The sequence below is a fragment of the Kocuria sp. genome (genome assembly GCF_030530945.1).
Lineage (GTDB): Bacteria > Actinomycetota > Actinomycetes > Actinomycetales > Micrococcaceae > Kocuria.
Genome location: NZ_JAUMTZ010000006.1, coordinates 1 through 42,260 on the forward strand (window position 1 = coordinate 1; position 42,260 = coordinate 42,260).

Annotated in this window: 39 protein-coding genes, 2 tRNA genes and 1 riboswitch; of the genes, 24 read left to right on the forward strand and 17 right to left on the reverse strand. The window is 71.5% G+C overall.

The window, feature by feature from the left end; translation table 11 throughout:
* The first annotated feature begins 700 nt into the window (after nucleotides 1-700).
* Complete coding sequence (locus Q4A22_RS07015; protein WP_303178073.1) at nucleotides 701-922, forward strand: hypothetical protein; 222 nt, start codon at nucleotides 701-703, stop codon at nucleotides 920-922.
* 24 nt (nucleotides 923-946) lie between these two features.
* On the opposite strand, the gene Q4A22_RS07020 is transcribed toward Q4A22_RS07015, so the two are convergent.
* Both Q4A22_RS07020 and Q4A22_RS07025 read right to left on the reverse strand, forming a co-directional pair.
* Nucleotides 947-1,693: a 1-acyl-sn-glycerol-3-phosphate acyltransferase gene (locus Q4A22_RS07020; RefSeq protein ID WP_303178074.1), complete on the reverse strand. Its 747-nt coding sequence runs from the start codon at nucleotides 1,691-1,693 to the stop codon at nucleotides 947-949.
* Nucleotides 1,694-1,787: 94 nt separating this feature from the next.
* Complete coding sequence (locus Q4A22_RS07025; RefSeq protein ID WP_303178075.1) at nucleotides 1,788-2,570, reverse strand: SDR family oxidoreductase; 783 nt, start codon at nucleotides 2,568-2,570, stop codon at nucleotides 1,788-1,790.
* A gap of 193 nt (nucleotides 2,571-2,763) precedes the next feature.
* Here Q4A22_RS07025 and Q4A22_RS07030 point away from each other — a divergent pair, with 193 nt between their 5' ends.
* Entirely contained in the window at nucleotides 2,764-3,417 is a 654-nt protein-coding gene (locus Q4A22_RS07030; protein WP_303178076.1) for a TetR/AcrR family transcriptional regulator, read from the forward strand.
* On the opposite strand, the gene Q4A22_RS07035 is transcribed toward Q4A22_RS07030, so the two are convergent.
* Genes Q4A22_RS07035 through Q4A22_RS07045 form a run of 3 tightly spaced genes read right to left on the reverse strand, consistent with a single transcriptional unit; the run spans nucleotide 3,414 to nucleotide 7,228 of the window.
* Nucleotides 3,414-4,694 (reverse strand): DUF4032 domain-containing protein, encoded by a 1,281-nt coding sequence (locus Q4A22_RS07035; RefSeq protein ID WP_303178077.1) that lies wholly within the window; start codon nucleotides 4,692-4,694, stop codon nucleotides 3,414-3,416. The genes Q4A22_RS07030 and Q4A22_RS07035 overlap by 4 nt on opposite strands.
* Nucleotide 4,695: 1 nt before the next feature.
* Entirely contained in the window at nucleotides 4,696-5,655 is a 960-nt protein-coding gene (gene otsB, locus Q4A22_RS07040) for a trehalose-phosphatase (protein WP_303178079.1), read from the reverse strand.
* Complete coding sequence (locus Q4A22_RS07045; protein ID WP_303178081.1) at nucleotides 5,648-7,228, reverse strand: trehalose-6-phosphate synthase; 1,581 nt, start codon at nucleotides 7,226-7,228, stop codon at nucleotides 5,648-5,650. Before Q4A22_RS07045 ends, otsB begins: the two co-directional genes overlap by 8 nt.
* A gap of 293 nt (nucleotides 7,229-7,521) precedes the next feature.
* Between Q4A22_RS07045 and Q4A22_RS07050 the strand changes: the two genes are divergently transcribed.
* Entirely contained in the window at nucleotides 7,522-8,406 is an 885-nt protein-coding gene (locus Q4A22_RS07050) for a thioredoxin domain-containing protein (RefSeq protein ID WP_303178083.1), read from the forward strand.
* Nucleotides 8,407-8,519: 113 nt separating this feature from the next.
* On the opposite strand, the gene Q4A22_RS07055 is transcribed toward Q4A22_RS07050, so the two are convergent.
* Nucleotides 8,520-8,593, reverse strand: a tRNA-Thr gene (locus Q4A22_RS07055).
* Nucleotides 8,594-8,763: 170 nt separating this feature from the next.
* Here Q4A22_RS07055 and Q4A22_RS07060 point away from each other — a divergent pair.
* Nucleotides 8,764-9,267, forward strand: coding sequence for a ferritin (locus Q4A22_RS07060; protein WP_303178085.1), 504 nt, complete (start codon nucleotides 8,764-8,766; stop codon nucleotides 9,265-9,267).
* A gap of 101 nt (nucleotides 9,268-9,368) precedes the next feature.
* Here the strand turns inward: Q4A22_RS07060 and Q4A22_RS07065 are convergent, their stop codons facing one another.
* The 3 genes from Q4A22_RS07065 to Q4A22_RS07075 all read right to left on the reverse strand — a co-directional run bounded on the left by Q4A22_RS07065 (nucleotide 9,369) and on the right by Q4A22_RS07075 (nucleotide 13,767).
* Nucleotides 9,369-9,971, reverse strand: coding sequence for a TIGR03085 family metal-binding protein (locus Q4A22_RS07065; RefSeq protein WP_303178087.1), 603 nt, complete (start codon nucleotides 9,969-9,971; stop codon nucleotides 9,369-9,371).
* Nucleotides 9,972-10,081: 110 nt separating this feature from the next.
* On the reverse strand, nucleotides 10,082-12,025 hold the full coding sequence (locus Q4A22_RS07070) for an ABC transporter ATP-binding protein (protein WP_303178089.1): 1,944 nt from the start codon (nucleotides 12,023-12,025) through the stop codon (nucleotides 10,082-10,084).
* The gene (locus Q4A22_RS07075) at nucleotides 12,022-13,767 is read right to left on the reverse strand and encodes an ABC transporter ATP-binding protein (RefSeq protein WP_303178091.1); all 1,746 of its coding nucleotides are present in this window, start codon (nucleotides 13,765-13,767) and stop codon (nucleotides 12,022-12,024) included. The genes Q4A22_RS07070 and Q4A22_RS07075 overlap by 4 nt, the downstream gene beginning before the upstream one ends.
* Before the next feature lie 176 nt (nucleotides 13,768-13,943).
* Between Q4A22_RS07075 and Q4A22_RS07080 the strand changes: the two genes are divergently transcribed.
* The 8 genes from Q4A22_RS07080 (at nucleotide 13,944) to Q4A22_RS07115 (ending at nucleotide 25,640) form a co-directional block, all read left to right on the forward strand.
* Nucleotides 13,944-14,735 carry a DeoR/GlpR family DNA-binding transcription regulator gene (locus tag Q4A22_RS07080; RefSeq protein WP_303178092.1) on the forward strand — a complete coding sequence of 264 codons (792 nt, stop codon included), beginning with the start codon at nucleotides 13,944-13,946 and terminating at the stop codon, nucleotides 14,733-14,735.
* A complete protein-coding gene (locus Q4A22_RS07085; RefSeq protein ID WP_303178093.1) occupies nucleotides 14,732-15,703 on the forward strand; it encodes a 1-phosphofructokinase family hexose kinase in 972 nt (323 codons plus the stop codon). The genes Q4A22_RS07080 and Q4A22_RS07085 overlap by 4 nt, the downstream gene beginning before the upstream one ends.
* Before the next feature lie 118 nt (nucleotides 15,704-15,821).
* Entirely contained in the window at nucleotides 15,822-18,038 is a 2,217-nt protein-coding gene (locus Q4A22_RS07090) for a fructose-specific PTS transporter subunit EIIC (protein ID WP_303178095.1), read from the forward strand.
* 5 nt (nucleotides 18,039-18,043) lie between these two features.
* Nucleotides 18,044-19,765, forward strand: coding sequence for a phosphoenolpyruvate--protein phosphotransferase (gene ptsP / locus Q4A22_RS07095; RefSeq protein ID WP_303178096.1), 1,722 nt, complete (start codon nucleotides 18,044-18,046; stop codon nucleotides 19,763-19,765).
* A 45-nt stretch (nucleotides 19,766-19,810) separates the two neighbouring features.
* Nucleotides 19,811-20,092 (forward strand): HPr family phosphocarrier protein, encoded by a 282-nt coding sequence (locus Q4A22_RS07100; RefSeq protein ID WP_303178097.1) that lies wholly within the window; start codon nucleotides 19,811-19,813, stop codon nucleotides 20,090-20,092.
* Between the two features lie 179 nt (nucleotides 20,093-20,271).
* Nucleotides 20,272-22,221, forward strand: a complete 1,950-nt coding sequence (locus Q4A22_RS07105) for an FMN-binding glutamate synthase family protein (protein ID WP_303178098.1) — start codon at nucleotides 20,272-20,274, stop codon at nucleotides 22,219-22,221.
* An 88-nt stretch (nucleotides 22,222-22,309) separates the two neighbouring features.
* A complete protein-coding gene (locus tag Q4A22_RS07110) occupies nucleotides 22,310-23,392 on the forward strand; it encodes a peptidoglycan bridge formation glycyltransferase FemA/FemB family protein (protein WP_303178100.1) in 1,083 nt (360 codons plus the stop codon).
* Nucleotides 23,393-23,528: 136 nt separating this feature from the next.
* On the forward strand, nucleotides 23,529-25,640 hold the full coding sequence (locus tag Q4A22_RS07115) for a threonine/serine exporter ThrE family protein (protein ID WP_303178101.1): 2,112 nt from the start codon (nucleotides 23,529-23,531) through the stop codon (nucleotides 25,638-25,640).
* A 15-nt stretch (nucleotides 25,641-25,655) separates the two neighbouring features.
* Here Q4A22_RS07115 and Q4A22_RS07120 read toward each other — a convergent pair whose 3' ends face one another.
* Nucleotides 25,656-26,504, reverse strand: a complete 849-nt coding sequence (locus tag Q4A22_RS07120) for a siderophore-interacting protein (protein WP_303178102.1) — start codon at nucleotides 26,502-26,504, stop codon at nucleotides 25,656-25,658.
* 19 nt (nucleotides 26,505-26,523) lie between these two features.
* Nucleotides 26,524-27,207, reverse strand: a complete 684-nt coding sequence (locus tag Q4A22_RS07125; RefSeq protein WP_303178104.1) for a uracil-DNA glycosylase — start codon at nucleotides 27,205-27,207, stop codon at nucleotides 26,524-26,526.
* A 53-nt stretch (nucleotides 27,208-27,260) separates the two neighbouring features.
* Here Q4A22_RS07125 and Q4A22_RS07130 point away from each other — a divergent pair, with 53 nt between their 5' ends.
* The 4 genes from Q4A22_RS07130 to Q4A22_RS07145 all read left to right on the forward strand — a co-directional run bounded on the left by Q4A22_RS07130 (nucleotide 27,261) and on the right by Q4A22_RS07145 (nucleotide 31,051).
* Nucleotides 27,261-27,485: a DUF3263 domain-containing protein gene (locus Q4A22_RS07130; protein WP_303178105.1), complete on the forward strand. Its 225-nt coding sequence runs from the start codon at nucleotides 27,261-27,263 to the stop codon at nucleotides 27,483-27,485.
* A 143-nt stretch (nucleotides 27,486-27,628) separates the two neighbouring features.
* Nucleotides 27,629-27,919, forward strand: coding sequence for a hypothetical protein (locus tag Q4A22_RS07135; RefSeq protein ID WP_303178107.1), 291 nt, complete (start codon nucleotides 27,629-27,631; stop codon nucleotides 27,917-27,919).
* A gap of 230 nt (nucleotides 27,920-28,149) precedes the next feature.
* The gene (gene groL, locus Q4A22_RS07140; RefSeq protein ID WP_303178109.1) at nucleotides 28,150-29,784 is read left to right on the forward strand and encodes a chaperonin GroEL; all 1,635 of its coding nucleotides are present in this window, start codon (nucleotides 28,150-28,152) and stop codon (nucleotides 29,782-29,784) included.
* A 202-nt stretch (nucleotides 29,785-29,986) separates the two neighbouring features.
* The gene (locus Q4A22_RS07145; protein ID WP_303178110.1) at nucleotides 29,987-31,051 is read left to right on the forward strand and encodes a ribonuclease H; all 1,065 of its coding nucleotides are present in this window, start codon (nucleotides 29,987-29,989) and stop codon (nucleotides 31,049-31,051) included.
* A 6-nt stretch (nucleotides 31,052-31,057) separates the two neighbouring features.
* Here Q4A22_RS07145 and Q4A22_RS07150 read toward each other — a convergent pair whose 3' ends face one another.
* The 4 genes from Q4A22_RS07150 to Q4A22_RS07165 all read right to left on the reverse strand — a co-directional run bounded on the left by Q4A22_RS07150 (nucleotide 31,058) and on the right by Q4A22_RS07165 (nucleotide 34,029).
* Nucleotides 31,058-31,348, reverse strand: a complete 291-nt coding sequence (locus Q4A22_RS07150; protein WP_303178111.1) for a WXG100 family type VII secretion target — start codon at nucleotides 31,346-31,348, stop codon at nucleotides 31,058-31,060.
* Nucleotides 31,349-31,453: 105 nt separating this feature from the next.
* Nucleotides 31,454-32,926, reverse strand: coding sequence for a HAMP domain-containing sensor histidine kinase (locus tag Q4A22_RS07155; RefSeq protein WP_303178112.1), 1,473 nt, complete (start codon nucleotides 32,924-32,926; stop codon nucleotides 31,454-31,456).
* A gap of 4 nt (nucleotides 32,927-32,930) precedes the next feature.
* Nucleotides 32,931-33,644 carry a response regulator transcription factor gene (locus tag Q4A22_RS07160; protein WP_303178114.1) on the reverse strand — a complete coding sequence of 238 codons (714 nt, stop codon included), beginning with the start codon at nucleotides 33,642-33,644 and terminating at the stop codon, nucleotides 32,931-32,933.
* Nucleotides 33,645-33,771: 127 nt separating this feature from the next.
* Nucleotides 33,772-34,029: a hypothetical protein gene (locus Q4A22_RS07165; RefSeq protein ID WP_303178116.1), complete on the reverse strand. Its 258-nt coding sequence runs from the start codon at nucleotides 34,027-34,029 to the stop codon at nucleotides 33,772-33,774.
* 133 nt (nucleotides 34,030-34,162) lie between these two features.
* Between Q4A22_RS07165 and Q4A22_RS07170 the strand changes: the two genes are divergently transcribed.
* Genes Q4A22_RS07170 through Q4A22_RS07180 form a run of 3 tightly spaced genes read left to right on the forward strand, consistent with a single transcriptional unit; the run spans nucleotide 34,163 to nucleotide 36,424 of the window.
* A complete protein-coding gene (locus tag Q4A22_RS07170) occupies nucleotides 34,163-34,546 on the forward strand; it encodes a cold-shock protein (RefSeq protein WP_303178257.1) in 384 nt (127 codons plus the stop codon).
* Nucleotides 34,539-35,099, forward strand: coding sequence for a DUF3027 domain-containing protein (locus Q4A22_RS07175; protein WP_303178118.1), 561 nt, complete (start codon nucleotides 34,539-34,541; stop codon nucleotides 35,097-35,099). Before Q4A22_RS07170 ends, Q4A22_RS07175 begins: the two co-directional genes overlap by 8 nt.
* A 56-nt stretch (nucleotides 35,100-35,155) precedes the next feature.
* Nucleotides 35,156-36,424, forward strand: coding sequence for an MFS transporter (locus Q4A22_RS07180; RefSeq protein ID WP_303178119.1), 1,269 nt, complete (start codon nucleotides 35,156-35,158; stop codon nucleotides 36,422-36,424).
* Nucleotides 36,425-36,465: 41 nt separating this feature from the next.
* Here the strand turns inward: Q4A22_RS07180 and serC are convergent, their stop codons facing one another.
* Nucleotides 36,466-37,587, reverse strand: a complete 1,122-nt coding sequence (gene serC / locus Q4A22_RS07185; protein WP_303178120.1) for a phosphoserine transaminase — start codon at nucleotides 37,585-37,587, stop codon at nucleotides 36,466-36,468.
* Between the two features lie 190 nt (nucleotides 37,588-37,777).
* Here serC and Q4A22_RS07190 point away from each other — a divergent pair, with 190 nt between their 5' ends.
* From Q4A22_RS07190 to Q4A22_RS07205, 4 genes are all read left to right on the forward strand, one after another.
* Complete coding sequence (locus Q4A22_RS07190; protein WP_303178121.1) at nucleotides 37,778-38,488, forward strand: metal-dependent transcriptional regulator; 711 nt, start codon at nucleotides 37,778-37,780, stop codon at nucleotides 38,486-38,488.
* Nucleotides 38,489-38,650: 162 nt separating this feature from the next.
* A riboswitch (cyclic di-AMP (ydaO/yuaA leader) is annotated at nucleotides 38,651-38,809 on the forward strand.
* A 3-nt stretch (nucleotides 38,810-38,812) separates the two neighbouring features.
* Nucleotides 38,813-39,421, forward strand: a complete 609-nt coding sequence (locus tag Q4A22_RS07195) for a C40 family peptidase (protein ID WP_303178122.1) — start codon at nucleotides 38,813-38,815, stop codon at nucleotides 39,419-39,421.
* A 227-nt stretch (nucleotides 39,422-39,648) separates the two neighbouring features.
* Nucleotides 39,649-40,728 carry an NlpC/P60 family protein gene (locus Q4A22_RS11835; RefSeq protein ID WP_368410618.1) on the forward strand — a complete coding sequence of 360 codons (1,080 nt, stop codon included), beginning with the start codon at nucleotides 39,649-39,651 and terminating at the stop codon, nucleotides 40,726-40,728.
* Between the two features lie 205 nt (nucleotides 40,729-40,933).
* Nucleotides 40,934-41,194 (forward strand): hypothetical protein, encoded by a 261-nt coding sequence (locus Q4A22_RS07205; protein WP_303178123.1) that lies wholly within the window; start codon nucleotides 40,934-40,936, stop codon nucleotides 41,192-41,194.
* Here the strand turns inward: Q4A22_RS07205 and Q4A22_RS07210 are convergent.
* Nucleotides 41,186-42,067 carry a DUF4031 domain-containing protein gene (locus Q4A22_RS07210; RefSeq protein WP_303178124.1) on the reverse strand — a complete coding sequence of 294 codons (882 nt, stop codon included), beginning with the start codon at nucleotides 42,065-42,067 and terminating at the stop codon, nucleotides 41,186-41,188. The genes Q4A22_RS07205 and Q4A22_RS07210 overlap by 9 nt on opposite strands.
* Before the next feature lie 60 nt (nucleotides 42,068-42,127).
* Here Q4A22_RS07210 and Q4A22_RS07215 point away from each other — a divergent pair.
* Nucleotides 42,128-42,200 (forward strand) — tRNA-Arg (locus Q4A22_RS07215).
* Nucleotides 42,201-42,260 lie beyond the last annotated feature (60 nt).

Genomic DNA, 42,260 nt, shown 5'->3' on the forward strand with positions numbered 1-42,260 from the left:
CCACACCAGGAATGGTGTGGGGCCTCCCCGCATTTAACAGGCCACAGCAGGGTGCCACACCCGGGCCCGACCCGGCCCGGGGTGTGCCAGGTGTGGTGGCAGGCCAGGCCGGGGCCCGGGTGCAGGACCGCGGGTGGGGGTGCGGGACCACGCACCGGTCTGACAGCCTCCCGCCGGTCGAGCCCCCCCCCGCTGGCCTAGTTCTTCCCCGCCAGAAGACCCTTCATAGGCACCGGTCACCCGCACGGCCGGGTAGCAAATCCCAAGAGAATCACCCTCGAGTTCTTCAAGGCTTTGGGGCTGCACGCCTGACTCGGGCCGCAGGACGTGGCGTACTACGCAGTGGCAACCACCTGGATGGTGTGGAACATGCCGGTGGGCATACTGCTCACCGGTGCGCGCATCATCATCTACGACAGTGTCTCCACGCACGGTGGCCCGGACAAGTCCTTCGAGCTTGTCGCTCGCCACCGCGCGATCTTCCTCGGCGCGGGTGCCGGTGTCCTGGCGATGGCCCAGCGGGCCGGTGTCAGCCCGAACGGGACGATGGACCTTTCCGCCTTCGACATGTTCCCCGGCGTGCGACGGCAGGGTGACTGGGTCACACAGCTGCACGAGGGCCCGTTCATCGTGGACGGCCGTCCGGACTCCACCATCGGAGGATCTTCCCCGCCGCATCGTCGGGGCCATCCGGGATCAGGTGTCCCCGCGCTACGTCCCGGACGAGATCATCGAGGCGCCTGCCGTCCCCCGAACCCGCACGAGCAAGCTCATGGAGATGCCCTTCAAGAAGCTCTTCCAGGGTGCGGACCCCGCCACGCTGAACCGTGCGACGGCCGAGGACGCCGAGGTTCTGGACTGGTACGCGGACACCGCTCGCGCGCACGCGGCGGAACGCGCACGGAAGCGGGACCGCGGTTGAGGGGAGCGGCGCGGACTAAGGTGCTCAGTCCTGGATGCGGTACCGGTTGGCCGCGTAGAGGGCGCGCACGGCGGCTTCGATGCGCTCGTTGAAAGCGGCGGCCTTCTCGTTGCTGCGTGCCCGCAGAGGAGCGCCCACGGCGACCACCACGGGTGGGCGGCCGCGGCGGGGCCAGCTGGCGCCGCGCGGCATGGCCTCGTGGGCCCCGATGAGGGCGACCGGCACCACAGGCACTTGGGTGGACAGTGCCAGCGAGGCGGCGCCCACCTGGAACGGCGCCATCTTCCCGGTCTTGGAACGGGTTCCTTCGGGGAAGATGAGCAGCGGTACGCCGGCGGCCAGCAGCTTCTTGGAGAGCCCACGGTTGGCGCCACCGCCCCGCCGGTCCACGGGGAAGGCGTTGAACACGAGCTGCGTGAAGACCTTCTTGTACCACTTGGTGAAGAAGTAGTCCGCGGCCACTCCCGTGGCGAGGTCCCGGGAGATGTAGCGGGGGACGCCACTCATCACGAGGGGTGCGTCCAGGTGGCTCGAGTGGTTGGCTACGACCACGCACGTGCCCTTGACCCCGTACGCGGCAGGGTCCACCACGTTCGTGCGGGTGATGGTGCGGTTGACCAGACCCCGGAAGAAGACCCCCTGCACGATCCTGCGGAGGAGCCGACGCACGGGCTGCGTGTAGTGGGCGGCGGTGAGGTCTGCGGAGGCTGCCGGGGGCGCGGAAGGGGTTGGTTCCTGCTGCCCCGCGGATCCCTCCAGCGAGTCAAGCACGCGGGGGTGCGGTTGGGCGGGCGCGTGGGGGCGACGTCGTCCGCTCGGCTCCGCTGATCGGTTCGGCGTGGGGTCCTGTGAGGGTGCCACGGGCTCAGGCCTGGATCTCGCGGCGTCGGATGCCCGAGATCTGGCGGGAGATCCAGTGCACGGCGGGACGGGGGAGGTGGCGGACAGCCGTGGCCATCACCTTGTAGCGCAGGGTGGGCACGGAGAGCACCTTGCCACGGGCCACGTCCGCGAGAGCTTCCTCCACGAGCCGGTCCGCGTCCAGCCACATGAAGTCCGGGATCGAGGAGCCGGAGATGCCCGCGCGGCTGTGGAACTCGGTTCGCACCCAGCCGGGCACCAGGGCAGTCACGTGCACGCCGGTGCCGTGCAGCTCCACGGCGAGGGACTCCGTCATGCTCGTGGTGTACGCCTTCAGCGCCGAGTACTCGCCCATGGTCACGTACCCGGAGACGGAGGAGACGTTGACGATCCATCCTGTGCCGCGCTTGACCATGGCGCGTGCGGCGGCCCCGGAAAGGCGGGTGACGGCCGCGCCCATCACGTCGAAGCCCTTCTCGTGCTGGCTGAAGTCCTCGGCGGTGTAGGGAGTCTTGACGGAGAAGCCCGCGTTGTTCACGACCATGTCCACGGGGTGCTCGGGATCCTCGATCCGCTTCGCGACGCGGTACAGGTCCTCCCGCACGGACAGGTCCGCGGTGAGGGTCTCCACGTGCACGCCGTGCTCTGCGGTGAGTTCCTCCGCGGTCCGGGTGAGACGCGTCTGGTCCCGCGCCACCAGGACGAGGTCGAAGCCCCTGCGGGCGAGGGATCGTGCGAACGCGGCACCGATGCCTGACGTCCCACCGGTCACGAGAGCGGTAAGCATGACTCTAAGATACACTACGGTCCGCGTAGCACAGGCCCCTGGTGCGCGGCGGCAGGGGCCCAGGCGCTGGGCCATCGCGGCGTCCCGTGCCCGGCCCCGCCCGCCCCGTCCGGTACCCGGGCGCCTCCGGGAACCGGAGGATCAGAGCATGGGCCCCGGGCGCCGCGTGACGAGCAGCGGAAGGAACTGAGGCATGGGCGTGGAGAAGCCTGCGGAGCAGGTCGTGGAGAAGTCCATGGAGAGGGCAGCCGTGGACCCCCGCACGGCACGCACCGACCGCAAGATCGTGGCGGGAACCCTGCGGCTGCTGCGTGAGGGCGGACCGCAACGGGTCACCATCGAAGCGGTCTCAGCCCTGACCGGTGTGGCGAAGACGTCCATCTACAGGCGCTACGACAACAGCGCCCAGCTGCTCGAGGCCGCCCTGGAGCACGTGGGCGACGGGACCGAGACGTTGCCCCGGGACGCCACGTGGGAGCAGGCGGTCACGGCGGCCGTGGAGCTGCTGCTGCAGGACATGGGGGTGGGAGTGGCCATCACCCTGCTGCAGGAACCCGACTCCGCCACCTCCCGCGTGCTGCGCTCCTCGGTGGTGCGCCCGCGCACGGAGGCACTTCGCGCGGTGCTGGTGCGTGAGCAGCAGATGGGCGCGATCCGCCCCTCCGCAGACCTGGACACGGTGGTGGACTTCATCCTGGGAGCTGCCTACGCCCACGTGGCCCGCTACGGGTCCCTGGACGAGGGGTGGGCCGAGCGTGTTCACCGCACCCTCGTGGACCAGATCGCCGCGGTGCCCGGAGCCACGGAAGTCTCCGAGGGGTCCGCCGACCGCCCCGCAACCGCCTAGAACACGTCCCGTTCGTCCGGCCGCTGCGCCAGGTAGGACCTCACGTAGTCCTCCGCCGCGGTCTCCGTGGGAATGTCCTTGCGGGCGTCCTCCGACATGAACCAGCGGTGCTCCAGCACCTCGTGGACGATCTGGGCTGGTTCGCGCTTGCGCCGCAGGTCGGCAGGGATCGCGGACATGATGGGCACAAAGATCTCACGCATCCACAGCTGGGCGGTGAGGTCCTCGGGCAGCCCGGGGTAGAGGGCGCGCCCGAACTGGTCGATGTCCGTAAGGATCCGGCGCGCCTGGTTCTCCTGGGTGTTCAGCCCCGTCAGGTGCAGCAGCCTGCGGCTGTGGTGACCCGGTTCCACCACGCGGGGGCGCAGGTGGACGCGACCGGCGTCGTCGGAGTCCAGGGAGGCCTCCTCCACGTCGAAGCCGAGCTCGTTGAGCCGCTGGACCCGTTCCTGGACCCGCCAGCGCTCGTCCACGGTGAAGATCTCGGTGGCGGTCAGCTGCTCCCACAGCCCGTTGTAGGTCTCCCCGAGCCGTTCCGAGATCACAAAGGGGTCCACGGACTCCGGGGCCACACCCGCCTCCGCAAGACGCCGTTGCATGTGCTCCCCGGCCAGCAGGTCCATGACCTCGCCGGCCACGTTGGTGCGGGCGAGGTCGATGTCGTACTCGCGCTGCCCCCGGGAGAGCCTGGGGTGCAGCTCACCGGTCTCGGCGTCCACGAGGTAGGCGGCGAACGAGCCCGCGTCCCGGCGGAACAGCGTGTTGGACAGGGACACGTCCCCCCAGTAGAAGCCGGAGAGGTGCAGCTGGACGATCAGCAGGGCCAGAGCGTCCACGAGCCGTTCGATGGTGTCCGGGGAGGGCACCTGCTCGAAGATCGCCCGGTAGGGCAGGGAGAAGCTGAGGTGGTCGGTCACCAGCGCGGCGGGCAGCTCCTGGCCGTCGGGGGAGTAGCGGTCCGTGACCACGGAGTCCGGCACCACGGACGGAGTGCCCATGCGCTGCAGGGTGCGCAGCAGGCCGTACTCGCGGCGCGCGTAGTGCGCGGTGGTCTCCTTCACGGCCACGACACGCTCGCCCACGCGGGCGAAGCGCACCACGTGCCGGGAGATCCCACGGGGGTACGCCGCGAGCACCTCGGGCGGCCAGTCCTCGAGAGGCAGGTCCCACGGCAGCTCCAGCAGGCCGGGATCCGGGAACGCGGTATTGATGGACACGCGGCGGGCGGTGTGCGGGGGGTGCGACGCCGCGGCGTCGGGATTCGGGGGAGTGGCCATCTCAGTCGGTGTCTCCCGCGGGACCGGCTGCGATCGGCGCTGCGGTGCCAGGCCCACCAACCGTTCCAGGTTGCACGGTGCGGGCGCGCAACCTGGCGAGGGTGGCGAGCGTGGCGGTGAACGCGGCGGGATCCGCCACGCGCCACGGAGCCACGGTCTCCTTGTCTCCCACCTTGATGCCCACGTCCCGGGGGCCGAGGACCGCGAGGGCGTCCTCGTCCGTGACGTCGTCCCCGGCGAACACCGTGACGTCCGGGTGCACCGCGCCGCGGATGACGGCGAGACCGTCCCCCTTGGTGGCGCTGAGCACCGAGCTCTCGACCACCTGCTGGCCGGGGGTCACGCGCAGTCCGGGGAGGGCGGAGTACGCGGCGGCCACCTCGGCGAGCGCGAGCTCCGCGAGCTCTGGGTCCTCGACGGGGCGGGTGTGCAGCGCCACCCCTGCGGGCTTGCGCTCCGTGAGGGACCCCGGGTACCGCCGGGCCACGGCCTCGGTGGCCGCGACGGCACGCTCCAGCAGATCCAGCTGCGGCCCGCTCAGGGAGATGTCGACGCCGCCCGCCCCGCCGGCCGCCGTGAGGTCTACCTCGGCGCCGTGGGAGCCGGAGAGCACCATGCGGCGGCGGGGGTCCACCACCGTGCGCAGGAACTCGAGCGGGCGCCCCGAGACCACGGCCACCGTGGTGCGCGGCAGCTGCGCCAGGACGTCCAGCGCCTCCTGCGCCTCGGGCAGGGGACGGGAGTCCGCGGGGTCCTCGGTGAAGGGCGCAAGGGTGCCGTCGAAGTCCAGTGCCACGAGCAGCGTGGAGGCTGCCGCCGCTGCGGCCAGGGCCTCGGTCAGGTCGCCGGGACGGTCCGCTGAGGCCCCGGAGGGGCGCGGGGCCGTGGGGGTCCTGCCGGTGGTTCCGGGCGCGGATGCTCCGCCCGCCGCGCCGGCCCCGTGACTCGTGCGCTCAGTCATCGTGGTCCTCCCGGGTGCCCGCGTCCGGGGCGTCGGAGTCCCGGCCGGGCTCGGTGGTCGACGCGGAACCGGAACCCGGGCCGGAAGCCGCCGCGGCGGCGTCGTCCGTGTCCGCGGGCCGGGAGTGGGATGCCAGGTCCTCCAGGAAGCGGTGGGACCAGTCCACCACGTCGTGGGTGAGGACCTGGCGGCGCATGGAGGTCATGCGCTTGCGGACCTCCGGGGCGGGCATGTCACGGGCCCGCAGCATGGCCTCCTTGAGACCGTCGATGTCGTGCGGGTTCACCAGCACGGCCTGCTTGAGCTGCTCCGCGGCTCCTGTGAACTCGGAGAGCACCAGCACCCCGGAGCCGTCCTGGCGGGCCGCCACGTACTCCTTGGCCACCAGGTTCATCCCGTCCCGCAGCGCCGTGACGAGCATGACGTCCGCGGCCAGGTACAGCGCGACCATCTCCTCGAACGGGTAGCCGTGGTGGAGGTAGCGGATGGCCGTGTGGGAGATGGTGTCGTACTGGCCGTTGATCCGGCCCACCATCCCCTCCACGAGCTCGCGCAGCTGGCGGTAGGAGTCCACGCGCTCGCGGGAGGGGCTGGCCACCTGGATCAGCACGGAGTCCTCCACGGAGAGCTCCCCGTCGTGCAGCAGCTCGCCGTACGCCTTGATGCGGTGCCGGATGCCCTTCGTGTAGTCCAGGCGGTCCACGCCCAGGAACACGGTTCGCGGGTTCCCCAGCTCCTCCCGGATCTCCCGGGCCCGGGCCTGGACGTCCGGGTTCTCGGCGAGCTCCTTGATGGAGTCCACGTCGATGGAGATGGGGTACGACGCCGCGTTCACCGTCCACGAGGTCTCCGAGCCGTCCGCGGTGCTCTCGCTGAAGCGTGCGCTGCCCTTGGTGAACTGCACCCCCAGGTACCTGCGCACGCAGCGCTGGAAGTTCTGGGCGTCCCCGGGCCGCTGGAAGCCGATCAGGTCCGCACCCGTGAGGCCCTCCAGCACGGCGCGGCGCCACGGCAGCTGGGAGAAGATCTCGGTGGGAGGGAACGGGATGTGGTTGAAGAAGCCGATCGTCACGTCCGGGCGCAGCCGGCGCAGCATCCGGGGCACGAGCTGCAGCTGGTAGTCCTGCACCCACACGGTGGCGCCCCGCGAGGCGGTCTCCGCCGCCATGCGGGCGAAGCGCTCGTTCACCCGCCGGTAGGCGTACCACCAGGTGCGGTGGAACTCGGGGGGTGCGATCACGTCGTGGTAGAGCGGCCACAGGGTGGCGTTCGAGAACCCCTCGTAGTAGCGCTGCACCTCCAGCTCCGAGAGCGCCACCGGGACCAGGTGGAAGACGTCGTGGTCGAAGGGCTCCAGGGTCTCGTCCGGCGCCCCGTGCCAGCCCACCCACGCGCCCTCGCGCTGCGCCATGACGGGTGCCAGGGCGCTCACCAGGCCGCCGGGGGAGCGGCGCCACGTGCTGCTGCCGTCCTCGGCCACGTCCCGGTCCACGGGCAGCCGGTTGGAGACCACCACGAAGTCGTAGCCCTCCCGCGGGACGGTGACCTCTTCCAAAGACTGTTCTGCGCTCATGCTGGCATCCTTCCCGGGGGCGGCGTGTCCCGACCAGTGTATGTGCGCCCGGGTTCCGCCCCCCCGGCCCCCGGCCCCCGGCCCGCGGCGGGCGGCGGCGCGGAGGTGAGGTGCGGCGCGGCTGAGTGGGGGCCGTGCGGCGTCGTCGTGCGTCACCGGTGTGCGGCAGGGGGGGGGGCTGCGCGGTCAGGGATTTCCGAGACGGGCGAGTCGAGACGGTGATCCCGGCCGGGTACCCTGGGCACCACGCAACGACAGCCCCGTCACCCCCACCGGAAGGACACCTGGCCCCCATGGCTCCCACGAAGAAGACCGCAGGATCCTCGGCCACGGACGCCAGGGAGCGGGCCCGGCAGATCGCCGACAAGCAGTCCCGCCGCTCCAACGGCAGGCCGCTCGGACTGATCCTCGGGATCGTCGCGCTGGTGCTGGTCATCGCGCTGATCATCGGCCTGGTGATCTGGCAGAACAGCAAGGGCAAGATTCCCGACGCCGGGCCGGTCCCCGCGAGCGCCAACCAGTACGGCGGCATCACGGTGACGAAGGACGGGATCGCCCAGAACACCTCGGACGTGAAGGAGCGGGACCTCGCGACCCTGCCCGAGGCCCCGGACCAGGCGGACACCTCCAAGACCCCGCTGGGCATCGTGGACGAGAAGAAGGCCGCGAGCAACGGCAAGCCCGTGCAGCTCGTGATCTTCCAGGACTTCGAGTGCGTGCACTGCGCCGACTTCGAGAAGGAGAACGCGGACACCATCAAGAAGGCCGTGGACGCCGGGGACGTGGAGGTGGAGTACCGCAACCTCAACTTCCTGGACCGGGCCACCGCGGACCAGTACTCCTCCCGCGCCGCGAACGCCGCCTACTACGTGGCGGAGCAGGTCAGCAGCGACCAGTACATGGAGTACGCCCAGGAGGTCTTCTCCCACCAGGGCACCGGCGGACTGAGCAACCAGGAGCTCGCGGAGATCGCCGGCAAGCACGGTGCCACCGTCACCGCCGACGACCTGGACGAGAACACCTACCGCCCCATGGTCAACGTGGACACCCGTGAGTCCGTGACCAACGGCGTGGCCGGCACGCCCACGATCTACGTGGACGGCAAGCGCTACGGCGAGGGCAGCTTCTCGGACGTGCTCAAGAAGGCGATCGACGCCAAGAAGGCCGCCAAGAAGTGAAGTAGGGGCTCGGCGCCCCGGCACGGCGGGACCCCCGGTGGAGACGATCTCCCACCGGGGGTCCTTTTCTGCCTGCGCCCGCCCCAGGACGACGCCGTCCGCGGGCCTCTCGGAGCCCCCTGCCGGATTCGAACCGGCGACCCTCTGTTTACAAGACAGATGCTCTGGCCAGCTGAGCTAAGGGGGCCTGCCCGGTCGCGGGGACCGGGTGGACCGCTCCATGGTACTGGGCCGGGGCCCCCGGCGCACGCGGCGGGCAGACGTGGCCCGGCGGCGTCGTCCCGGGGCGTGGCAGACCCGTGGTGAGGCAGGCATAACTCACTATCCCCGGCGCGGGAAAAGTGCTTCCATGAAGCCATGGAAATTCGAGGCGCATTCGCACAGGCAGTCAACGACCAGATCACCATGGAGCTGCAGGCCAGCGTGGTGTACCGCCAGCTGTCCATCCAGATGGAGGTGGCCAGCCTCCCCGGTTTCGCGCAGTGGTTCCGTGCCCAGGCACAGGAGGAGGTCACCCACGCCGAGAAGTTCATCGACCACATGGTGGACCGCGGCGGTCAGCCCCAGATCGAGGACATGGCGAGCCCTCGCATCGAGGACACCTCTGTGCTGGGCTGCTTCGAGGCGGCGCTGGCCCACGAGCGGAAGGTCTCCGAGTCCATCCGCGGCCTGTACCGCCTGGCCCAGGAGGAGGGGGACATCGACGCCATGCCCCTGCTGCACTGGTTCATCTCGGAGCAGATCGAGGAGGAGGCCACCGTGGAGGAGATCTGCGACCAGGTGCGCCTGGTGCACAACGACGGCCCGGGCCTGCTGCGACTGGACAACGAGCTGGGCGCCCGCGAGGTCGAGGCGGAGTGAGCCCGGCGCGGCCGTTCACCTGAGCCGCGCACACGGAAGAGGCCCGCACACTCCGGGGTGTGCGGGCCTCCGCCACGGGTACCGACGGCACCGGAGCAGGACTACTCCTGGGTGATCTCCACAGCGGCCTGCTCGCGGCGGCCGAAGGCCCACAGCAGCAGCTCCGAGGGCTCACCGCGCACGATCTTCACCTTCCGTGCGTTCTTCTTGCCGCCGCGCACCGAGCCGAAACCGGCCGCGAGCAGCACCACGGACTCGTCCTCCTTGCGCAGCATCATGGACCCGCCGAAGGAGAGCATGGCCCACAGGGCCTTCTGCTCGTCGTTGAGCAGCTGCCGGGGGTGCCACTGCGGCTGGGCGCGGCGCACGTCCTCGTGGTGGACGAAGAACTCGCCCGTGTTCATGCGCTTGTCCAGCGCGGACCAGCGTCCGGGGGAGTGCAGCGGCGGGCGCTCCACGAGGTTCACCAGCTCCTCCCAGGGCAGCTCCCGGTACTCGGAGTCCACGGTCTTCGCGTGTGCGCCCAGCAGGGGCAGCTTGGGCGCGAACATTCCGGGGACGGCGTCCGGACGGGCGTCCCTGATGGCCAGGTGGACGGCGAGGTCCCGGGTGTTCCAGCCCTCGCACAGCGTGGGCGCGTCAGGGCCCACGCGGCGCAGCAGGGCGGCGAGGTGGCGGCGTTCGACATTGGCGAAGTTGGTCACGAGAACATCCATTCTGTGGGGTTGACCTTCAGCACCACGGTAGAGCCGCTCGGCCGTTCCCGCCACCAGGATGGCGCGTGCGACGGCGCCCGGGGCGCCCGGGCGCCGGCTCAGGTGGCGGGCCCGTCCGCGGAACCCCCATCCGGTGCGGCGGAGTTGAACTGGGCCTCGTAGAGGGCGGCGTACGCGCCGTCGGCCTCGACCAGCTCCGCGTGGGAGCCCTGCTCCACGATCCGCCCGGACTGCATCACGAGGATCGTGTCCGCGTCCCGGATGGTGGACAGCCGGTGGGCGATCACGAAGGACGTGCGCTGCTCGCGCAGCGCCGCCATGGCCTTCTGCACGAGGAGTTCTGTGCGCGTGTCCACGGCGGAGGTGGCCTCGTCCAGGATGAGCAGCGAGGGCTGGGACAGGAAGGCCCGGGCAATGGTGATCAGCTGCTTCTCCCCGGCGGAGACCGATGAGCCGTCCTCCGAGATGACCGTATCGTAGCCCTCCGGCAGGGCCCGCACGAAGCGGTCCACGTAAGTGGCGCGGGCCGCCTCGAGCACCTCCTCGTCGGTGGCGTCCTGGCGACCGAAGCGGATGTTCTCCCTGATGGTGCCGTGGAACAGCCACGCGTCCTGCAGCACCATGCCCACCTGGGAGCGCAGGTCGTCGCGCGCGAGGTCCCTGATGTCGATGCCGTCCAGGGTGATGCGCCCGGCGTCGATCTCGTAGAAGCGCAGGACCAGGTTCACCAGGGTGGTCTTGCCTGCCCCCGTGGGCCCCACGATCGCCACGGTCCGTCCGGGCTCCACCCGGAACGTGAGGTCCTCGATCATGGGGCGCTCGCCGCGCGCCAGGCCCGCCTTGTCGTAAGAGAAGTCCACGTGCTCGAAGCGCACCTCGCCGCGCAACCGCTCGGGCAGGTGTGCGGTGGGCAGCTCCGGCTCCTGCTCGGTCGCGTCCAGCAGCTCGAACGTGCGTTCCGCGGAGGCCACGCCGGACTGCAGCTGGGTGGCCATCCCCGCCAGCTGGGACAGGGGCTGGGTGAACTCCCTGGAGTACTGGATGAACGCGGTGGCGTCCCCGAGGCTCAGCTGGCCCGTGGCCACGCGCAGCCCGCCCATCACAGCGATCCCCACGTAGGAGAGGTAGGAGACGAACTGCATCACGGGCATGATGGTCCCGGACAGGAACTGGGCGCCGAAGGCCGCTCGGTAGAGCTGCTCGTTGCGCTCGTCGAACTGGGCCTGGGACTGCGCCTGGCGGCCGTAGGCGTGAACCAGCTCGTGGCCGGAGAAGGACTCCTCGATGTGGCCGTTGAGCTCACCGGTGGCCTGCCACTGCTGCTTGAACATCTTCTGGGACCGGGTGCCGATCACCCCGGCGGCCACCGCGGACAGCGGCAGGGCTACGAGCGCCACCAGCGCCATCTGCCACGAGACCACGAACATCATGACCAGGATGCCCACCACGGTGAGGGCCTGCTCCACCAGCTGGGAGAAGGTCTGCTGCAGGGCGGTCTGGATGTTGTCCACGTCGTTGGTCACCCGGGACATCACGTCTCCGCGCCGGCGGGTGTCGAAGTAGGAGAGGGGCAGGGCGTTGAGCTTGCGCTCCACCTCCTCCCGCAGGTCGTACACCACTCGCATGACCACGCGGTTGAGCACGTATCCCTGCAGCCACATGAGGAACGAGGCCAGGGTGTACAGCGCGAGCACGGTGAGGATCAGGGTGCCCAGCCGGGAGAAGTCCACGCCCTGTCCCGGCACCAGGTGCATGGCGGAGACCATGTCCGCCATGGTGTCCTGGCCCTGCGCCCGCATGCCGGCCTCCACCTGGGCCTGCGTGGTGCCCGCGGGCAGGGATTTTCCGACGACGCCCGCGAAGATCACGTCCATGGCGCGCCCCAGCACGCGCGGCGCCCACACGGTGAGCGCCACGGAGGCCACCACGGCCGCGACCACCAGGGTGAGGGCGGCCCGGTGCGGGGCCATGAGCTTCACCAGCCGCACGGTGGAGGGCCAGAAGCGCTGCGGCTTCCGGGCCGGTTCCTGTGTCTCGCTCACGCGTCGCCTCCAGTGGTCTGTTCGGCCGAGAGCTGTGACGTGACGATCTCCCGGTAGGTCTCGCTCTGGGCGAGGAGCTGCTCGTGGGTGCCGCGGTCGATGATCCGTCCGTGGTCCAGGACCAGGATCAGGTCCGCGTCCACGATGGAGGAGATCCGCTGCGCCACGGTGACGACCGTGGCGTGGCGGGTCACCGGGCCCAGCGCCGCGCGCAGCCGGGCGTCCGTGGCCACGTCCAGCGCGGAGAAGGAGTCGTCGAAGACGTAGACCTCCGGGCGGGCTACGAGGGCGCGTGCGATGCTGAGCCGCTGGCGCTGCCCGCCGGAGACGTTGGTGCCGCCCTGCGACACGGGGGAGTCCAGGCCCTCGGGCATCTCGCGGACGAAGTCCTCGGCCTGGGCAACACGCAGGGCCGCCCACAGCTCCTCGTCAGTGGCGTCCTCGCGGCCGAAGCGCAGGTTGCTCGCCACGGTCCCCGCGAACAGGAAGGGCCGCTGCGGCACGAGGCCGATCCGCCCGGCGAGGTCCTCCGGTGCGTAGTCCCGCAGGGAGACACCGTCCAGCAGCACCTCCCCGCTCACGGGGTCCAGCAGGCGGGGGATGAGACTCACCAGGGTGCTCTTCCCGGAACCCGTGGCGCCCACCACCGCCACCGTGCGCCCGGGCTCGGCGGAGAAGCTGATCCCGTCCAGCACGGGGTCCTCCGCGCCGGGGTACTGGAAGGTGACGTCGCGGAACCGCAGCCGCCCCTCGGGACGCGGCGTCGGTGCGGGCTCCCGAGGGGGGTGCATGCTCGGCTCGGTGTCCAGGACCTCGGTGATGCGCTCGGCGCACACCACGGCCCGGGGGATCATCATGAACATGAAGGTGGCCATCATCACCGCCATGAGGATCTGCAGCATGTACTGCAGGAACGCGGTCAGTGCGCCCACCTCGATCTGCCCCTGGTCCACCCGGTGCCCGCCGAACCACAGCACCGCGGCGGTGGCCAGGTGCATGACCATGTTGATCACCGGGAACAGCAGCACGAAGAGGGACCCGATGCGCAGGGAGATCTCCGTGAGGTCCTGGTTGGCGCGCCGGAAGCGCTGCGTCTCGAAGGGCTCCTTGACGAAGGCCCGGATGACCCGGATGCCGGTGATCTGCTCCCGCAGCACGCCGTTGATGGTGTCCAGGCGTTCCTGCATGGTGCGGAACCACGGCATGAGCCGTGAGACCACGAATCCCAGCAGCACGCCCATGACCGGGATGGAGACCCACACGAGCCAGGACAGCCCGGGGTCCTCCCGCACGGCCATGACGACGCCGCCGATGCACATGATGGGTGCCATCACCATGAAGTTCAGGCCCATGAGGGTGAGCATCTGGATCTGCTGGACGTCGTTGGTGTTGCGGGTGATCAGGGAGGGGGCGCCGAAGGTCCCGACCTCCCTGGCGCTGAACGTGGCGACCTTGCGGTAGACGTCCGCCCTCAGGTCCCGCCCCTGTCCGACGGCGGTGCGGGCCCCGCACCACACGGCCGCGACCGCCGCCACCACCTGGCCCAGGGCCACGGTGAGCATCACGGCTCCCGTGCGCCAGATGTAGTCCGTGTCCCCGCGGGTCACGCCGTTGTCGATGATCCGGGCGTTGAGGCTTGGCAGGTAGAGGGAGGCGATCGTGGAGAGCAGCTGGAAGACGAGGACGCCCACCACCCAGGGCAGGTACGGACGGAGGGACGTGCGCAGCAGACGCAGCAGCATGGTGATGGATCCTGACGCAGAACGGCGGGGGCGGAGCCGGTGACGCGCCCAATATACGTGGCGCATCACGGGGAGGCGGCGCCGATGTGGGATGGGGGCTGGAAAAACCACACGAACAGACATAAGCTCACATCCACAGGGGCGCCACCATCGCCGCCCCGGGCCGTGAGGTGAGGATGTTCGCAGCAGAACGCCACGAGGAGATCGCTCGTACGGTGACCCGCGAGCGCCGTGTCAACGGCGCGGACCTCGCCCAGCGGTTCCAGGTGACCATGGAGACCGTCCGCCGCGACCTGGCCGTCCTGGAGAGCCAGGGTCGGCTGCGCCGGGTGCACGGCGGTGCCGTCTCGGTGGACCAGTCCACGAGCGGCGAGCAGGGCATGGACTCGCGCCAGCGCCAGGCCGCCGCGGAGAAGCAGCGCATCGCCCACAGGGCGCTGGACCTGCTGCGCCACGCCGGGGCCGGTGCCGTGGTGCTGGACGCCGGAACCACGGTGGAGGCGCTCGCGGAGCTCCTGCTGCGCCGCGACAACCACCTGCCGAGTGGGCAGGAGCAGCTTGTCATCACCCACGCCCTGCACATCGCGGCGAAGCTCGCGGACGCCCAGGGGGTGGGCCTGGAACTGGTCGGGGGCCGGATCCGCAAGCTCACATGGGCCGCCACGGGCTCCCGGGCCGCCCAGCACTACGACCAGCTGCGACCGGATCTCGCCTTCGTGGGCTGCAACGGCGCCCACGCGCGCTTCGGGCTCTCCACCCCGGACCCCATCGAGGCCGTGGTGAAGTCTGCGATCGTGCAGGCCGCCCGCCGCGTGGTGGTGCTGTGCGACTCCAGCAAGCAGGACCAGGAGACGCTGACCCGTTTCTGCGCCCTGGAACAGATCGACACGTTCATCACCGACCGGGCTCCCACGGGGGATCTGGCTCAGGCCCTCGAAGACGCAGATGTGGAAGTGGTTCTCGCATGATCATCACCCTGACCCTCAACCCCTCCGTGGACCGCACGGTGGACCTCCCGGGCCCGCTGGCCCGGGGTGACGTGCAGCGCGCGTCCGGCACCCGCCAGGACCCGGGCGGCAAGGGCGTGAACATCTCCCGCGCCCTGTGCGCCAGCGGCGTGGACACCGTGGCCGTGGCCCCGGGCGATCCCACGGACCCCCTGTTCGCGGGGCTCGACGCCGCGGGCGTGCGCTACGACAACGTGTCCATCGGCGCGCCCATCCGCTCCAACATCACCATCACGGAGCCGGACGGGACCACCACCAAGATCAACGAGCCCGGTCCCGTGCTGGACGAGCACACGGTGGAGCGGATCGTGGAGCGCATCGTGAGCCGTGGGGCGGGAGCCTCCTGGATCGTGTTCGCGGGCTCCGTGCCCCCGGGCCCGGCGCCGGACGTCTACGCCGTGCTCGCCGCGCGGGTGCGCGGCGCGCTGGGCGCCGCGGCGCCGTCGTTCGCGCTGGACTCCTCCGGTGACCCGCTGCGGGAGGCCCTCGCGCCCGGTGCCGCGGTGTACCCGGACGTGATCAAGCCGAACGGCCACGAGCTCGCCCAGCTGCTGGGCCGTGAAGACGGCGACGACCTCGAGGCCGATCCGCAGGCCGCCGCCCACGCCGCCGCGGCGCTCGTGGACCGGGGCGTGGGCGCTGTGCTGTGCACCCTGGGCGGCAACGGTGCCGTGCTGGTCACCGCAGAGGGTGCCTGGCACGCCCTGCACGAGCCCGTGACCGTGCGCTCCACGGTGGGCGCCGGCGACAGTGCCCTCACCGGCTACCTCGTGGCCGCGCAGGAGGGCGCCCCGCCCGAGGAGTGCCTGCGCCGAGCCGTGGCCCACGGCTCGGCGGCCGCGGCACTGCCCGGGACACAGATGCCCACCGTGGCGGACACCACCCCCGAGGCCGTCCGCGTGACGGCCCTCGAACGGCCCACCGCCTGACAGCCCCGGGGGACGACCGCCGCGCAGCGCGGACCCCGCCCGATCCACCACTGCCCGATCCACCCACCGTTCGATCCACCCACTGCGAGCCCACGGGCCCGTACCAAGGAGTCCTGACATGTCGGATCTCATCAACCCCGGCCTGGTCCTGCTGGACCGGGACCTGGGAGCGTCCACGGAGAACGTGATCCGTGAACTCGCCGCCACCGTCCACCGGGAGGGTCGCGCGCGGGACGCGGACTCGCTGGCCGCGGACGCGCTCGCCCGCGAGGCCAAGAACGCCACCGGGATCCCCGGCGGCATCGGCATCCCGCACTGCCGCTCCGAGGCCGTCACGCAGGCCACCCTGGTCATGGCGCGGCTCGCGCCCGCCGTGGACTTCGGCGCCAAGGACGGGCCCGCGGACATCGTCTTCTTCATCGCGGCTCCCGCGGGCGCGGACCAGGAGCACCTCAAGCTGCTGTCCAAGCTCGCCCGCTCGCTCATGAAGAAGCCGTTCGTCGCATCCCTGCGCGCCGCCGAGACCCCCGAGGAGGTCGTGGGCATCGTGGACCGCGCCCTCGGCCTGGCCCCGGACGACGCCGCCGCCCAGGAAGGCGCGTCCGGCACCTCCGGCGCAGCCACGGCTGCCGGGGCCGCCTCCCCGCAGGACGGCGGCGCCGCCTGCTCGGGTGGTGCGACCGCCGCGGGAGCCACCGCGGTAGGTGCCGCCGGAACCAGCGCCGCAGCCGGAACGGGCGCGGCAGCGGCGGCCGGAGCGGGAACCGGGACCGTGGCAGGGACCGGCGCCGCGGCGTCGTCGTCCGAGCAGGGTGCCGCGCGCGGACCCCGCCGGATCGTGGCCGTGACCGCGTGCCCCACGGGGATCGCGCACACCTACATGGCCGCGGATGCGCTGAGCAACACGGCCGAGGAGATGGGCGTGGACCTGCAGGTCGAGACGCAGGGCTCCTCCGGCGCCGCGCGGCTGGACCCGCAGGTGATCGCGGGGGCCGAGGCCGTCATCTTCGCCACGGACGTGGACGTGCGCGAGCGCTCGCGCGTCGCGGGCCTGCCGTACATCGCCTCCGCGGTCAAGCGCGGGATCGACGAGCCCCGGGAGATGATCGAGGAGGCGCTCGCCGCGGCGGACGACCCCCGCGCGCCCAAGGTCACCGGCGACGGCACCGAGGCCTCCGCCGCGCTGACAGGCAGTGAGGGCTGGGGCACGCGGATCCGCAAGGCCGTGATGACCGGCGTGAGCTACATGATCCCCTTCGTGGCCGCGGGCGGTCTGCTCATGGCCATCGCGTTCATCATCGCGGACCCCGTCCTGGTGGCGAAGCAGGCCGACGGCATCCTGCAGAGCTCCACCCTGGGCAACCTGGGGGACGTCCCCCTGAACATGTACCTGGGGGCTGTGCTCTTCAAGATCGGCAACCTGGCGATCAGCCTGCTGGTCCCGGCGCTCGCGGGCTACATCGCCTACGGACTCGCGGACCGGCCCGGCATCGCGCCCGGCTTCGCCGCGGGCCTGGTGGCCAACTTCATGGGCGCCGGGTTCATCGGCGGCATCGTGGGCGGTCTGCTGGCCGGGCTGTGCGCCTACTGGCTGACCCTGCCCCGGCTGCCCCGGTGGCTGGGCTCGCTGATGCCCGTGGTGATCATCCCCCTGCTGGCCTCCCTGTTCGCGGGCGGGCTGCTGCTGCTGTTCATCGGCGGACCGATCGCCGTGTTCATGACCTGGCTGACCGGCCTGCTCTCCGGCATGACCGGCACCTCCGCCGTGGCTCTGGGTGCCGTGCTGGGACTCATGATGTGCTCGGACCTGGGCGGTCCCATCAACAAGGTGGCCTACTCCTTCGCCGTGGCCGGCCTGGGCGCGGCAACCGTCACGAACACCGCCCCGCAGGAGATCATGGCCGCGGTCATCGCCTCCGGCATGGTGGCCCCCCTGGGCCTGGCCCTGGCCTCCACCGTCCTGGGCCGCAAGTACTTCACCGCCGCAGAGCGGGAGAACGGCAAGACCTCGTGGCTGCTGGGAGCCTCCTTCATCTCGGAGGGTGCCATCCCGTTCGCCGCGGCGGACCCCCTGCGCGTGATCCCCGCCACCATGCTGGGCGGTGCCATCACCGGGGCCATGTCCATGGCCTTCGGCGTGACCTCCGCCGCTCCGCACGGCGGCATCTGGATCCTCCCCGTGATCGGCGGAGCCTTCGGCTTCGTGCTCTCCATCCTGGTGGGCACCGCGGTGACCGCCGTGGCGGTGACCCTGCTCAAGCGCATCGGGCGCGTGAAGCAGCACGTGGGTGAGGTCCCGGGGGTTCCCCAGACCGGGCAGACCGTGGAAGCGTGAGGACCATGACAGACGACAACCTTTCCCAGCAGCAGGTCCTGCACGGCGTGGGCGTGAGCCCGGGCCGCGTGATCGCCCCGGTCGTGCACATGGCCCCGGCCGTGAGTGAACCGCCGGAGGGCGAGCAGCTCACCGAGGACCCCCAGGCCGCGACCGACCGGCTCAAGTCCGCCGCGCTCGCCGTCAAGGCGGAGCTCACCGAGCGTGCCGCCCGGGCACGCTCGGAGTCCGCCGCGGAGGTCCTCAAGGCCACCGCGCTGATGGCCGGCGACAGGGCGCTCGTGAAGAACGCGGGCAAGCTCGTGACCTCGCAGCAGCTGAGTCCCGAACGGGCACTGTGGCAGGCCGCCACGGCGTACGCGGACCAGATGCGGGCCATGGGCGGCTACATGGCCGAGCGTGCCGCGGACATCGAGGACGTCCGGGCGCGGATCGTGGCGCAGCTGCGCGGCGAGGACGCCCCGGGCGTGCCGCAGCGGCGGGAGCCCTTCGTGCTCGCCGCCGAGGACCTCGCCCCCGCGGACACCGCCGTTCTGGACCCCGAGGTGGTCCAGGCGCTCGTGACCTCCTCCGGCGGGCCGCAGTCCCACACGGCGATCCTGGCGCGCAACCTGGGGCTGCCCGCCGCCGTCGCCGTGGCGGGGGTCCTGGAGATCGAGGCCGGGACGCCGGTGTTCGTGGACGGCTCGACCGGCACCGTGGTCGCCTCCCCGGGCGAGGCGGAGCAGGCCGCGGTGGAGGCATGGCGCCGCACGTCCGAGCGGCTCGCGTCCTTCGACGGGCGCGGTGTCCTCTCCGACGGCACCGAGGTCCCCCTGCTGGCCAACGTGGGCACGGGCGACGACGCCCGGGCCGCCGCGGAGGCCGGCGCCCAGGGCGTGGGGCTGCTGCGCACCGAGTTCTGCTTCCTGGGCCGGGACACCGAGCCCACCGTGGCGGAGCAGACCGAGGCCTACGCGGAGGTCTTCGAGGCGTTCGAGGGCAGGAAGGTGGTGGTGCGCACGCTCGACGCCGGCGCCGACAAGCCCCTGCCGTTCCTCACGGACACCACCGAGCCCAACCCCGCCCTGGGCGTGCGCGGCTACCGCACGGACTGGACCACCCCGGGGGTGCTCGCCCGCCAGCTCGAGGCCGTCGCCGCGGCCCGGGACGCCAGCGGCGCCCAGGTGTGGGTCATGGCCCCCATGATCGCCACCGTGTCCGAGGCCGCGCGCTTCCGGGAGCTCACGGACGCCGCGGGTCTGGAGGTGTGCGGCGTGATGGTCGAGACCCCGGCCGCCGCGGTCACCGCCGAGCAGATCCTGGAGCGCGTGGACTTCGTGTCACTGGGCACCAACGACCTCACCCAGTACACGATGGCCGCGGACCGGATGCTCGGCTCCCTCGCGGAGCTGAACTCGCCCTGGCAGCCCGCCGTGCTGCGGATGATCGACAGCGTGACCCGCGGGGCGGCGTCGGCCACCGAGTCCACCGGCACCCACAAGAACGTGGGAGTGTGCGGCGAGGCGGCCGCGGATCCTGCGCTCGCCGTGGTGCTCGTGGGGCTGGGCGTGGACACCCTGTCCATGAGCCCGCGCTCGCTTGCGGCCGTGGCCACCGTCCTGGCCACCGTGGACCGCGCCGAGGCGCGCCGTCTCGCGGCCCTGGCGCTGGGAGCCACGAGTGCCGAGCAGGCCAAGGAATCGGTGCGGGCGCAGCTGCCCGTGCTGGCAGAACTGGGGCTGTGACGAGCCCCGAGACAGACCACAGCAGTACATCGACAAGGAGCTGACATGACAGAACGCACCGCCACCGTGGCCTCCCGAGTGGGCCTGCACGCGCGTCCCGCCGCGATCTTCGCGGAGGCCGCCGGGGAGTACGAGAACCTCGAGATCACCATCCGCGCCGAGGGCGAGGACGCCGAGGAGGGCATGGACGCCTCCTCCGTGCTCTCGCTGATGTCCCTGGGCGCGTCCCACGGGGACAAGGTGGTCCTCGCGGCCGAGGGCGACGGCGCCGAGGAGGCGCTCGAGCACCTCGCCGGGATCATCGAGACGGATCTCGACGCCGAGTAGAACCCCGCGCCACCGGTGAACCCCGGGGACCCGTGCCACGGGTCCCCGGGGTTTCGTCACGAGCGGGGTTTCATCGTGCGGGGGAGGTGTGCACTGGGTTTTGTTGAGCCCGGGGAGCCCGCGTGAACGGGGCTTTCTCGTGAACGGGCCCCGGTGAGGTGCCGGGGTACGGTGTCCCCATGGTGCGAATCCTCATCCTGGCGGGCCTCACGGCGGCCCTGCTCCTCACGGTCCTCGCGGCCGTGCTCGGTCCCTGGGGCTGGTGGATCCCCGCCGCCCTCTTCCTCCTCCTGCTGGTCGTGGCCGTCCACGACGTGGTGCAGCGCAGGCACTCCGTGCTGCGCAACTTCCCGGTGCTGGGGCGCATGCGCTTCCTCCTGGAGAAGATCCGTCCCGAGATCCAGCAGTACTTCATCGAGCGCAACTGGGACGGCAAGCCCTTCGACCGGGACCAGCGCTCCCTGGTCTACTCCCGGGCCAAGGGCTTCAAGGGGGACAAGGCGTTCGGCACGGAGCTGGACGTCAACGCACCGGGCTACGAGTACTTCGTGCAGTCCGTGGCGCCCCGGCCCGCACCGAAGGAGGAGCACAGGGTGCGGTTGGGCGGGCCGGACTGCCGCCAGCCCTACGACGCCTCCCTGCTGAACATCTCCTCCATGAGCTTCGGCTCCCTGTCCAAGAACGCCGTGCTGGCCATGAACAAGGGCGCGGCCCAGGGCGGGTTCGCGCAGGAGACGGGGGAGGGCGGACTCACCCGCTACCACCTGGCGCACGACGCTGACATCGTCTGGGAGTTCGGCTCCGGCTACTTCGGGACCCGGGACGCGGACGGGCACTTCGACCCCGAGGTCTTCCGCGAGAAGTCCAACCTCCCGCAGGTCAAGGCCATCAGCGTCAAGCTCTCCCAGGGCGCCAAGCCCGGTCTGGGCGGGGTGCTGCCCGGGGCCAAGGTGACCCCGGAGATCGCCGACGCCCGCGGGGTGCCCGAGGGGCAGACCTGCATCTCCCCGGCCAGTCACTCGGCGTTCACCACCCCTCGCGAATTGGTGCGGTTCATCGCGCGGCTGCGGGAGCTCTCCCACGGCAAGCCGATCGGCTTCAAGCTGTGCGTGGGCTCGCGGGTGGAGTTCCTGGCCATCTGCAAGGCCATGATCGAGGAGGACGTGACCCCCGACTTCATCGTGGTGGACGGTGGGGAGGGCGGCACGGGGGCGGCTCCCCTGGAGTACCAGGACCACGTGGGCACCCCGCTGGTGGAGGGACTCATCCTGGTGCACAACGCGCTGGTGGGTTCCGGGCTGCGGGAGCGGATCAAGATCGGCTGCGCGGGGAAGATCACCTCGGGCCACGACATCGTCCGCCACATCATCCAGGGCGCGGACTTCTGCCTGAGCGCACGCGCCATGATGATGGCCGTGGGCTGCATCCAGGCCCAGGCCTGCCACACCAACACGTGCCCCGTGGGCGTCACCACGCAGAACCCCCGGTTGTACCGGGCCCTGGACGTGGCGGACAAGGGCGACCGCGTGGAGCGCTACCACCGTCTCACCGTGGAGGAAGCCGGGCAGATCATCTCCACCATGGGCTGCGACCACCCGGAGGAGCTCACCCGCGAGATGCTGCGCCGCAAGGTCACGGCCACCCGGAGCGTCTCCTACGAGTCCCTCTACGAGTGGCTGCGCCCGGGAGAGCTGTTCGAGGGTGTCGAGGGCGGTTGGGGTGAGGACTGGGACTACGCGGACCCGGACCGCTTCACCGCAGGCCATCCCGGCAAGTACGTCTTCAACGACCGCGGTCCGCTCTCCCCGGGCGGGAGGGTCCCCGCGGCGGACCGCACGCCGGCGCTCGCCGGCGTGGGCGCCGTCGCCGGAGGGTCCGGCACCGGAGCGCGCCCTGCGGGTGGAACTCGGTCCCGCGCGGCCGCGGGACCGGGTGCCTCCTCGGAGCAGGCTGCGGCACCCGTGCCCGCAGGCGGTCCGGAGGGGGCGTCCCAGGGGACGGCCGCGCGGCCCGAGGGCGAGCCGGGGACCACCGCGGGTGCTCAGCACACGGTGCGGGACCCGGCTCCGGAGTCCCACAACGTGGACCCGGACGACACCCAGCGCAGCCGCAACCCCGGGCTGGCCTGAGGGCGGCGGGATACCATGTGAGGCGGTCCCGGCACCGCCCGGGTCCGCCCCCGTCAGAGCACGTCCGCGGCACAGGATTGAGAGAGCCTTGCGAGAATTCACTGCACGTTTCGCCACCGCCCAGGAACTGTCCGAGTGGGACGAGCACGTCACGGCCAATCCCTCGGGTGGCAACCTGCTGCAGTCGGAGGCCTTCGCCGAGGTCAAGAAGGACCACGGCTGGGTCCCGCGGCACGTGGTCTACGAGCCCTCGGACGGCTCGCGGCCCAGCTACAACCTGGTGCTGGAGAAGTCCGTTCCGGCCCTGGGAAAGCTCTGGTACATGATCAAGGGCCCGGACGTGGAGTCCGTGGAGGACATGCCGGGCATCGTGGCCGCGAACGAGCGTTTCGTGGCCGAGTCCGCGAAGGACGTGTTCGCCATCAAGTACGAGCCGGAGATCCTCGCCTCGGACTACGCCACCGGTGTGCTGGCCCGGTGCGGGCTGGTGAAGTCCTTCGAGATCCAGCCGAATGACTCCACCGCGGTGCTGGACACGGACATGGACGAGAAGGCCCTTCTCAAGTCCCTGCACTCCCGCGGGCGCAACGCCGTGCGCCGTGCGGTCCGGGAGGGCTGCGAGGTGGAGCAGGTTCCCCTCACCGAGGAGAACATGCGGACCATGTACGCGCTCATGGACTCGGTGGGCCAGGGGCACGCGCACGTGAACCTGCGCTCCTACGAGTACTACAGGGCGTTCTGGAACAACTTCGCCCGGCGCGGTCAGGGCAGGCTGTACTTCACCTACGAGGACGGCAAACCCTCGGTGGGTGCCTACGTGATCGCGTACGGCGCCAAGGGCACCTACAAGGACGGCGGCTCCAAGCCGCGCCGCAAGCAGTACGGGGACTCCCACCTGGTGCAGTGGAGCGCCATCACGGACCTGAAGCGGGACCACGGGATCACCCAGTACGACTTCTGCGGCACCCCGCCCTCGGACCAGCTCAAGAACAAGGAGCACCACTACTACGGCCTGGGGCTGTTCAAGACGAGCTTCACCAAGACTGTCGTGGACTACGTAGGTGTTTGGGACCAGCCGCTCAGCCGCGCGAAATACGCTGTGTGGACCAATGTGGCGGAGAAGGTCCAGCGCCAGCTGTGGGTGCGCCGCACGGGGCAGCCGTTCTACTGAGCCGCCCCGTCCCGGTGCATCCCGGCTGAACGGCACCCGGCCGCGCCGCGGGTCCCCCGGGTGACGGGCGGGCGTCGCGGCGGCCACCACAGACGATCCGAGCAGTGCCCGTGGCGGCAGGGGAGGTTCATGCGACGTGAGCGTGAGTGAACAGTTGACGCGGCCGACGCACCAGGGGTACCCGTCGTCCGGGGAGGCCCAGGAGGCGTCGTCGCCCGAGGACGAGCCCTTCGGGCCCGGCGGGGACACGGCCCTGCGGGACGCCGTGCGTCCCACGACCCCGCGGCGGCGTCCGCGCCCCCTGCCGCGACCCACTGAGGAGCAGGCCGCGCGGGCCGAGCTGCGCAGCGCGGCCGTCCGTCCGCCCACCCTGGACGACGCCGCCGGGTCTCCCCGGCAGCCGCAGGACCGCGTCCCGCACACCGGGCGGGGCGCGGACACCCCGCGGGTCACCGCGCTTCCCGTGCTGACCCCCGGTCAGATCGCCGCGGACCGGGCGGGCCAGGGGCACCGCGCGGGCGTGCCCGCCGCGCTCACCGAGCCGGTCGGCGTGACCTCCCGCCGTGGCACCCCCGCGGCCTCTCCCGTGGAGCGCCCCGAGACCGTGGCGCACCAGGTGGCACCGGCCACCACGACCATTCCCCGCGGGGCATATCCTGCGGCCCGCGTGGAGCCCGCGCGTGCCCCCCGGTCCTTGCTGCGCTCTCTGGTGCGGGGGGACGCCGCGCCCACCGCTCCCATGCGCGTGGTGGACCGGCTCACCGCCACCCCCTTCCAGCACCTGCGCAAGTTCGGCGACGGCACCGACCGCCAGGCCAGGCGCACCCTGAACTTCGCGCTGCGCCTGGCCGAGACCATGTTCCACTACGGCGCGGACGCCCTGGACGTGGAGAACGCCATCATCGCGGTGTGCGCCACGTACGGGGTGGAGAACCTGGAGGTGGACATCACCAACCAGTCCGTGACCATCAACTACGTGGCCGAGACCACCCCCACCGGCAGTCTCACGGCCGCGGGCGCGCACACAGGCGGGAAGGCCGGGGGCGGGGGCTCCACGGCGGAGGGTGCCCCCGCGTTCGCGGGGACGCCGGGGACCACGGGGGAGGTCCGCGGTGCCAGGAACCCCCGCACGGGGGAGGACCCCTGGGGGGACTCCACCACCTCCAGCCACACCGTGATGCGGGTGGTGCGCTCCTGGACGGACAACTACGCCGGGCTGGCGGACTCCCACCAGCTGGTGACCCGCATCATCGAGGGCGAGATGCCGCTGCGGCGTGCCGAGAAGGAGCTCGCGGAGATCAACGCGCGCCCCAAGCCATATCCCCGGTGGATGGTCTCCGCGGCCACCGTGGTGGCCGCGGGCACGCTCGCCCTCGCCCTGGGGGCCTCGCTGGTGGGTGCGCTCGTGGCGGTGGGATCCGCGGCGGTGGTGCAGCTGGTCACGGCCAAGCTCTCCGCCTGGCGGATCCCGGAGTTCTTCTCCCTGGCCGCGAACGCCTTCGTGGTCACCATGCTGGCCATCGTGGTCTCGGCGGTGGGGGTGGAGCTGTCACCACCGAGAGTCATCGCGGGCGGGCTCATCATGCTCCTGCCCACCACGCGGATGGTCTCCACCATGCAGGACGCGATCAACGGCTTCCCCGTCACCGCGGCGGGCCGGCTGCTCTCCACTGCCCTGGCGTTCCTGGGGATCGTGGCCGGGATCGCCCTGGGTGTCACGGTCACCGTCAACGGTGCCGGCGCGCCGCCCATCGACGTGTCCCAGTCCAGCTTCACTCCCACCGGCGTGGTCACGAACATCGCGTTCATGCTGGTCTCCACGGTCCTGATCTCGCTCACCATGCAGGTCAAGCCGCGCCACATCCCCGCGCTGCTCGCGGCCGCGTTCGTGGGGCTGCTGCTCTACCACGGGGTCACCGCTCTCGGCGCCGGCAGCCGCCTCGCCACGGGGATGGGGGCGGTGAGCAGCGGCTGCGTGGCCGCGCTGCTGGCCGCGCGGGCCAAGATCCCGCAGGCCGTGCTGGCCATTCCCGCCATGACGTTCCTGCTCCCGGGCCTCACGCTGTTCCGCGGCATGTACGCCATCACCGTGGAGTCCGACGCCGCCAGCGCCGGGATCACGGAGATGCTCAACGCCATGGCCTCGATCGTGCTGCTCGCCGCGGGAGTGGTGCTCGCGAAGTACCTCATGCGCCCGTTCATCGAGCAGATGCAGCACCTCTCGCAGCGCCGCAACCGGCGGCGGTGACGCCCACCCGGGGAATCAGATGATCTTGCCCACGGGCAGCTTTTTCTCCGCCTGGAACATGTCCTCCGTGCGCCCCTGCGCCCAGTAGCCGGACAGCGAGACCTGCGAGCGCTCCAGCCCCCGGACCTCGAAGAGCTCCCGTCGGGCGGCCTTCATGGCCTCGCGCTCCCCGTGCACGAACACCTGGACCCCGGAGACGTCCTCGGGCCACGCGGCCCCGGCCAGGGCGGTGACGAGCGCGCGCTCGCCGGGTGCCTGCGTGGCTCTGTGCACCCACCGCACGCGCATCCCCTCCGGGACGGCGACGCCGCCCAGGTCCAGTTCGTGTGCGGCGTCCGCCACCTCCAGGACCACCTCGCCGCGTGCGGAGGCGGGCAGGGCCTCGAGGTTTGCGAGCACGGCGGGGACGGCGGCGTCGTCGCCCGCGAGCAGGGTCCAGGTGGCCTCCGGGTCCGGCACCCACGTGCCGCCGGGGCCCAGGGCGACGATCCGGTTGCCGGGGGCCGCGGCGCCCGCCCAGGGCCCGGCGAAGCCTGCCGCGCCGTGCAGCGCCACGTCGATCCACACCGTGGCGGTGTCCGTGTCCACCCGGCGCAGCGTCATGTGGCGGGAGACCGGCTGGTCCTGGGGTGCGGCGGCCTCGCGCACCGCCCAGTAGTCGGGGAAGCCGCCCGGCGCGGAGTCGGCCACGGCGGGCGGGAAGAACAGCAGCTTCACGTACTTCTCGGGCGCGGGGACGTCCCGGAAGTCCTCGGGGTTCTCGATGCGGCAGACCACCCGCACCATGGCCGGGGACAGCTGGATCCGCTCGAGCACGGTGAGGTCGAGCTGGGGCTTGCGGGTGGGTGCGGGAGGTGTCGTCATGACACCAGGTTAGGGCACCCTAACCGGGAAGTTGCCATGAGACGGGCTCCGCGCCCTGCTCCTGCAGCAGGGCGTTCGCGCGGGAGAACGGGCGGGAGTCGAAGAAGCCCCGGGACGCTGACAGCGGAGAGGGGTGCACGGACTCCACCGTGGGGGCACCACCCAGCCACGGCGCGGTGCCACGGGCGTCCTTGCCCCACAGGATCCCCACGAGTGGCGTGCCCCGCTCTCCGAGCGCACGGATGGCACACTCGGTGACCTCCTCCCAGCCCTTGCCCCGGTGCGAGGCGGGGGTTCCGGCCCGGACCGTGAGGACCCTGTTGAGCAGCATGACCCCCTGTCCGGACCACGAGGAGAGGTCGCCGTGCGCGGGCGGGTCGATGCCCAGGTCCGATCGCAGCTCCTTGTAGATGTTCTGCAGCGAGCGCGGCACGGGGCGGACGTCCGGCGCCACCGAGAAGGACAGCCCCATGGCGTGGCCCGGCGTGGGGTACGGGTCCTGGCCCACGATCAGGACCTTCACGGCGCTCATGGGCTCCCGGAACGCCCGGAAGACGTCCCGCCCCGCCGGCAGGGTGTGGTGTCCCCCCGCGTGCTCCCTGCGCAGGAACTCGCCCATCTCCCGGATCCGCGGCTCCACCGGCTGCAGGGCTCGGGCCCACTCCTCGTGCATGATCTCGTGCAAGGGCCGGGGGCTGTTCACGGGTGACCTCCTGGGGACGACGGCGCGGCGCACCGCGCGCTAGGGTTGGGGCCATGTCTACCACGGGAGAGGATCTGGACGACGACGACCGCGCGCTGCTGGCGCTCGAGGCCGAGCACTGGAAGTACCGCGGCGCCAAGGAGTCCGCCATCCGGACCCGGCTGGGGCTCAGTCCCGTGAACTACTACCAGCGGCTGAACTCCCTGATCTCCTCGGACGCGGCCGCCCGGCACGCGCCCATGCTGATCGGCCGGCTGCGCCGCGCCCGCACCCGCTGACTCCGCGGCGCGCTCCAGCAGACCGCCCGTGACGGCCACGACCGGCCGCCTCCTGTGGAGACGCCGGCAATCTGCCGCCTGCGGTGGCGACGGCCGCGCACACCACCGCCCCCCCCCGACGAACGTCCGAGAGGAACGAGACGATGAGCGAGTACCCCCGCGACGAGTTCGACGACGTCCCCGAGGACGGCTCCCGGCAGGGCGCCCACCGCGGCCACAACCCGCGCGCCCGTACCGGCTCGCGCGGCCAGCTGCGCGCCGTGCTGGCGGCAGGGGTGCTCTCGCTGGTGCTCGGGGCGTTCTGCTTCGTCAACGCCCCCCGCACCGCGCAGGACACCCGGGCCCACGCCGCCCCGGCGGCCGCCGCTGAAACCCTCGCGGGCGGCGTCGTGGCCCCTCCTGCGCCGGTGCGTTCAGCCGGGAATGAAACCTGAGCGTCCTGCGCGCAGATCGTTTGCGGTTCCGCGCGCACGGGTGCCACTATTGGATTAGCACTCAGTCGAGTGGACTGCTAACCGGGTCCGGTGGCGGTTGCCCGGCGGCCGAGTGAAACCACATCACGGTGAGGTGACCGTCGCGCGGTGAGGACCGTGGGGCGCACCGTCCGTCGCGGGCACCGTGGTGGCAAGTCTTGTTTGTCAACCGTCCAGGAGGGACGAAACACATGGCAAAGATGATCGCATTCGACGAAGAAGCACGCCGCGGCCTCGAGAAGGGTCTGAACACCCTCGCGGACGCCGTGAAGGTCACGCTCGGCCCCCGCGGGCGCAACGTGGTCCTCGAGAAGTCCTGGGGCGCCCCCACGATCACCAACGACGGCGTGTCCATCGCCAAGGAGATCGAGCTCGAGGAGCCCTACGAGAAGATCGGTGCCGAGCTCGTCAAGGAGGTCGCCAAGAAGACCGACGACGTCGCCGGTGACGGCACCACCACGGCCACCGTGCTCGCCCAGGCCCTGGTGAAGGAAGGCCTGCGCAACGTGGCCGCCGGCGCCGACCCGCTGTCGCTGAAGCGTGGCATCGAGAAGGCCGTGGCCGCCGTGACCGAGCAGCTGCTGTCCTCCGCCAAGGAGATCGAGACCGAGGAGGAGATCGCCGCCACCGCGTCCATCTCCGCCGCGGACCCCGAGATCGGCAAGCTCATCGCCGAGGCCATGGAGAAGGTGGGCAAGGAAGGCGTCATCACCGTCGAGGAGTCCAACACCTTCGGGCTGGACCTCGAGCTCACCGAGGGCATGCGCTTCGACAAGGGCTACCTCTCCGGCTACTTCGTCACGGACGCGGACCGCCAGGAGGCTGTCCTCGAGGATCCCTACATCCTCATCGTGAACTCCAAGATTTCCGCCGTGAAGGACCTGGTCCCCGTGCTGGAGAAGGTCATGCAGGCCGGCAAGCCGCTGCTGATCATCGCCGAGGACGTGGACGGCGAGGCGCTGGCCATGCTGGTGCTGAACAAGATGCGCGGTGCCGTGAAGTCCGTGGCCGTCAAGGCCCCCGGCTTCGGCGACCGCCGCAAGGCGCAGCTCGCGGACATCGCCATCCTCACCGGCGGCCAGGTCATCACCGAGGAGGTGGGCCTGTCGCTGGAGTCCGCCACGATCGACCTGCTGGGCCAGGCCCGCAAGGTCGTGGTGACCAAGGACGAGACCACCATCGTGGACGGTGCCGGGACGCAGGAGGAGATCGAGGGCCGCGTGGCGCAGATCCGCGCGGAGATCAACAACTCCGACTCCGACTACGACCGCGAGAAGCTGCAGGAGCGCCTGGCGAAGCTCGCCGGCGGCGTGGCCGTTCTCAAGGCCGGTGCCGCCACCGAGGTGGAGCTCAAGGAGCGCAAGCACCGCATCGAGGACGCCGTGCGCAACGCCAAGGCCGCTGTGGAGGAGGGCATCGTCGCCGGTGGTGGCGTGGCCCTCATCCAGGCCGGTGCCAAGGTGTTCGACTCGCTGGACCTCTCCGGTGACGAGGCCACGGGTGCGAACATCGTGAAGGTCGCCATCGACGCGCCGCTGAAGCAGATCGCCCTCAACGCCGGCATGGAGCCCGGCGTGGTGGTGGACAAGGTCCGCGGGCTCGAGACCGGCTGGGGCCTCAACGCCGCCACCGGCGAGTACGAGGACCTCATGTCCGCGGGCATCAACGACCCCGTCAAGGTGACCCGTTCCGCGCTGCAGAACGCCGCGTCCATCGCGGGTCTGTTCCTCACCACGGAGGCCGTGGTGGCGGACAAGCCCGAGCCGGAGGCCGCCGGTGCGGGCGCCGGTGCCGACCCCATGGGCGGCATGGGCGGCATGATGTGATCCCACTGCCCTGAGCAGTGCTCCCACCCGCCACACGGGTGGGATCGCGAAGGACCCCGGATGCGCTGGGCGCATCCGGGGTCCTTTTCATGTTCCGGTCCTTTTCCCTGCTCCGGCGAGCTCGCCACGGGGCGGATCGGGCCGGACCAGATCGTCTGCACTCCCGGTTCTGCCTGTCGGGGTGCTTTGGGAGAATGGGGCCATGACGATCATTGCTTCCGCGGACGGCTCGGCACTCGGCAACCCGGGCCCGGCCGGCTGGGCCTGGTACATCGACCCCACCTCGTGGCGCGCGGGCGGGTGGGCGCACGGCACCAACAACATGGGCGAGCTCACGGCGGTGCTGAACCTGCTGGAGGAGACCCGCCACCGGGCGGACGAGCCGCTCACGGTCTACTGCGACAGCCAGTACGTGATCAACTCCATCACCAAGTGGATGCCCGGCTGGAAGAAGAAGGGCTGGAAGAAGCGCGACGGCAAGCCCGTGATGAACGTGGACATCATGAAAGCCCTGGACCGGGAGCTCACCGGGCGCCGCGTGAGCTTCGAGTGGGTCAAGGGCCACGCGGGACACGAGCTCAACGAAGCCGCGGACCAGCGCGCCCGTGCCGTGGCCACCGCCTACCAGGCCGGGACCGCGCCCCAGGACATGCCCACGGGACCCGGGTTCCGGGACCGCGCAGATGCCACGCACACCCCCGGACCGGCAGAAGAACCGTTCACGAGTGCGCAGGCCCGCCCCGGTGGAGGCGCCGGGGGCGGAGGCGGCCACGGCCGGGGCAGTGGGGGAGACCGCGAACCGAGCGGTGCGGGGGACCGGGTCGAACCGGACCTCTTCTCCGAGCTCGCCGAGCTGGACCACTCCGCACCCGCTGCCGTCCCGGCGCCCCCCGCGGAGGGCGCAGCGCCGGGCGCCGGGTCCGTGCCCGCGCACCTGGTGGCTGAGGCCCTGGACCGGGAGACCGCGCTGCTCACCCACCGCCCGGGGAGCTCGCGTGAGGACCGGCTGCACCCCGGGATGCTCTGGGTGGACGCCCACGGCCGCACGGGCACCGCCGCCGACTTCGAGCGCCGTGCCGGGACGGGTGGCGGGGTTCCGGAGGAGCTGCGCGTGAGTGCGCTGGGCGCGGGCGGCTACCACGTGAGCTACCGGGTGCAGGAGCCCTCCGCCGTGACCCGGCGCAGCTCCGTGTGGGTGCGCGAGGACCAGCACAACGAGATGGGTCCGTGGTTGCTGCGCCACCACCAGGTCACGGCGGAGGACTGAGCGGTCTCAGCCCGCGAACATGCGGGCGTTGGCGGCCTCGGTCTCGGCGTACTGGGTCCCCGCGGTGGCGAGGGCCTGGTTGATCTGAGCCACAGCCTGCTCCATCTGCGCCTGGGCGCTGCGCCACGAGCGCAGGGCCTCCTGGAAGCTCGCGGACGCGGTGCCCGTCCACGAGCCCTCCAGGTCCGTGAGCGTGGCCGTCATGCCGTTGACCTCCGCTCCGAGCCGCTCGATGTGGCCGTGGGCCTGCTGGGACTTGGCGGCGATGGTGTCGCTGTCCACCACGAAGTGGGCCATGGGGTTCCTCCTGGGGAGACCGTGTGTGCACCGGCACCCTGCCGGTCCACCGCACGCTAGGCGCCGGGGTGCGCGATGTGCCTCCCGGCGGGCCCGCCTGTGGACTCAGGAGGGTTGGCGCTCGGTGTCCACAGGTTCCGCGTGGGGGATCCGCACGGTGAAGGTGGCCCCGCCGCCGTCCGTCTCCTCGAGCTTCACCGCACCGTCGTGCTGGTCGATGATCGCCGCCACGATGGACAGCCCCAGCCCCGTTCCCCCCGTCTCCCGGGTGCGGGAGGAGTCGGCCCGGTAGAAGCGCTCGAAGACCCGCTCGGCGTCGTCGCCGTGGATGCCGGGACCGTGGTCCCTCACCTGCAGGACCGAGGTGAACTGCCCGTCCACCGCGGGCTCCAGCCCCACCGCGAGCTCCAGCGGGGAACCGGCGGGGGTGTAGCGCAGGGCGTTGGTGATGAGGTTCGCCACCACCTGGCGCAGCTTGGACTCGTCGCCGTGCACCCACGCGGCCTCCGGGGAGGGGCTGTCCAGACCCACCACGGCCACGCTGCGGTCCGGCGCCGTGGCGTGGGCGTCGGAGGCGGCGTCGTAGGCCAGGTGCAGCAGGTCCACGGGACCCGTGGTGGTGACCCGGCGCTCGTCGAGGCGCGCCAGGGTGAGGAGGTCCTCCACGAGCTGCGTCATGCGCTTGGACTCGGACTCGATCCGGTCCATGGCCTTGCCCACGTCCTCCGGGGTCTGCAGCGCCCCGTGGCGGTAGAGCTCGGAGTAGCCGCGGATGGAGACCAGAGGGGTGCGCAGCTCGTGGGAGGCGTCCGCCACGAAGCGGCGCAGCTTGGTCTCGGAGCGGGTGCGGGCGTCGAAGGCGTCCTCGATGTGGCCCAGCATGGCGTTGAGGGAGGTGGAGAGCTGGCCGATCTCGGTCTGGGGGTTGTAGCCCTCCATGCGCTGGGACAGGTCCCCGTCCGCGATCCGTGCGGCGGTGGCCTCCACCTGGCGCAGGGGCTGGAACGCCCGGGTGACCAGGACCCAGCCCACGGTCATGGCGGCGAGCAGGGTGGCCAGGCCGAAGCTGAAGGTCAGCAGCCCCACCCCGGAGATGATGGCGTTGGTGCGGTCGAGGGGTTCCGCGACCACCAGGGACATGTCGAACATGGTGAGCTTGCTGGGCAGCACGCGCCACGTCCGGTCCGAGTTCCCCTCGGAGCCCACCGTCTCGGCCTGGCCCTCGTGGGCCTCCACGTAGTCCAGGGTCATCCTGGACAGGTCCGGGTCCGGCGAGTTCGCGTCGTCCGAGGCGCCGCCGCGCGCGGTGGCAACCACGTGCCCGTCCCGGTCCAGGAGGAAGCCGGAGGTTGGCACCGGGGTGCTCACGTCCCCGCGCAGTGCTCCCGTGAGCACCGGTGCCATGGTGTGCACGGCCTGGGCGAGCTCCTGGTCCTTGCTGGTCACCAGCGAGTCCCGCAAGACGGACACGGCCACCAGTGTGGTCACCATGACGGACACGGCGAGCAGAAGCCCGGTGAGGGCCATGAGCTGGGAGCGTAGGGACGCGGAGCGGAACCGCCGGGTGAGCACGTTCAAGGGGTCAGTGGCGCTTGTCCGCGGAGCGCAGCAGGTAGCCCACGCCGCGCTTGGTGTGGATCAGGGAGGGCTGCTCGGGGTCGTTGTCGATCTTGCGGCGCAGGTAGGAGATGTAGGACTCCACGATGGAGGCGTCGCCGTTGAAGTCGTACTCCCACACGTGGTCCAGGATCTGCGCCTTGGACAGCACCCTGTTGGGGTTGAGCATGAGGTAGCGCAGCAGCTTGAACTCGGTGGGGGACAGGTCGATCTCGCGCCCGCCGCGGAACACCTCGTGGGCGTCGTCGTCCAGGACGAGGTCGTCCACCCTCAGGCGGGAGTCCTCCTCCTCGAGGGGCTGGGTGCGGCGCAGCACCGCGCGGATGCGGGCCACCACCTCGTCCAGGCTGAAGGGCTTGGTGACGTAGTCGTCGCCGCCCACGGTCAGGCCGGCGACCTTGTCGTCGGTGTCGTCCTTGGCGGTGAGGAAGAGGATGGGGAAGTGGCGCCCGGCCGCGCGCAGCTTGCGGGTCACCGCGAAGCCGTCGATGTCCGGGAGCATCACGTCCAGCACCGCGAGATCGGGGTCCTCGGCCTCGGCCTTGAGCAGGGCGTCACGCCCGTTGGCGGCCGTGACCACCTCGAACCCGGCGAACCGCAGCGACGTGGCCAGCAGCTCGAGGATGTTGGGCTCGTCGTCGACGACGAGCAGCTTCGCTTCAGGGGTCTTGGTGTTCATGCTCCCACTATCTCCGTGTTTCCTGGACGTATCCTGGCCCGCTGCCGATGGGATTCTGGGTGCCCGTCGAGGCGGCCGTCTCCGCGCTTCGCCATGATGAGCCCGCGGACGACGCCGCCCGCGCGCCTCAGCGGGCCGAGCGTCGTCGTGCGCCGCGCACCAGCTCCACGCACAGCAGCAGGAACGCCACCGGCAGGAGGACGGCCGGGAAGATGGTGAACCCGCCCCAGAGCACGTGCCCGCCTGCGGCGGCCACGAGCACCGCGGCGATGGACAGGGCGCACAGCACGGTGAGGACGAGTGCCGTGGCGAGCAGGCCGGAGATGCGGTCCCCGGAGCGGCGGGCGGCGGGCGCGGACGGGGTGGAGGGGCTGGAATCAGGCATGGGCACAAGGTAGCAAGGCGCCGCGCGCGGGGGAGGCCACCCGGGCGGCCGGGGGCTAAACTGTGGTGTTCGCATAGTGCGGCGCCGCTGCGCGCAGCGGCCGCCACGTGATGAAGAGACTGAGGTGATCCGCGTGCCCACGGGCAAGGTCAAGTGGTTCGACGCAGACAAGGGTTTCGGTTTCCTGGCCACCGACGACGGCCAGGAGGTGTTTCTCCACGCGTCGGCGCTGCCCAGCGGGGTGACCACGGTCAAGCCCGGGACCCGCATGGACTTCGGCATCGCGGACGGCAAGCGCGGTGCCCAGGCGCTGTCCGCCACGGTGCTCGGCACGCCGCCGTCCGTCACGCGCAACACCCGCAAGCCGCCCGAGGAGATGGCCGTGCTCACGGAGGACCTCATCCGCCTGCTGGACGGGATGTCCGGCGGCCTGCGCCGGGGGCGCTACCCGGACCACTCCCACGGGCGGAAGATCGCCACCATCCTGCGCACCGTGGCGGACGAGCTCGATGTCTGAGCCAACCACCGACCAGGACGGAACCGCCGCCGGGGCACCCGCACCCGCACCCCGCAGGCGCACGAGCACCCGTGCCCGAACCCGGACCCCCAAGCAGGACCCCGTGCTGAGCGCCGCCGTGGCGCTCGCCCGGGAGGCGGTGCTGCTCGGCGGCCAGGACGAGAGCGGAGTGGGGGACCACGTGGGGGTGCGGGTCCACGAGGACCGGCTGCTGACCCACCTCTTCGAGTGCAGGCTGCGGGGCTACCCGGGGTGGACCTGGTACGCCACCGTGGCCCGTGCTCCCCGGAGCAAGCACGTGACCGTGTGCGAGTCCGGGCTGCTGGCCGGGCCGGACTCCCTCCTGGCACCCGCGTGGGTGCCCTGGGAGGAGCGGATGCAGGCGGTGCGCGAGCAGGAGGGTGAGGGGTCCCCGGACGCCGAGTCCTCCCCCGCCCCGGACGCCGACCCCGCCCGGGACGCCGGCTCCCAGGCTCCGGCCCCCGAGACCCCGGCACCCGAGGGCCCGGTCGACGCCGCGGTCGCGTTCTCCGGGGGCGACGCGTCATCGTAGGGCGCGGACCCACCGCGGCGTCCGCGCGGCCGGCACCGGACCCCGCCGGGACCGGTATGTTCCGCTCCCTGCGGATCCGCAACTACCGCCTGTGGTTCACGGGTGCGCTGGTGTCCAACGTGGGCACCTGGATGCAGCGCACCGCCCAGTCCTGGCTGGTCTTCGACGAGCTAACCGACCACGACGCCACCGCCATGGGCGTGGTCATGGCCCTGCAGTTCGTCCCCCAGCTGCTCCTCGCGCCCTACGCGGGCGTGCTCGCGGACCGGTACGACCGCCGCCGGATCCTGCTGGTCACCCAGGGCGTGATGGCCCTGCTGGCCGCCGGCCTGGGGGCGCTGCTGCTGCTCGGTCTCGCGCAGCTGGGCACCGTGTACGTCTTCGCGCTCGCGCTCGGGGCCGTGGCGACCTTCGACGCCCCGGTGCGCCAGACCTTCGTCTCGGAGATGGTCCCGGACACCCACCTCTCCAACGCGGTGGCCCTGAACTCCACGTCCTTCAACTCCGCGCGGCTCATCGGGCCCGCGGTGGCCGGAGTGCTGGTGGCCGCGGTGGGAACCGGGTGGGTGTTCATGCTCAACACCCTCACGTTCGCCGCGATGATCTGGGCCATCCTCATGATCGACGACACCCGGCTGCGGCACTCGCCCCGCGCCACCCGGGCGCGCGGGCAGATCCGTGAGGGCGTGGGGTACGTCCTGCACCGCCCGGACCTCGTGGCGGTGATGAGCACCATCTTCATGATCGGCACGTTCGGCATGAACTTCGCCGTGTACCTCGCGAGCATGGCCGGGACCGTGTTCGGGCGGGGCTCCCAGGAGTTCGGCGCGCTCAACTCGGTGCTCGCGCTGGGCACCGTGACCGGGGCGCTGCTCTCCGCGCGCCGGGCCAGCGCGCGGCTGCGCTACATCTTCATTGGGTGCGCGGCGTTCACGGTCTCCTGCCTGGGCGCGGCCACTGCGCCCGCGCTGTGGGTGTTCGCCCTGTGGCTCGTCCCGTGCGGGGTCTCCTCCCTGACCATCATGACCACCGCGAACGCCTACGTGCAGACCACCACGTCCCCGCAGATGCGCGGGCGGGTGATGAGTCTCTACATGGCCATCTTCATGGGCGGCACTCCCGTGGGCGCGCCCGCGGTGGGCTGGCTCACGGACGCGCTCGGTCCCCGCTGGGGCATGGGCTCCGCGGTGCTCGCCGGGGCGGCGGGGGTGCTCATCGGGTGCCTCTTCCTGCGCCGCACCCGCCGGGACGCGTCCCCGGCCGACGACGCCGCTCGCCGTCGCACTCCCGGTGCCGGGGCGGCCACCACCCCGGACGAGGCGTAGCGGACATCGCGCGCGCCCCGTCCGGGAGGGGACGCGGGGGATCAGGCGAGGTGCTCCACCGTCCAGTCGATGCACCCCAGCAGGGCACGCACGTCCTCCGGGGGGACGGAGGCGAACGTGGCGATGCGCAGCTGGTTGCGGCCGAGCTTGCGGTACGGTTCCACGTCCACCACGCCGTTGGCCCGCAGCACCGCCGCGATCCGGGAGGCGTCCACGGCGTCGTCGAAGTCCACGGTGCAGACCACCGGGGAGCGGTGGGCGGGGTCCGCGACGAACGGCCGGGCAACGGGGCTGCGCTCCGCCCAGTCGTAGACCAGGGCTGAGGTCTCCGCGGTGCGGTGGGCGGCCCAGTCCAGCCCGCCCTGCTCGAGGAGCCAGCCGAGCTGCTCGTCCAGCATCACGAGCCCGGCGAGACCGGGGGTGTTGTACGTCTGGTGCTGACGCGAGTTCGCCACCGCAGTGGCGAGGGAGAGCACGTCCGGGGTCCAGCGGCCGGAGGCCTCGACCTGCCCCACGCGCTCGAGCGCGGCGGGGGAGAAGGCCGCGAGCCACAGGCCGCCGTCGCTGCCCAGGTTCTTCTGCGGGGAGAAGTAGTAGACGTCCGTCTGGGACAGGTCCACAGCCATCCCGCCGGCCGCGGAGGTGGCGTCCACCACGGTGAGGGCACCCTCTGCCGCCACGCGGCGCACCGGCATGGCCACGCCCGTGGAGGTCTCGTTCTGCGGCCAGGCGTAGACGTCCACGCCCTCGTGCGGCTGGGGGCCGGAGGGGCGCGAACCGGCGGGGGCCTCGAGCACCTCGGACGGCTCCAGGAACGGCGCCCTGTCCGTGACGCTCGCGAACTTGGCCCCGAACTCGCCGAACACCAGGTGCTGCGCGCGCTCACGCACCAGACCGAACGCGGCGCTGTCCCAGAACGTGCTGGCCCCTCCCATCCCCAGGACGATCTCGTAGCCCTCGGGCGCCTTCAGCAGCTCGGCCGTGCGCCGCTGCACCCGGGCCACCAGATCCTTCACGGGCGCCTGGCGGTGGGAGGTGCCCAGCACGCGGATGGCCTCACGTTGCAGGGCAGCCACCTGATCAGGCCGCACGCGGGAGGGGCCGGCCCCGAAACGGCCGTCCGCGGGCAGCAGGGACGGGGGGATCAGGGGCAGGTCGGTCACGGGGAACTCCTCCGGGGACGGCACGGGCTGTGCTCCCCATTGTGCCCGCCCGGTGGGGTGCCGTGGACGCGGGCGCCTTCCGGGGGCCACTCGTTACACTTCCCCTGAACCATCACCACGGGCCGAGCGGCACCTCTACCGCGGACCCTTGACCCGCGCGCTGCGGTGCGCAGAAATTCGAGGACGGACCATGAGCGGCGACCTGATCGACACCACGGAGATGTACCTGCGCACGGTTCTGGAGCTGGAGGAGGAGGGCATCACGCCCATGCGCGCGCGGATCGTGGAGCGGCTGCACCACTCGGGGCCCACCGTGTCCCAGACCGTGTCCCGGATGGAGCGCGACGGCCTGCTCTCCGTGGCCCCGGACCGCTCGCTGCAGCTCACCGCCGAGGGTCGTGCCACCGCGGTGTCCGTGATGCGCAAGCACCGCCTCGCGGAGCGGCTGCTCGCGGACGTGGTGGGACTGGACATGGCGCACGTCCACGAGGAGGCCTGCCGCTGGGAGCACGTGATGAGCGAACGGGTGGAGCAGCGGCTCGTGGACCTGCTGAACGATCCCGAGCTGTCCCCCTACGGCACCCCCATCCCCGGTCGGCGGCCCGAGGGGTCCGGAGGCGGCACCCCGGAGGCCTTCGGAGGGCTCACCCTGTGGGACGCGGCCACCGCCGAGCAGAGGCGGGAGCACCGGGTGCGGCTGCTGCCCGAGGTGGTGCAGGCGGACCTGGAGCTCATCGACATGCTCAGCTCCGCGGGGATTCTCACCGGGTCGCGGGTCACCGCGGAGCCCAACCCCGGTGACGAGCACCGTGTGCTGGTCACCAACGTGGAGACGGGGGTCTCCCTGGACATCGACGCCGCCACGGCCCGGGCCATCCGGGTCACCGAGTCCCTCTCCTGACGGGCGGTGGGCTCAGGCCACCGTGGCCGTTCTGTGATCCGTTGTAATCAAAACGTGACATTTTCGTTATCTCTCCTGTACAGTCGTGTCCGTGCCGATCACTGGTCGGATCCGGCACTCCCGAGCGCTCGCCGAGTTCTGCCATGCGCACCCGGGATCCCGTACACAGAAAATCCGCATGGCAGAAGCGGGGGAACCACTTCCGGATTCGTTACAGCCCAACGAACCCTAGGGGTCAAGTCAGCGCGCATCACCGTTGCGCGCGGCCGGATGTCTCCCATCCGAACCCGACAGCTCACCCCGTAGGCGCAGGGAGGAACACCCATGTCTTTCATGAAGCAGAGCTCTGCCCGCCACCGCGCCGAGACGTCCTCGCACATGGTGCGCAACACCACCGTCGCAGCCGTGGCCGCCGGTGCCGCCGTCGCCGGCATCTCGATGCCCGCACAGGCCGCCGGTGAGGTCGCCGACCTCGGGACCACCACGTCCTACAGCACGCAGTCGAGCACCACCTCGCTGATGTCCTTCAGCACCTCCTCCACCCAGGACACCCTGGCCTCCGGCTCCGGCCTGACCACCCAGTCCTCCTCCTCCCGCTCCGCCAGCGGTCTGGCGGGCACCGCCTACCAGGGCGTCGGTGGCGCGTACGTGTGGGGCGGCTCCAGCTTCAAGGCGTGGGACTGCTCCGGCTTCACCCAGTGGGTGTACGCGCAGAACGGCATCAACCTGCCCCGCACCACCTGGGCGCAGTTCGCGGCCGGCACCCCCACCTCCAACCCGCAGCCGGGTGACCTGGTCTCCCAGAACGGCGGCTCGCACGTGGGCATCTACATCGGCAACGGCCAGATGATCTCCGCCCTCAACCCCTCGCAGGGCACCCAGATCCACGCCGTGAACGCCATGCACGTGGACGGCTACTACACCTTCCGCTGATCCGGCGTGCCCGGGACCGTGAGGTCCCACGCGGGCACCCCTCCAGCAGGACGCGGCGGCGGCCGTGCCCACCGGTCCACCCGGTGGGCACGGCCAGCCCGCCCGTGACAGAACAGAACATCACCACACCGCCCACCAACGGTGCACCGTCGAAGCGCTGAGAACGTCGCGGTCACTGCACACCTCCGTGCCCTGGGTGGACACGAACGTGTTAGGAAACCACACGCATGTCGAACGACGCCGCTCCCGCCAAGAACCTCTTCGCCGGCAAGGCCCGCACCGTGGCCGCCGTGGCCGCCTTCTCCGGCCTGGCCCTGGCCACCACCGTGTCCGTGCAGGCCACGCAGAACGCTGACGAGCAGGCCCCCGCGGCCACCGTGTCCGAGGCCCCGGCCGCCGACACCACCGTCTCCGCCGAGCCCGCCGCGAAGGCGGACAAGGCCGACAGCAAGACCACCAAGGCGCAGGACAAGAAGGCCGAGAAGGCCGCCGCCCCGACCGCCGTGCAGTCCTCCGTGGTGCAGGCCGCTCCCGTGGCGGACGTGACCCCGCTCAAGGCCCCCGCCGCCGCCGCTCCCGCGGCCCAGGCTCCCGCGGCCCCGGCTTCCGCCACCGTCACGACCGCCTCCGAGCAGGTCACCCCGGTCCCCGCGAAGGCCCCGGCCCAGGGCCGTCACGCCGCGCAGCCCACCCAGCAGACCATTGCCGCGGAGACCGCCGCGCAGCAGAGCAACCAGGTCTACTCCCCGGTGGCTCCCGCGAGCAGCGCTGTTCCCGCCTCGCAGGGCACGCAGACCCGCACCGCCGGTGTCAGCACCCACCAGGCAGCCACGGCCACCACCCAGAAGACCACCGCCCAGACCGGTACCACCGGGGTCGAGACCAGGACCGCCGCGACCGCTGCCGTCAGCACCGTCTCCACGCAGTCCACCACCGTGCACAAGACCGCTGCCAAGACCACCTCCACGGTGTCCGGCTCCGCCAAGGGCCAGGCCATCCTCGGCGCCGCCGAGGCGCAGATCGGGGAGAACCAGGACTGCACGCAGCTCGTGTCCGACTCCCTGGCCGCCGTGGGCATCAACTTCCACGGCTGGCCGGCCGACTACAAGTCCCTGGGCACCTCGGTCTCCGCGGACCAGGCCCGCGCCGGTGACATCGCCTACTACGCCAACGGTGGCAGCGGCCAGGCCCACGTGGCCATCTACGCCGGCAACGGCCAGGCCGTGCACGGCGGGTGGAACGGCAACCAGACCGTGAAGACCACCGCGTACGTGGGCTCCGGCCCCGAGTTCATCCGCGTGGGCTGAGCGTTCCCACGCACGGAAGGCGCGGCAGATCCCGCGCCGCCACCCCGGGACTCCACCGGACTGCGGCATCCGCCGCACTCCGGGTGACACCCTGAGGAATGCACGGCCCCCGTCGCACGACGGGGGCCGTGCATTTCGTCGTGCCCGCCCGCACCGCGCGCTCTGGACCGGTCGGCGTCCAGGTGCCGGTCGTAGAATCGTGGGCATGTCCACCGACTTCTCCAGCGCCGCCCGAACCCCCCAGGACCAGGAATTCACCTACTACGCCGTGGGCATGGTCGCCGGGGCACTTCCCGGCATCATCGTGGGTTTCATCGTGGCGGCCTTCGTGGGCCACGTGGCCATGTGGCTGTCGGTCTTCGGCGGCATCGGGATCATCCTGGGGCTGGTGACCGCCGCGGTCGTCTTCCGACGCCGCCGCGCCGCCACCCGCCGGGCCCGGGAGTCCGCCTCCGACTCAGTGTGAGCCGAGCCGCTCGATCTCCCGTGCCAGATTTCTCCTGGCCCGCTCCTCCCACAGCCGCACGGCCTGCGGGTCGTGGAAGAGGCTGGGCTTGGTCAGCAGGGCGCTCAGCACGTCCGTCCGCGCCGCGCGGAACTCGTCCTCGGGCACGGAGGCGTACTCCCGACGCACGGCCTGGCGGTACCGCTCGTAGTCCTCGGGCGGACCTCCGAGGACCGACAGGTCCGCGTCCACCAGCAGGCACGCCTCCCGGTCCCCGGGATCGGGTGAGTGCTCGGCGGTGACGAGCACCAGTTCCGCCACCCGCTCACCCGTGCCCTCCGGCCACGCCGCCGAGCCGAGCGCGGCCCGGGCCAGCTCGGCGGAGTCCCGCTCGTCCTGGCCCGCGCGTCCCTCGTGGACGGCGTCGTGGAACCACGCGGCGAGCACCAGGTGGGGCCTGGCCCTCGCGTCCGTGAGACGGTCGAGCGACTCGAGCACGTGCAGCAGGTGCGCGGGTCCGTGGTAGACGCGGTGGGGTTCGCTCCACCGCGCCACCAGGTCGTGTCCTGTCTCCGGGTCCCAGGGGAAGTGGCGCTCCCACCGGTCGGTGAGGACGGAGGCGAGCTTGGCCGGGCGGCGTCGTGCGGGGATGCGCAGGCCGCTGCCGATCAGCAGGCGCGCGAGCTGCTTGCCGTCCACGGCAGTGGCGCCCAGGCCCACCGCGTCCGCGTGGCGGTGGGCGGGGACGTCGTAGTGGTCGCGGTCGAAGGCGCGCTCGGAGATGCCGAGGGCCGCCGCGAACTCGTGCAGCTCCCGCAGGGACGCGTCCGAGACGAGGTGCGAGAACACGGTCCCGTGCGCGGGCCACCGGGGCGGGTCGATGTAGACGGTCATGCTCCCATTGTGCGCCGGACTCGCGGGTGGGCGGCGGCGCGGATACAGTGGAGCACTGTTGCCCTCGTAGCTCAGGGGATAGAGCACGGCTCTCCTAAAGCCGGTGTCGTTGGTTCGAATCCAATCGAGGGCACGAGCAGTGCCCCGCCCGTCACGGGCGGGGCACTTGTCGTCCCAGACTCCCAGACTCCCA

Bases quoted from the DNA above. Each gene is read 5' to 3' on its own strand.
- Q4A22_RS07025 (WP_303178075.1), bottom strand. From the start codon at position 2,570: ATGCTTACCGCTCTCGTGACCGGTGGGACGTCAGGCATCGGTGCCGCG.
- Q4A22_RS07030 (WP_303178076.1), top strand. From the start codon at position 2,764: ATGGGCGTGGAGAAGCCTGCGGAGCAGGTCGTGGAGAAGTCCATGGAG.
- Q4A22_RS07035 (WP_303178077.1), bottom strand. From the start codon at position 4,694: ATGGCCACTCCCCCGAATCCCGACGCCGCGGCGTCGCACCCCCCGCAC.
- otsB (WP_303178079.1), bottom strand. From the start codon at position 5,655: ATGACTGAGCGCACGAGTCACGGGGCCGGCGCGGCGGGCGGAGCATCC.
- Q4A22_RS07045 (WP_303178081.1), bottom strand. From the start codon at position 7,228: ATGAGCGCAGAACAGTCTTTGGAAGAGGTCACCGTCCCGCGGGAGGGC.
- Q4A22_RS07050 (WP_303178083.1), top strand. From the start codon at position 7,522: ATGGCTCCCACGAAGAAGACCGCAGGATCCTCGGCCACGGACGCCAGG.
- Q4A22_RS07060 (WP_303178085.1), top strand. From the start codon at position 8,764: ATGGAAATTCGAGGCGCATTCGCACAGGCAGTCAACGACCAGATCACC.
- Q4A22_RS07075 (WP_303178091.1), bottom strand. From the start codon at position 13,767: ATGCTGCTGCGTCTGCTGCGCACGTCCCTCCGTCCGTACCTGCCCTGG.
- Q4A22_RS07080 (WP_303178092.1), top strand. From the start codon at position 13,944: ATGTTCGCAGCAGAACGCCACGAGGAGATCGCTCGTACGGTGACCCGC.
- Q4A22_RS07085 (WP_303178093.1), top strand. From the start codon at position 14,732: ATGATCATCACCCTGACCCTCAACCCCTCCGTGGACCGCACGGTGGAC.
- Q4A22_RS07090 (WP_303178095.1), top strand. From the start codon at position 15,822: ATGTCGGATCTCATCAACCCCGGCCTGGTCCTGCTGGACCGGGACCTG.
- ptsP (WP_303178096.1), top strand. From the start codon at position 18,044: ATGACAGACGACAACCTTTCCCAGCAGCAGGTCCTGCACGGCGTGGGC.
- Q4A22_RS07100 (WP_303178097.1), top strand. From the start codon at position 19,811: ATGACAGAACGCACCGCCACCGTGGCCTCCCGAGTGGGCCTGCACGCG.
- Q4A22_RS07105 (WP_303178098.1), top strand. From the start codon at position 20,272: ATGGTGCGAATCCTCATCCTGGCGGGCCTCACGGCGGCCCTGCTCCTC.
- Q4A22_RS07120 (WP_303178102.1), bottom strand. From the start codon at position 26,504: ATGACGACACCTCCCGCACCCACCCGCAAGCCCCAGCTCGACCTCACC.
- Q4A22_RS07130 (WP_303178105.1), top strand. From the start codon at position 27,261: ATGTCTACCACGGGAGAGGATCTGGACGACGACGACCGCGCGCTGCTG.
- Q4A22_RS07135 (WP_303178107.1), top strand. From the start codon at position 27,629: ATGAGCGAGTACCCCCGCGACGAGTTCGACGACGTCCCCGAGGACGGC.
- groL (WP_303178109.1), top strand. From the start codon at position 28,150: ATGGCAAAGATGATCGCATTCGACGAAGAAGCACGCCGCGGCCTCGAG.
- Q4A22_RS07145 (WP_303178110.1), top strand. From the start codon at position 29,987: ATGACGATCATTGCTTCCGCGGACGGCTCGGCACTCGGCAACCCGGGC.
- Q4A22_RS07150 (WP_303178111.1), bottom strand. From the start codon at position 31,348: ATGGCCCACTTCGTGGTGGACAGCGACACCATCGCCGCCAAGTCCCAG.
- Q4A22_RS07160 (WP_303178114.1), bottom strand. From the start codon at position 33,644: ATGAACACCAAGACCCCTGAAGCGAAGCTGCTCGTCGTCGACGACGAG.
- Q4A22_RS07165 (WP_303178116.1), bottom strand. From the start codon at position 34,029: ATGCCTGATTCCAGCCCCTCCACCCCGTCCGCGCCCGCCGCCCGCCGC.
- Q4A22_RS07175 (WP_303178118.1), top strand. From the start codon at position 34,539: ATGTCTGAGCCAACCACCGACCAGGACGGAACCGCCGCCGGGGCACCC.
- Q4A22_RS07180 (WP_303178119.1), top strand. From the start codon at position 35,156: ATGTTCCGCTCCCTGCGGATCCGCAACTACCGCCTGTGGTTCACGGGT.
- Q4A22_RS07190 (WP_303178121.1), top strand. From the start codon at position 37,778: ATGAGCGGCGACCTGATCGACACCACGGAGATGTACCTGCGCACGGTT.
- Q4A22_RS07195 (WP_303178122.1), top strand. From the start codon at position 38,813: ATGTCTTTCATGAAGCAGAGCTCTGCCCGCCACCGCGCCGAGACGTCC.
- Q4A22_RS11835 (WP_368410618.1), top strand. From the start codon at position 39,649: ATGTCGAACGACGCCGCTCCCGCCAAGAACCTCTTCGCCGGCAAGGCC.
- Q4A22_RS07205 (WP_303178123.1), top strand. From the start codon at position 40,934: ATGTCCACCGACTTCTCCAGCGCCGCCCGAACCCCCCAGGACCAGGAA.
- Q4A22_RS07210 (WP_303178124.1), bottom strand. From the start codon at position 42,067: ATGACCGTCTACATCGACCCGCCCCGGTGGCCCGCGCACGGGACCGTG.